General features: G+C 73.9%; 52 protein-coding genes (1 of these 52 only partly in view). 16 read left to right on the forward strand and 36 right to left on the reverse strand.

Translation table 11 applies throughout. The features are described 5' to 3' along the window. Positions 1–10: 10 nt before the first annotated feature. A complete protein-coding gene (locus tag DQ239_RS02975; protein WP_113832786.1) occupies positions 11–1,771 on the forward strand; it encodes an acetyl/propionyl/methylcrotonyl-CoA carboxylase subunit alpha in 1,761 nt (586 codons plus the stop codon). A gap of 63 nt (positions 1,772–1,834) precedes the next feature. Here the strand turns inward: DQ239_RS02975 and DQ239_RS02980 are convergent, their stop codons facing one another. The 9 genes from DQ239_RS02980 to DQ239_RS03020 form a co-directional block, all read right to left on the reverse strand. Continuing rightward, the gene (locus DQ239_RS02980; protein ID WP_147251980.1) at positions 1,835–3,571 is read right to left on the reverse strand and encodes a reprolysin-like metallopeptidase; all 1,737 of its coding nucleotides are present in this window, start codon (positions 3,569–3,571) and stop codon (positions 1,835–1,837) included. Between the two features lie 93 nt (positions 3,572–3,664). After that, the gene (locus DQ239_RS02985) at positions 3,665–5,068 is read right to left on the reverse strand and encodes an NAD(P)H-quinone dehydrogenase (RefSeq protein ID WP_113832788.1); all 1,404 of its coding nucleotides are present in this window, start codon (positions 5,066–5,068) and stop codon (positions 3,665–3,667) included. A 68-nt stretch (positions 5,069–5,136) separates the two neighbouring features. Continuing rightward, positions 5,137–5,895 carry a polyprenol monophosphomannose synthase gene (locus DQ239_RS02990; protein ID WP_113832789.1) on the reverse strand — a complete coding sequence of 253 codons (759 nt, stop codon included), beginning with the start codon at positions 5,893–5,895 and terminating at the stop codon, positions 5,137–5,139. Between the two features lie 35 nt (positions 5,896–5,930). Then, on the reverse strand, positions 5,931–7,358 hold the full coding sequence (mptB, locus tag DQ239_RS02995) for a polyprenol phosphomannose-dependent alpha 1,6 mannosyltransferase MptB (protein ID WP_147251981.1): 1,428 nt from the start codon (positions 7,356–7,358) through the stop codon (positions 5,931–5,933). A 161-nt stretch (positions 7,359–7,519) separates the two neighbouring features. Beyond that, entirely contained in the window at positions 7,520–8,530 is a 1,011-nt protein-coding gene (gene meaB / locus DQ239_RS03000; protein ID WP_113832791.1) for a methylmalonyl Co-A mutase-associated GTPase MeaB, read from the reverse strand. Continuing rightward, entirely contained in the window at positions 8,530–10,755 is a 2,226-nt protein-coding gene (gene scpA / locus DQ239_RS03005) for a methylmalonyl-CoA mutase (protein WP_113832792.1), read from the reverse strand. Before scpA ends, meaB begins: the two co-directional genes overlap by 1 nt. Beyond that, entirely contained in the window at positions 10,752–12,692 is a 1,941-nt protein-coding gene (locus DQ239_RS03010; protein ID WP_113832793.1) for a methylmalonyl-CoA mutase subunit beta, read from the reverse strand. The genes scpA and DQ239_RS03010 overlap by 4 nt, the downstream gene beginning before the upstream one ends. Continuing rightward, positions 12,689–13,981 (reverse strand): amidohydrolase, encoded by a 1,293-nt coding sequence (locus tag DQ239_RS03015; protein ID WP_113832794.1) that lies wholly within the window; start codon positions 13,979–13,981, stop codon positions 12,689–12,691. The genes DQ239_RS03010 and DQ239_RS03015 overlap by 4 nt, the downstream gene beginning before the upstream one ends. Beyond that, positions 13,978–15,183: a glutamate--cysteine ligase gene (locus DQ239_RS03020; RefSeq protein ID WP_113832795.1), complete on the reverse strand. Its 1,206-nt coding sequence runs from the start codon at positions 15,181–15,183 to the stop codon at positions 13,978–13,980. The genes DQ239_RS03015 and DQ239_RS03020 overlap by 4 nt, the downstream gene beginning before the upstream one ends. Positions 15,184–15,287: 104 nt before the next feature. Between DQ239_RS03020 and DQ239_RS03025 the strand changes: the two genes are divergently transcribed. Genes DQ239_RS03025 through DQ239_RS03035 form a run of 3 tightly spaced genes read left to right on the forward strand, consistent with a single transcriptional unit; the run spans position 15,288 to position 18,554 of the window. Further along, positions 15,288–16,100, forward strand: coding sequence for a purine-nucleoside phosphorylase (locus DQ239_RS03025; protein ID WP_113832796.1), 813 nt, complete (start codon positions 15,288–15,290; stop codon positions 16,098–16,100). Continuing rightward, the gene (locus tag DQ239_RS03030) at positions 16,097–16,915 is read left to right on the forward strand and encodes an NAD(P)-dependent oxidoreductase (RefSeq protein WP_113832797.1); all 819 of its coding nucleotides are present in this window, start codon (positions 16,097–16,099) and stop codon (positions 16,913–16,915) included. The genes DQ239_RS03025 and DQ239_RS03030 overlap by 4 nt, the downstream gene beginning before the upstream one ends. A 13-nt stretch (positions 16,916–16,928) precedes the next feature. After that, complete coding sequence (locus DQ239_RS03035) at positions 16,929–18,554, forward strand: phospho-sugar mutase (RefSeq protein ID WP_113832798.1); 1,626 nt, start codon at positions 16,929–16,931, stop codon at positions 18,552–18,554. Here DQ239_RS03035 and DQ239_RS03040 read toward each other — a convergent pair. Beyond that, on the reverse strand, positions 18,534–19,022 hold the full coding sequence (locus tag DQ239_RS03040) for a DUF805 domain-containing protein (protein WP_158544776.1): 489 nt from the start codon (positions 19,020–19,022) through the stop codon (positions 18,534–18,536). The two genes, DQ239_RS03035 and DQ239_RS03040, sit on opposite strands and share 21 nt — an antisense overlap. Positions 19,023–19,173: 151 nt before the next feature. On the opposite strand from DQ239_RS03040, the gene DQ239_RS03045 reads away from it, so the two are divergent. From DQ239_RS03045 to DQ239_RS03055, 3 genes are all read left to right on the forward strand, one after another. Next, on the forward strand, positions 19,174–19,755 hold the full coding sequence (locus tag DQ239_RS03045; RefSeq protein ID WP_147251983.1) for a DUF6318 family protein: 582 nt from the start codon (positions 19,174–19,176) through the stop codon (positions 19,753–19,755). Between the two features lie 431 nt (positions 19,756–20,186). Continuing rightward, positions 20,187–20,654: a hypothetical protein gene (locus DQ239_RS20795; protein WP_233488687.1), complete on the forward strand. Its 468-nt coding sequence runs from the start codon at positions 20,187–20,189 to the stop codon at positions 20,652–20,654. Positions 20,655–20,722: 68 nt separating this feature from the next. After that, positions 20,723–21,286: a dihydrofolate reductase family protein gene (locus tag DQ239_RS03055; protein ID WP_113832802.1), complete on the forward strand. Its 564-nt coding sequence runs from the start codon at positions 20,723–20,725 to the stop codon at positions 21,284–21,286. A 12-nt stretch (positions 21,287–21,298) separates the two neighbouring features. Here the strand turns inward: DQ239_RS03055 and DQ239_RS03060 are convergent, their stop codons facing one another. Genes DQ239_RS03060 through DQ239_RS03070 form a run of 3 tightly spaced genes read right to left on the reverse strand, consistent with a single transcriptional unit; the run spans position 21,299 to position 24,389 of the window. Further along, positions 21,299–22,189, reverse strand: a complete 891-nt coding sequence (locus DQ239_RS03060; RefSeq protein ID WP_113832803.1) for a Gfo/Idh/MocA family oxidoreductase — start codon at positions 22,187–22,189, stop codon at positions 21,299–21,301. Positions 22,190–22,191: 2 nt separating this feature from the next. Then, positions 22,192–22,815 (reverse strand): uracil phosphoribosyltransferase, encoded by a 624-nt coding sequence (gene upp / locus DQ239_RS03065; protein ID WP_113832804.1) that lies wholly within the window; start codon positions 22,813–22,815, stop codon positions 22,192–22,194. A 56-nt stretch (positions 22,816–22,871) separates the two neighbouring features. After that, positions 22,872–24,389, reverse strand: a complete 1,518-nt coding sequence (locus tag DQ239_RS03070; protein WP_233488689.1) for an HNH endonuclease signature motif containing protein — start codon at positions 24,387–24,389, stop codon at positions 22,872–22,874. A 376-nt stretch (positions 24,390–24,765) separates the two neighbouring features. On the opposite strand from DQ239_RS03070, the gene DQ239_RS03075 reads away from it, so the two are divergent. The 5 genes from DQ239_RS03075 (at position 24,766) to DQ239_RS03095 (ending at position 29,954) form a co-directional block, all read left to right on the forward strand. Next, the gene (locus DQ239_RS03075) at positions 24,766–25,122 is read left to right on the forward strand and encodes a hypothetical protein (protein WP_199582548.1); all 357 of its coding nucleotides are present in this window, start codon (positions 24,766–24,768) and stop codon (positions 25,120–25,122) included. 86 nt (positions 25,123–25,208) lie between these two features. Then, positions 25,209–26,204, forward strand: coding sequence for a deoxyribose-phosphate aldolase (deoC, locus tag DQ239_RS03080; RefSeq protein WP_113833284.1), 996 nt, complete (start codon positions 25,209–25,211; stop codon positions 26,202–26,204). A gap of 7 nt (positions 26,205–26,211) precedes the next feature. Next, positions 26,212–27,654 carry an aldehyde dehydrogenase family protein gene (locus DQ239_RS03085; RefSeq protein WP_113832806.1) on the forward strand — a complete coding sequence of 481 codons (1,443 nt, stop codon included), beginning with the start codon at positions 26,212–26,214 and terminating at the stop codon, positions 27,652–27,654. Next, positions 27,651–28,523, forward strand: a complete 873-nt coding sequence (locus tag DQ239_RS03090) for an aldehyde dehydrogenase family protein (RefSeq protein ID WP_233488691.1) — start codon at positions 27,651–27,653, stop codon at positions 28,521–28,523. Before DQ239_RS03085 ends, DQ239_RS03090 begins: the two co-directional genes overlap by 4 nt. A gap of 42 nt (positions 28,524–28,565) precedes the next feature. Next, positions 28,566–29,954 (forward strand): hypothetical protein, encoded by a 1,389-nt coding sequence (locus DQ239_RS03095; protein WP_113832807.1) that lies wholly within the window; start codon positions 28,566–28,568, stop codon positions 29,952–29,954. A gap of 67 nt (positions 29,955–30,021) precedes the next feature. On the opposite strand, the gene DQ239_RS03100 is transcribed toward DQ239_RS03095, so the two are convergent. The 10 genes from DQ239_RS03100 to DQ239_RS03145 form a co-directional block, all read right to left on the reverse strand. Next, a complete protein-coding gene (locus tag DQ239_RS03100) occupies positions 30,022–31,509 on the reverse strand; it encodes a DEAD/DEAH box helicase (protein WP_113832808.1) in 1,488 nt (495 codons plus the stop codon). Between the two features lie 240 nt (positions 31,510–31,749). Further along, entirely contained in the window at positions 31,750–32,814 is a 1,065-nt protein-coding gene (locus tag DQ239_RS03105) for an adenosine deaminase (RefSeq protein WP_233488692.1), read from the reverse strand. An 8-nt stretch (positions 32,815–32,822) separates the two neighbouring features. Then, complete coding sequence (locus tag DQ239_RS03110; protein ID WP_113832810.1) at positions 32,823–33,635, reverse strand: ABC transporter permease; 813 nt, start codon at positions 33,633–33,635, stop codon at positions 32,823–32,825. Then, complete coding sequence (locus DQ239_RS03115; protein WP_113832811.1) at positions 33,632–34,486, reverse strand: ABC transporter ATP-binding protein; 855 nt, start codon at positions 34,484–34,486, stop codon at positions 33,632–33,634. The genes DQ239_RS03110 and DQ239_RS03115 overlap by 4 nt, the downstream gene beginning before the upstream one ends. A gap of 116 nt (positions 34,487–34,602) precedes the next feature. Then, positions 34,603–35,883: a thymidine phosphorylase gene (locus DQ239_RS03120; RefSeq protein WP_113832812.1), complete on the reverse strand. Its 1,281-nt coding sequence runs from the start codon at positions 35,881–35,883 to the stop codon at positions 34,603–34,605. Further along, entirely contained in the window at positions 35,883–36,296 is a 414-nt protein-coding gene (locus tag DQ239_RS03125; protein WP_113832813.1) for a cytidine deaminase, read from the reverse strand. Before DQ239_RS03125 ends, DQ239_RS03120 begins: the two co-directional genes overlap by 1 nt. Further along, entirely contained in the window at positions 36,297–37,583 is a 1,287-nt protein-coding gene (locus DQ239_RS03130) for an ABC transporter permease (protein WP_113832814.1), read from the reverse strand. It lies immediately after the preceding gene. Next, on the reverse strand, positions 37,580–38,761 hold the full coding sequence (locus tag DQ239_RS03135; RefSeq protein ID WP_113832815.1) for an ABC transporter permease: 1,182 nt from the start codon (positions 38,759–38,761) through the stop codon (positions 37,580–37,582). Before DQ239_RS03135 ends, DQ239_RS03130 begins: the two co-directional genes overlap by 4 nt. Then, complete coding sequence (locus DQ239_RS03140; protein WP_113832816.1) at positions 38,758–40,335, reverse strand: ABC transporter ATP-binding protein; 1,578 nt, start codon at positions 40,333–40,335, stop codon at positions 38,758–38,760. The genes DQ239_RS03135 and DQ239_RS03140 overlap by 4 nt, the downstream gene beginning before the upstream one ends. A gap of 189 nt (positions 40,336–40,524) precedes the next feature. Then, complete coding sequence (locus DQ239_RS03145; protein WP_113832817.1) at positions 40,525–41,574, reverse strand: BMP family ABC transporter substrate-binding protein; 1,050 nt, start codon at positions 41,572–41,574, stop codon at positions 40,525–40,527. 261 nt (positions 41,575–41,835) lie between these two features. On the opposite strand from DQ239_RS03145, the gene DQ239_RS03150 reads away from it, so the two are divergent. Continuing rightward, positions 41,836–43,107, forward strand: coding sequence for a serine hydrolase (locus DQ239_RS03150; protein WP_113832818.1), 1,272 nt, complete (start codon positions 41,836–41,838; stop codon positions 43,105–43,107). Here the strand turns inward: DQ239_RS03150 and DQ239_RS03155 are convergent. Genes DQ239_RS03155 through hisC form a run of 3 tightly spaced genes read right to left on the reverse strand, consistent with a single transcriptional unit; the run spans position 43,088 to position 45,811 of the window. Further along, a complete protein-coding gene (locus tag DQ239_RS03155) occupies positions 43,088–43,654 on the reverse strand; it encodes a 2'-5' RNA ligase family protein (protein WP_113832819.1) in 567 nt (188 codons plus the stop codon). The genes DQ239_RS03150 and DQ239_RS03155 overlap by 20 nt on opposite strands. Next, the gene (gene trpS, locus DQ239_RS03160) at positions 43,651–44,682 is read right to left on the reverse strand and encodes a tryptophan--tRNA ligase (RefSeq protein WP_113832820.1); all 1,032 of its coding nucleotides are present in this window, start codon (positions 44,680–44,682) and stop codon (positions 43,651–43,653) included. The genes DQ239_RS03155 and trpS overlap by 4 nt, the downstream gene beginning before the upstream one ends. A 16-nt stretch (positions 44,683–44,698) precedes the next feature. Beyond that, positions 44,699–45,811 (reverse strand): histidinol-phosphate transaminase, encoded by a 1,113-nt coding sequence (gene hisC / locus DQ239_RS03165; protein ID WP_113832821.1) that lies wholly within the window; start codon positions 45,809–45,811, stop codon positions 44,699–44,701. 35 nt (positions 45,812–45,846) lie between these two features. Here hisC and galE point away from each other — a divergent pair, with 35 nt between their 5' ends. Next, positions 45,847–46,800: a UDP-glucose 4-epimerase GalE gene (gene galE, locus DQ239_RS03170; RefSeq protein ID WP_113832822.1), complete on the forward strand. Its 954-nt coding sequence runs from the start codon at positions 45,847–45,849 to the stop codon at positions 46,798–46,800. On the opposite strand, the gene DQ239_RS03175 is transcribed toward galE, so the two are convergent. Continuing rightward, positions 46,797–48,119, reverse strand: a complete 1,323-nt coding sequence (locus DQ239_RS03175) for a hemolysin family protein (RefSeq protein ID WP_113832823.1) — start codon at positions 48,117–48,119, stop codon at positions 46,797–46,799. The genes galE and DQ239_RS03175 overlap by 4 nt on opposite strands. Before the next feature lie 195 nt (positions 48,120–48,314). Here DQ239_RS03175 and DQ239_RS20800 point away from each other — a divergent pair, with 195 nt between their 5' ends. Then, positions 48,315–49,262: a CAP domain-containing protein gene (locus tag DQ239_RS20800; RefSeq protein ID WP_113832824.1), complete on the forward strand. Its 948-nt coding sequence runs from the start codon at positions 48,315–48,317 to the stop codon at positions 49,260–49,262. A gap of 64 nt (positions 49,263–49,326) precedes the next feature. Here DQ239_RS20800 and DQ239_RS03185 read toward each other — a convergent pair whose 3' ends face one another. From DQ239_RS03185 to DQ239_RS03205, 5 genes are all read right to left on the reverse strand, one after another. Next, on the reverse strand, positions 49,327–50,229 hold the full coding sequence (locus DQ239_RS03185) for a hypothetical protein (protein ID WP_233488693.1): 903 nt from the start codon (positions 50,227–50,229) through the stop codon (positions 49,327–49,329). Positions 50,230–50,362: 133 nt separating this feature from the next. Then, positions 50,363–51,577 carry an NADP-dependent isocitrate dehydrogenase gene (locus DQ239_RS03190; RefSeq protein ID WP_113832826.1) on the reverse strand — a complete coding sequence of 405 codons (1,215 nt, stop codon included), beginning with the start codon at positions 51,575–51,577 and terminating at the stop codon, positions 50,363–50,365. A 77-nt stretch (positions 51,578–51,654) separates the two neighbouring features. Beyond that, positions 51,655–52,608, reverse strand: a complete 954-nt coding sequence (mdh, locus tag DQ239_RS03195; RefSeq protein ID WP_113832827.1) for a malate dehydrogenase — start codon at positions 52,606–52,608, stop codon at positions 51,655–51,657. Positions 52,609–52,658: 50 nt separating this feature from the next. Then, entirely contained in the window at positions 52,659–52,970 is a 312-nt protein-coding gene (locus DQ239_RS03200) for a DUF3017 domain-containing protein (protein ID WP_113832828.1), read from the reverse strand. Next, the gene (locus DQ239_RS03205) at positions 52,967–53,836 is read right to left on the reverse strand and encodes a bifunctional methylenetetrahydrofolate dehydrogenase/methenyltetrahydrofolate cyclohydrolase (RefSeq protein WP_113832829.1); all 870 of its coding nucleotides are present in this window, start codon (positions 53,834–53,836) and stop codon (positions 52,967–52,969) included. The genes DQ239_RS03200 and DQ239_RS03205 overlap by 4 nt, the downstream gene beginning before the upstream one ends. Positions 53,837–53,934: 98 nt before the next feature. Between DQ239_RS03205 and DQ239_RS03210 the strand changes: the two genes are divergently transcribed. Beyond that, the gene (locus tag DQ239_RS03210; protein WP_233488694.1) at positions 53,935–54,459 is read left to right on the forward strand and encodes a hypothetical protein; all 525 of its coding nucleotides are present in this window, start codon (positions 53,935–53,937) and stop codon (positions 54,457–54,459) included. Here DQ239_RS03210 and DQ239_RS21255 read toward each other — a convergent pair. The 4 genes from DQ239_RS21255 to DQ239_RS03230 all read right to left on the reverse strand — a co-directional run. After that, a complete protein-coding gene (locus tag DQ239_RS21255) occupies positions 54,456–55,088 on the reverse strand; it encodes a pentapeptide repeat-containing protein (protein WP_113832830.1) in 633 nt (210 codons plus the stop codon). The genes DQ239_RS03210 and DQ239_RS21255 overlap by 4 nt on opposite strands. Beyond that, positions 55,088–56,638 (reverse strand): bifunctional phosphoribosylaminoimidazolecarboxamide formyltransferase/IMP cyclohydrolase, encoded by a 1,551-nt coding sequence (purH, locus tag DQ239_RS03220; protein ID WP_113832831.1) that lies wholly within the window; start codon positions 56,636–56,638, stop codon positions 55,088–55,090. The genes DQ239_RS21255 and purH overlap by 1 nt, the downstream gene beginning before the upstream one ends. Then, the gene (gene purN / locus DQ239_RS03225; RefSeq protein ID WP_199582550.1) at positions 56,635–57,210 is read right to left on the reverse strand and encodes a phosphoribosylglycinamide formyltransferase; all 576 of its coding nucleotides are present in this window, start codon (positions 57,208–57,210) and stop codon (positions 56,635–56,637) included. The genes purH and purN overlap by 4 nt, the downstream gene beginning before the upstream one ends. A 61-nt stretch (positions 57,211–57,271) precedes the next feature. Next, positions 57,272–57,495, reverse strand: the 3' end of a protein-coding gene (locus DQ239_RS03230) for a DUF6350 family protein (RefSeq protein WP_199582552.1). The gene runs 973 nt beyond the window's last position; the window shows 224 of its 1,197 coding nt (coding positions 974–1,197); its start codon lies beyond the right edge, outside the window — the gene reads right to left on this strand; the stop codon is at positions 57,272–57,274.

Raw genomic sequence — 57,495 nt, forward strand, 5'->3', positions numbered from 1 at the left:
GGAGAGCCTGGTGCAGAAGGTCCTGATCGCCAACCGCGGGGAGATCGCGGTGCGGGTGGCGCGAGCGTGCAAGGACGCCGGTCTCACCAGCGTGGCCGTCTACGCCGACACCGACCGCGACGCGCTGCACGTGCGCGAGGCCGACGAGGCGTTCGCGCTGGGCGGCACGACCCCGGGTGACTCGTACCTGGTGATCGAGAAGATCATCGACGCCGCCAAGCAGTCCGGCGCCGACGCGATCCACCCCGGCTACGGCTTCCTGTCGGAGAACGCCGACTTCGCCCAGGCCGTCCTCGACGCCGGCATCACCTGGATCGGCCCCTCCCCCGAAGCGATCGTCGCGCTGGGCGACAAGGTGCAGGCCCGCCACATCGCGACCAAGGTCGGCGCGCCGCTGGTGCCCGGCACCAAGGACCCGGTGAAGGACGCCGACGAGGTCATCGCCTTCGCCGAGGAGCACGGCATGCCGATCGCCATCAAGGCAGCCTTCGGCGGCGGCGGGCGCGGGCTGAAGGTGGTCCGGGACCAGAAGGAGATCCCCGAGCAGTTCGACTCGGCGGTCCGCGAGGCGGTCTCGGCCTTCGGCCGCGGCGAGTGCTTCGTGGAGAAGTTCCTGGACAAGCCCCGGCACGTCGAGGCGCAGGTGCTCGCCGACACCCACGGCAACGTCGTCGTCGTCGGCACCCGCGACTGCTCCCTGCAGCGGCGCAACCAGAAGCTGGTCGAGGAGGCGCCCGCGCCGTTCCTCACCGACGAGCAGCGGGCCCGCATCCACGAATCGGCGAAGGCCATCTGCAAGGAGGCCGGCTACCACGGTGCGGGCACCGTCGAGTACCTCGTGGGCGTCGACGGCTCGATCTCCTTCCTCGAGGTCAACACCCGCCTGCAGGTCGAGCACCCGGTGTCCGAGGAGACCGCCGGCATCGACCTGGTGCGCCAGCAGTTCCGCATCGCCGAGGGCCTGCCGCTGGAGATCACCGAGGACCCGACGCCCCGCGGGCACGCGATCGAGTTCCGGATCAACGCCGAGGACGCCGGCCGCAACTTCATGCCCGCCCCCGGCCCGGTCACCCGGCTGGAGATCCCGCAGGGCCCCGGCATCCGCTGGGACTCCGGCGTCGAGCAGGGCGGCGAGGTCGCCGGCGCCTTCGACTCCATGCTGGCCAAGCTGATCGTGTACGGCGCCAGCCGCCAGGAGGCGCTGGAGCGCTCCCGCCGCGCGCTCGACGAGCTGATCGTCGAGGGCATGCCGACCGTCATCCCGTTCCACCGCGCCGTCGTCCGGGACGAGGCGTTCACCAGCGAGCCGTTCTCGGTGCACACCCGGTGGATCGAGACCGAGTGGGACAACCAGATCCCGCCCTACGACGCCGCTCCGGCCGAGCAGGACGAGGCCGCGCCCCGGCAGACCGTCGTCGTCGAGGTCGGCGGCCGGCGGCTCGAGGTGTCCCTCCCCGCCGGCCTGGCCGCCGGGGGCGGTGGCGCGGCGCCCGGTGCCGCTGCCAAGCCGCGGAAGCGCGGCTCCGGGCACGGCGGCTCGGGCGCGTCCGGCGACTCCCTCACCTCGCCCATGCAGGGCACGATCGTCAAGGTCGCGGTCGAGGACGGCGCGTCGGTCGAGGCGGGCGACCTGGTGGTCGTCCTCGAGGCCATGAAGATGGAGCAGCCCATCACCGCGCACAAGAGCGGCACCATCTCGGGGCTGTCCGCCGAGGTGGGCGCCGCCGTCACCAGCGGCGCGGTCATCTGCACCATCGCCGACGCCGAGTAACCCCAGCACGCACCAGGAGGCCGGTTCCCGCTCGGGCGGGGCCGGCCTCCCGTGCGTCCGGGGTCAGCGGAGGCGCACCCGGCGGAGGCGGCGCAGGACGAGCAGCGCCGCACCGGCCGCGCAGGCACCGGCCACCGCCACGAGCAGGGTGCTGGTCGGGGTCGAGCCCGAGGCGGGCTCCAGCGCCGGCGAACCGGCGGCCACGGGGGTCGGCGGGGCCGGGACCCAGGGAGCCGCGCCGGTCGCCTCGCCCGCGGTCGGCGCCGCGGCGACGCCGGTGGAGGCGATCGGCGCGGTGGACGCGGAGCCCGCGCCGGAGCCGGTCACGGCCGAGCCACCCCCGCCCGGCAGCACCTGCCCGACGCCGTCCTCCTGCGGTGCGGCGGGTGCCGGGGCCGTCGCCGCGGGTCCGGCGGGCCGCACGTCGATCGTGGCGCCGCGGGCGTTCGCCGAGCGGACGGTCACCGTGAAGTCCCCGCCGGAGAGGGTCACCGGCGTGCCCACGGGCAGCGCGGCCTGCAGGTCGTCGTCCCACCCGGAGGAGGACGACGGCGTGCCGTCGAGCAGCACGGAGGTGTCGGGGAACACCGCCTCGCGGCGCAGCAGCACGCCGGTCTCCAGGTCGTAGGGGTTCGAGTCCGGGCGCCCCAGCCAGGCGTCCGCGCCGGTGGCGGTGCGGTACTCCAGCCAGTAGGCGGTGCCCTCGGCGTCGGTGAGGCGGACCGCCCGGGTGCCGGTGCGGGTGCCCAGGGGCGCCAGGACCACGGGGGCGGGCTCGTCGTCGACGTCGAGGGAGCGCTGGGCGTCGGCGGGCAGCACGCCCAGCCGGGCCGCCTGGGCGGCGGTGAGCGAGCCCAGCTGCCACCAGGAGGCGCCCATGACGTCGTAGTAGTCGCGGTAGCCGCTGGTGCGGCAGCTGCCGGTCTCCACCGTCCCGTCGCACTGCCGGCCCGAGGAGTGGCTCAGCCCCAGGTTGTGGCCGAGCTCGTGGGCGATGACCGAGGGCAGGATGTCGCGCACGTACAGCCGCCCGCCGGACGAGGGGCCGGCGCCCACCTCGGCGAGGGCGTAGGAGCAGCCCGGCTGGTCGGCGGTGCCGCTGCTCAGGTGCAGCATGAGGTGCCGGCCGGGACCGGGCCGGAAGCCGACGGCGGCCGCGGCCTCGTCCCACAGCGCGGTGGGGTCGGCGCACCCGGCCGCGGTGCGGATCCAGCCGGCGCTGTCGGCCACGCCCACGCGCACCGCATCACCGGTCTGCTCGGCCCAGAAGTCGGCCACCGGCCCGTCCACCACCGCGGCGACGTCGGCCGCGGTCACCCCGGGGTCGGGGGTCGTGCCCGCCGGCGCGACCAGCACCACCGTGACCTGGTTGGTCACCGGGCGGCGCACCGCCGTCGCGGTCCGTGCGGGGGTGACCGACCCGGTGCTCAGCACCCGCTGCGCCGGCTCCAGGCCGTGCTCGACGGTGCCCTCGTCATGCACGTCGGCGCCGACGGTCAGCTCGACGGTCGCGCCGGCCGGCACACCCGCCAGATCCTCGGTCGGCACGCGCACCGACCCGTCCGTGGTCTCCACCCAGCTCAGCGGCGCCGCGGCCTCGGCGTGGGCGTCCTCCTCACCGGGGGCCTTCTCCGGCCACGCCTGCACGAGCCGGCCGACGACGGAGGTGCCGGACGGCTCCTGCGCGGCGGCCACCCCGGGAGCGGTCAGGACGATGGCGGGCGTGGCCGCGGCGACCGCCCCGGCCACGACGAGCGCGCGCAGGGCGGAGGTGCGGCGGGGAGCACGGGCGGGAGACATCCCCTCCTGCATCGGCGGGCTCCGCGCGCGTCGGCACCGGATCCGCGGACTTGAGCGGAAACGGCGTCACACCCGACTCACGTGCCGCCTCCGTCACGCCAGGTGGTCGGCCCCCATCAGCCGGCGGCCGGCCTCGGTGATCGACCCCGACAGCGAGGGGTAGATGGCGAACGTCTGGGCGAGGTCCGCGACCGTGAGCCCCTTGGTGACCGCCAGGGCGATCGGCAGGATCAGCTCGGAGGCACCCGGCGCCACGACCACCCCGCCGACGATCACGCCGGTGGAGCGGCGGGCGAACAGCTTCACGAAGCCGTCCCGCAGGTCGCTCATCTTGGCGCGGGCGTTGGTGGCCAGGGGCAGCCGGACCAGTTCGATGTCGTCGCCCTCGCTGACCGCCGCCTCCTGCACGCCCACGGTCGCGATCTCCGGGTGGGTGAAGACGTTGGCGGCCACGGTCTTGAGCTTGATCGGCGCGACGGCCTCGCCGAGGGCGTGCCACATGGCGATGCGGCCCTGCATGGCCGCCACCGAGGCGAGCTGGAACACGCCGGTGACGTCACCGGCGGCGTACACGCCCGGCACCGACGTCCGGGAGACCCGGTCGACGACGACGTGCCCGGCCTCGGTGAGCTGCACGCCGCAGTTCTCCAGGTTCAGCCCGCCGGTGTTGGGCACCGTGCCCACGGTCATGAGCGCGTGGGAGCCCTCGACGACCCGGCCGTCGGTGAGCTCCACGGCCGCGCCCTTGTCGGTGCGGCGCACCCCCGCCGCCCGGCCGCGCTCGAGCCGTCCCCCGCGGGACTGGAAGACCTCCTCCAGCACCTCCGCGGCATCGGAGTCCTCGCCGGGCAGCACCCGGTCGCGGGAGGAGACCAGGGTGACCGGCACGCCGGCCTCCAGGTAGCCGGAGGCGAACTCCGCGCCGGTGACGCCGGAGCCGACGACGACGAGGTGCTCGGGCATCTCCTCGAGGTCGTAGACGTCGCGCCAGTCGAGGATCCGCTCGTGGTCGGGCTCGGCGCCGGGCAGCACGCGCGGGTCGGCGCCGGTGGCGATGAGGACGGCGTCGCCCTCGAGCTCCTCGATCACCTCGCCGGCCGGGTCGAGCACCTGCACCCGGTGGGCGGCCAGCCCGCGCATCTCGTCGGTGAGCCGGCCGGAACCGGCGACGATGCGGACGCCCTCGGCGGCCAGCCGGGAGTGGATGTCCGCGGACTGCGCCATCGCCAGGCCCTTGACCCGGTGGTTCACCGCGGCCAGGTCCAGCCCGACGGCCGCGGGCTCGGCGCCGTGCACGCCCAGGACGACGGAGTCGTGCACCGTGGTCATGGCGCCGGCGGCAGCGATGAGGGTCTTCGAGGGCACGCAGTCGGTCAGGACGCTGGCGCCACCGATGCCGTCCCGCTCGATCACGGTGACCTGGGCACCGAGCTGTGCCGCGACCAGCGCGGCCTCGTAGCCGGCCGGGCCGCCGCCGATGATGACGATGCGGGTCATGGATGCTTCTTCTCCTGCACGAGCGGGGACGTCCCGGCCATTGTCCCCGCTCGGCGGCAGCAGGGGCGTCAGCGCGCTCCGGCCGCGTCGTCACCGGCCGGCCGTGCGGCGCGCGCCGACGGCGCCGGGGTGAGGCGGATCCGCCACACCGCCGAGACGGCCTCCACCGCGATGCCGGTGTTCATCTTCGACTCGCCCAGCTCGCGGTCGCGGAAGGTGATCGGCACCTCGACGACCCGGGCGCCGGCCTTCAACGCCCGGTAGGTGGTCTCGATCTGGTAGCCGTAGCCGTTGGCGGCGAAGGAGTCCACGTCCAGCCGGTCCAGCAGCTCGCTGCGCCAGGCCTTGAAGCCGCCGGTGAGGTCGCGCAGCGACGTGCGCAGGACCGTCCGGGCGTACAGGTTGCCGACCCAGGACACGGTGCGCCGGCTCCACGGCCAGTTCTCCACGCGCCCCCCGGCCACGTAGCGGGAGCCGATGACCAGGTCGGCCCCGTTCATGTGGGCCAGCAGGTCGTCGATGGCCCGGGGGTCGTGCGAGCCGTCGACGTCCATCTGCACGACGACGTCCCAGCGCCCCTCGACCAGCGCCCACTTGAAGCCCGCCACGTAGGCGGTCCCCAGCCCGAGCTTGCCCGTCCGCTCCAGCATCTCGACGCGGCCGGGGTGCTCCTCGGCCAGGGCCCGGACGATGTCCGCGGTCCCGTCCGGCGACCCGTCGTCCACGATCAGGACGTCGGGCCGGGACGGCCGGTCGAGCACTGCCTCGACGTGCCTGCGCACGTTCTCGGCCTCGTTGTAGGTCGGCGTGACCACCAGGATGCGCACGATCTTCCTTGTCTGTCGAAGTGCAGGAGCGGATGTCAGCGGGCCGGCTCGGGCGTGGCACGGGAGCTGCGCCGTCGAGCCAGCACCACGTGGACCAGACCGGCGAGGAGAGCCACCGTCAGGACACCGAGCACGAACTGGTCGACGAGCGGACGGGGGAACAGGCGCGTGACCGGACCCCCTCCGGGGAGCGTGGCGAACAGCAGGACCACCGACCACACGACCACGAGCCGGCGCTCGGCGGCCACCCCGGCGGCGGCGAACAGCAGGGTCGGCCAGAGGAAGTACCACGGCCAGACCACCGATCCGGTGAGGACCACCGTCAGGCCGATCCACGAGGTCACCCGGATCAGACCCCAGCCGCGCAGGCGGGTGAGGAACAACGCGCCCACCACCACCGCGACGACCACGCCGGCCAGCCGCGTCTGGTCGATCGGCGGCTCGTCGGCGTCGAGGACGAACGCGATAGCGGACGTCGGGGTCAGCGAGACGAGGGACCGGCCCGGGATGTCGAGGTTGCCCAGGAAGCCCCACCCGAGGCCGGTGAGCTGGACGGAGAGCGCGAAGGCGCCCGCACCGACCGCGCCGGCGAGGGCGAGGGTGCGCAGCCGCGCGGCCCAGCCGTCCTGGCGCTGCGCCCAGTCCACGCCGATCACGAGGACGGCGACCAGCGCGGTGGCCTTGATGCCGGCACCGGCGACGCACAGCAGGATGCCCAGCAGCGGCCGGTCGAGGAGCGCGAGCAGCAACCCGGGCAGCAGCAGGGCCAGCATGAGCGCGTCGTTGTGGTTGCCGGACACCAGGTGCAGCAGCACCAGCGGGTTGATGCCGCCCAGCCACATCGCCACCGCCCGGCTGCCTCCCAGGCGCGCGGCGATCCGGCAGACGATCAGGGCGCACACGAGCCACCCCGCGACGCACAGGACCCGCACCGCGACCAGCACGGAGAGCAGGTCCTCGTCGAACAGCCACGACAGCCCGGACAGCAGCGAGACGAACGGCGGGCTGTAGGGCGTCGGGCTGAACCGCCAGAACGGCTCCGCCCCGCGGACCGCCTCGACGGCGCCGAGCACCCCCGGTCCGTACCGGAACGGGTCGACGTCGTTCTGCACGGCCGCGCCGATGGCGGTGTAGAAGAAGACGTCCTCGCTGAACAGCGGGGGGCCGATGACCAGCGGGACCGCCCAGAGCACGCCGACCAGCAGCAGCCACCGGGCGGCGACCCCCCGCCGGACCGCGAGCCCGGTCAGCAGCCAGGCCACCGCCAGCAGCCCGACGGCGGCGGCGCTCCAGGACCGGGCGGCCGCCTCCCCCAGCGCCTCCGGGGTGAGCGAGGGGTCGTTCTCGTAGAACCACAGGTCCGGTGCGTCGAGGCTCCTGCCCAGGCTGGTGCCGGCCACGGCCAGGTACGTCGTGGCTGCCGTCCCGAGCAGCGCGCCGAGCCCCAGGACCAGGGCCGTCACCCGGCCCGACCGGGCCGGGGGGACGGACGGGACGGGCGCGGTCTCGATCGGGGTCGTACCGGCCACGCTGGTGCTGACGGCCCTCTCCTGACTGCTCCCGTGGACGGTCCCTGCCCGGATCCGTCGTCGTGACCGCCACCTGACCGGCAGGCGGGCCGAGACTAACAGCGGGGCCGGGACCCCTCGGCACCCTCGCTGGGGGGCCTGAACGTCTCCAGTATCTGCCGGGCGGCCAGCGCGGGGGTCAGCTCGCCGGCGAGCACCGCCTCCTCCAGCCCGGGCGCGGTCGCCCGCACACCGGGATGCGCGCGCAGGGCGTGCTCCAGCCCGTCGCGCACCAGCTGCCAGGTCCAGCGCACTTGCTGGGTGCGCCGCCGCTGGTCGAACTCCCCCGACGCCCGCATGCGGTCCTGGTGGGCGACCAGCTGCGCCCACACCTCGTCGAGGCCCTCGCCGGTGAGCCCGGCGCAGGTGAGCACCGGCACGTCCCACGTCTCGTCGTGCCCGCGCAGCATGCGGATCGCCTGGGCCAGCTCGCGGGCGGCCCGGCGCGCCCCGGGCGCGCCGTCGCCGTCGGCCTTGTTCACCGCGATCACGTCGGCGATCTCCAGGATGCCGCGCTTGATGCCCTGGAGCTGGTCGCCGGTGCGGGCGAGGGTGAGGAAGAGGAAGGAGTCGACCATCTCGGCGACGGTGATCTCCGACTGCCCGACCCCGACGGTCTCGACCAGGACGACGTCGTAGCCGGCGGCCTCCACGACCACCATGGACTCGCGGGTGGCCTGGGCGACGCCGCCGAGGGTGCCCGAGGTCGGCGACGGGCGGATGAAGGCGGCGGGGTCGACCGACAGCCGGGCCATCCTTGTCTTGTCCCCGAGGATCGATCCGCCCGAGCGCGCCGACGACGGGTCGACGGCGAGCACCGCCACCTTCGAGCCGGCGGCGGTGAGCGTCACCCCGAGCTGGTCGATGAAGGTGGACTTGCCGACGCCGGGGACGCCGCTGATGCCCACGCGGCGCGCTCCCCCGGCGTGCGGCAGCAGCTCCACGAGCAGCTCCTGGGCCCGCTCGCGGTGGTCGGCCCGCCGCGACTCGACCAGGGTGATGGCGCGCGCCATCGTCCGGCGGTCCCCCGCGAGGACGCCCTCGACCAGCGCCGGGACGTCGACCATCAGTGACCCAGGCGCTGCGACAGGGTGCGCAGCAGCTCCTGAGCCGCCTCGGCGATGACCGTGCCGGGCGGGAAGACCGCGGCGGCGCCCATCTCGTGGAGCGTCGGGACGTCGTCGGGCGGGATGACGCCGCCGACGACGATCAGCACGTCGTCGGCACCGAGCTCGGCCAGCGCCTCCTTGAGCGCCGGGACGAGGGTCAGGTGACCGGCGGCCAGCGACGAGACGCCGACGACGTGCACGTCGGCCTCCACCGCCTGCCGGGCGACCTCGTCGGGCGTCTGGAACAGCGGGCCCACGTCGACGTCGAAGCCGAGGTCGGCGAACGCGGTGGCGATGACCTTCTGGCCGCGGTCGTGGCCGTCCTGGCCCATCTTGGCGACCAGGATGCGGGGACGGCGGCCCTCGGCCTCCTCGAACTGCTCGGCCAGCCGTCGCGTCTCGTCCAAGGGGCTGCCCTCTCCCGCCCGGCCCCCCGCGAGCGCCTCGTCGCGGTACACGCCGGAGATCGTGCGCACCTGGCCGGCGTGCCGCCCGTAGACCTCCTCGAGCGCGTCGGAGATCTCCCCGACGGTGGCCTGGGCGCGGGCGGCGTCGACGGCGAGCTTGAGCAGGTTCTCGTCCAGCCCGCTCCCCCGGCGTCCCTCGGCGGCCGCGCGGGCGGCGTCGGTGAGCCGGCGCAGGGACTCCTCCACCGCCCGGCCGTCGCGCTCGGCGCGCAGCTGCTCGAGCTTGGCCTTCTGCTGCGCCAGGACGTCCTTGTTGTCGACCTTGAGCACCTCGATGGCCTCGTCGGCGTCCATCCGGTACTTGTTCACGCCGATCACCGGCTGGCGGCCGGAGTCGATGCGGGCCTGGGTGCGGGCCGCGGCCTCCTCGATGCGCAGCTTCGGGATGCCGTCGTCGATGGCCTGCGCCATGCCGCCGTGCTCGTCGACCTCCTGGATGTGCGCCCAGGCGCGGCGGGCCAGGTCGTAGGTGAGCTTCTCGACGTAGGCCGAGCCGCCCCACGGGTCGATGACCCGCGTGGTGCCCGACTCCTGCTGGAGCAGCAGCTGGGTGTTGCGGGCGATGCGGGCGGAGAAGTCGGTGGGCAGCGCCAGCGCCTCGTCCAGGGCGTTGGTGTGCAGCGACTGGGTGTGCCCCTGGGTGGCGGCCATGGCCTCCAGGCAGGTGCGGACGACGTTGTTGTAGACGTCCTGCGCGGTAAGCGACCAGCCGGAGGTCTGCGAGTGGGTGCGCAGCGACAGCGACTTCGGGTTGGTCGCCCCGGCGTCCTTGACCAGCTTGGCCCACAGCAGCCGGCCGGCCCGCAGCTTGGCGACCTCCATGAAGAAGTTCATGCCGATGGCCCAGAAGAACGACAGGCGGGGCGCGAACCTGTCGACGTCGAGGCCCGCGGCCTGGCCGGCCTTCAGGTACTCGACGCCGTCGGCCAGCGTGTAGGCCAGCTCCAGGTCGGCCGTCGCCCCGGCCTCCTGGATGTGGTAGCCGGAGATCGAGATGGAGTTGTAGCGCGGCATCTCCTTCGAGGTGAAGGAGAAGATGTCGCTGATGATCTGCATCGAGGGCTTGGGCGGATAGATGTAGGTGTTCCGCACCATGAACTCTTTGAGGATGTCGTTCTGGATGGTGCCGGTCAGCTGCTCCGGCTTCACCCCCTGCTCCTCCGCCGCGACGATGTAGAGCGCGAGCACCGGGAGGACGGCGCCGTTCATCGTCATCGAGACGCTCATCCGGTCCAGCGGGATGCCGTCGAACAGCTGCCGCATGTCCAGGATCGAGTCGATCGCGACACCCGCCATGCCGACGTCGCCGACCACGCGCGGGTGGTCGGAGTCGTAGCCGCGGTGGGTGGGCAGGTCGAAGGCGACCGACAGGCCTTTCTGCCCGGCGGCCAGGTTGCGCCGGTAGAAGGCGTTGGACTCCGCGGCGGTGGAGAACCCGGCGTACTGCCGGACCGTCCACGGCTGGGTCGTGTACATCGTCGGGTAGGGCCCGCGGAGGAACGGCGGCAGGCCCGGGAGGGTCTCGAGGAAGTCGAGCCCGTCGGTGTCCGCCGGCGTGAACAGCGGCGGGACCGCGATGCCCTCGGGGGTCTCCCAGGCCGCCTCGTCGACGCTGCGTCCGGTCGCCTCCTCGAACGCCTCCGCCCAGTCCTTGGCCGAGGCGGTCGCGGCCGGGCGGCCCAGCTCGACGTCGCCGAAGTCGGGGATCGCGGTCATGCCTGCACTCCTTCGAGGCCCAGCTGCGCGTGGACGGTGCGGAGCACGTCCAGGGCGTCGCATCCGGCGTACACGTAGCCGTCCACGCCGTCGACGGCGAGGTTCGGCTTGCCGGCCAGCCACACCTGCGTGACGCCGGCGTCCTTGAGCGCGGCGGCCAGCCCGGCCGCCTGCTCGGCGTAGTCCTTGTCGGTGCCGCATATGCAGGCCACCGTCGTCCCCGCGTCGGCCAGACCGCTCGCGCCGTCACCGGCCGGCGTCGCGAGCCCGCCGGCCTGGAACAGGTTGCCGGCGAAGCTCGCCCGCGCCGTGTGCCGGGCGATCGGGCCGATGGTGGCGAGGTAGACGGTCGGCCGCTCACCGGCGGCGTCGGCCGCGTCGCGCAGCGCCTCGTACTCCTGCGCGGCCCGCACCCGCGGCAGCCCGCCGCCCGGGTGCAGCTCCGCCGCGGGCTGCCGCTCGGGCAGCTTCTCGGTCAGGTTGGGGAACTCGCTGACGCCGGTGATCGCGTCGGCGCGGGTGGCCAGGCGCTTCGACCGGGCGTCCCAGGCGGCGGCGATGCGGTCGCGGACCAGGCCGGAGTCCAGCGCGGCGGCCAGCCCGCCGGCCCGCTCGATCTCGGTGAACCAGTCCCAGGCGGCCCGGGCCAGCTCGTCGGTGAGCGATTCGACGTACCAGGAGCCACCGGCCGGGTCGAGGACGCGGGCCAGGTGCCCCTCCTCGACCAGCAGGCTCTGGGTGTTGCGCGCGATCCGCCGGGAGAAGGAGTCCGGCAGGCCCAGCGCGGCGTCGAACGGCTGCACGGTGACGGCGTCGGCCCCGCCCACGCCCGCGCCGAAGCAGGCGACCGTGGTGCGCAGCATGTTGACCCACGGGTCGCGCTTCGTCGTCATCACCGAGGAGGTGACGGCGTGCTGGTGCTGGCCGCGGGCCTCCGGCGAGGCGCCGCTGACCTCGCCCACGCGGTCCCAGAGCCGGCGCGCGGCGCGCAGGGTGGCGATCGTCGTGAACTGGTCGGCGGTCGCCGCGTAGCGGAACTCCAGCTGGCCGAACGCCTCGTCGACCGACAGCCCGCCGTCGGTCAGTGCTCGCAGGTAGGCCACGCCGGCGGCCAGCGAGCAGCCGAGCTCCTCGACGGCGGACGCCCCGGCGTCGGCGAAGACCGTGCCGTCGACGACCACGCTGCGCAGACCGGCGTGGGCGGCGGCGCGGCGGGCGACGTCGGCCAGACCGCTCAGGTCCTGCGACTGACCGGAGGCGGCGTGCACGCCGAGCGGGTCGAGGCCGAGCGAGCCGCCGGGGGCGAGGTCGTCGCGTCCCTCGACCAGGTCGAGGAAGGCCTCCGCCGCGGCCGGGCCGCCGGAGACGCTGACCGGGGCGAGGTCGAGGTACACGTCGGCCAGCACGTCGCCGAGCCGGTCGGCCGGCACCGCGCCGTCGCCGACGACGAGCCACAGGGAGGTGACCCCGTTCTCCAGGTCGGCGGCGATCGCCTCCTCGGTGACGGCGACGTCGGGGTGGGCGTGCCGCTGGCGGATGTCCCAGCCGCCGGGCGCGCCGCCGTCGGCACCGCCGGATGCGGTGACCTCCGCCGACCCGGCCGGTCCCCCCGACGGGCGGGCGCCGCGCACGAAGGGCGGCAGACCCGGCACGCCCACCGCGGTGGGCAGGTCCGCGGCGTCCGCCGCGGTGTACAGCGGGGCCACGGTGACGCCGGTGGCGACCGGGCGGCGCAGCGCCTCCTCGACGGGCTCGGGCAGGTCCTCCCGGCCGGCCTTGCGCAGGACGCCGGCCACCAGCTCGCGCCACTCGTCGCGCGTGACGCGCGGGAACTCGGCGGCGAGCCCCAGGTCCTCGGGGACCTCGTGCTCGCTGGGGACCTCGGCGTCGGCGGACGCCGGGGCGGGGTGGCTGTTCTGCTGGTCGGTGGAACTCATCCTCGGGGGGACTCCTCGTCAGCTCGTCTGGCTGCAGTGTCTCCGGGCGCGTGCGGGTCCGTGCGGCCGGGTGGCTGAGGGGCCGGCCCGACGGGGTGCCCGGCGTCGGCCTCCAGCGCGTGCAGCGCCGTCCGCGCCAGCAGCCGCACACCGACGGCGATCGCCCGCTCGTCCACGTCGAAGGTCCCGCGGTGCAGGTCCAGCGGCTCTCCCCCGCCGTGGGTGCCCAGCCGGGCCAGCGCGATGGGCAGCCGCTCGGCGAACCAGCCGAAGTCCTCCCCACCCATGCTCTGCGGGGACAGCAGGACGCCCTCGGCGCCCACCGTCCCGAGGGCGGCGGACCGGAGCATGGCCACCGACAGCGGGTCGTTGACCACCGGCGGGACGCCGCGCACGTAGTCGACCTCCACGCCGGCACCGGTCGCGGCGCCGACCTTGTCGACGAGCCCGCGGATGATCTCCTCGGCGCCCTGCCAGGCGTCCCGGTCCAGCACCCGGACGGTGCCGCTCAGCGTGCCGCGCTGCGGGATGGCGTTGGCCGCCACGCCGGCGTCCACCGAGCCCCACACCAGGGACATCCCGGCCCGGGGGTCGGCCTGGCGCGACAGCAGCCCGGGCAGCCCGGTGATCAGCCGGCCGAGCGCGTCGACGAGGTCGACGGTCAGGTGCGGGCGGGCGGTGTGCCCGCCGGGACCGGTCAGCGTGACGTCGATGCGGTCGCAGGCGGCGGTGATCGCGCCGGTGCGCAGCCCGACGCTGCCCACCGGCACCGACGGGTCGCAGTGCAGGGCGAAGGCGCGCGTGGCGCCGTCGAGCGCGCCCGCGGCCACCACCTCGGTCGCACCCCCGGGCACCGTCTCCTCGGCGGGCTGGAAGATGCAGCGCACCCGGCCGGGCAGGCCGCCGACGGCGGACAGCGCCAGGGCCACGCCGAGCACGACGGTGGTGTGGACGTCGTGCCCGCAGGCGTGGGCCACCCCCTCGCGGGTGGAGGAGTAGGGGACGTCCTTGAGGTCGGTCAGCGGTAGCGCGTCGATGTCCCCGCGCACGACGACCGTGGGACCGGGACCGTCCCCGACCTCGACGACCAGCCCGGTGCCGCGGGGCAGCCGCCGCGGGGCCAGCCCGACGTCGCGCAGCCGCTGCTCGAGGTAGGCGGTCGTCCGCACCTCGGCATAGGACAGCTCCGGATGGGCGTGCAGGTGGCGGCGGGTGGCGATCAGGTCGGCCTCGTGCGCCTCGACCCAGTCGTCCACCGCGGCGCCGAGCTCACCGACGACGGCGGTCACGCCGCGTGCCCCCCAGCGCAGTCGCCCGGTCCGGGCGTGGGCTCCGTGGGCCGGCCGACCGGGCCGGTCGCGGGGAGCCCGTCCCGCAGCTCGGCCAGCAGGCTGTCCACGACGGGTTGCAGGGCGCCGTCGGAGGCCGCGGCGACGGCGCGCTGCCGCTGGTAGGACGCCCCGACGTCGAGCACGCGGAGCACGTCGGCGAGCTCGGCCTCGCAGTCCAGCCGCTTCGCGGTGGGCCGCAGCTCCTCCACCAGGTCGATGATCGCCTGCCGCACGGGACGCACGGTGCCCTTCTCGTCGACCACGATGTCGGCGTCCAGCCCGTAGCGGGCGGCGCGCCACTTGTTCTCCTGCAGCACCCAGGACGCCGGGGTCGGGAGGATGTAGCCGCGGTCGAGCTGGGTATCGAACTGCTCCACCAGGCACTGGGCGAGCGCGGCCACCGCGCCGATCTCGTCGAGGGTGGGCAGGCCGTCGCAGATGCGCAGCTCCACCGTGCCGAAGTCCGGGTGCGGCCGCACGTCCCACCAGACCTCGCGGACGCTCTCGATGGACTTCGTGGAGATCAGCGTCTCCATGTACTGCTCGAACTCCGCCCAGTCGGCCAGCTGGTAGGGCAGCCCCGCCGTCGGCATCCCTTCGAAGATCTTGGCCCGCGACGAGGCGAGACCGGTGTCGCAGCCCACCCAGAACGGGGAGGACGACGACAGCGCGAGGAAGTGCGGGATGTACTGGCACAGCGCGTTGACGATCGGGACGGCCTTCTCCGGGGCCCGCACCCCGACGTGCACGTGGACGCCGAAGATCTGCATCCGCCGGGCCATCCACTGCATCCGCTCGACGAGCTCGAGGTAGCGCTCCTTGGGCGAGATGAGCTGGCTCTGCCAGTCGGTGAACGGGTGGGTGCCCGCGCACATCAGGCCCAGGTTGCGCTGCTGCGCGGCGGCGGCCACCTCGGCGAGCGTGCCGGCGAGGTCGGCCTTGGCCTCGGCGACGGTGGTGCAGACGCCGGTGATGATCTCGACGGTCGACTGCAGCAGCTCGTGCTTGGCCTTGGGGTGCTCCTCGGCACCCTCCGGGCGCAGCTGCTCCAGGATCTCGGTCGCGCCGGGCGCCAGCTCGCGCGTGTCGAGGTCGATCAGCTGCAGCTCCCACTCGACACCCAGGCTGGCCCGCTGGGACGACCGGAAGGGGATCTCCACCTGCGGGAGTCTAGGGAGGTCCCGCGGTGCCCACCCGGCGGCGCCGCACCATCACCCGAGCGGTGGACCGCGGCCCGGACCCCCCTCTGCGTTAGCGTCCCTCCGTGAGCCAGCAGCCCGGAACCGACCCCCACTCCATCGCCGCCACCGCGGCCGACGACCTCGTGACCGCGCTCGGCGGTCGGCACGACGTGGCGGTGGTCATGGGCTCCGGCTGGGCGCCCGCCGCCGACGCCTTCGGTCCCGCCGACTACGCGGTCGCCATCGGCGAGCTGCCCGGTTTCGCGGCCCCGACCGCGATCGGCCACGGCGGCGAGGTGCGGTCGGTGCGGGTCGGCGACCGCAAGGTGCTGCTCTTCCTCGGGCGGACCCACCTCTACGAGGGCCGCGGCGTCGACCCGGTGGTGCACGGGGTGCGCACCGCCGCGGCGGCCGGCGTCAAGACCGTCGTCCTCACGAACGCAGCGGGTGGCCTCGCGCCGGAGCACCGCGTCGGGCAGGCCGTCGTCATCGCCGACCACCTGAACCTGACGGCCCGGTCCCCGCTCGTGGGCGCGACCTTCGTCGACCTCACCGACCTCTACTCCGCGCGGCTGCGCGCACTGGCCCGCACCCTGGACCCGGAGCTCACCGAGGGCGTGTACGCCGCGCTGCCCGGCCCGCACTACGAGACGCCGGCCGAGATCCGGATGCTGCGCACGATGGGCGCGGACCTGGTCGGCATGTCCACGGCGCTGGAGGCGATCGCGGCCCACGCGGAGGGGCTCGAGGTCTTCGGGCTCTCGCTGGTCACCAACGCCGCCGCGGGCGTCACCGGCGACAAGCTGGACGCCGACGAGGTCATCGCCGCGGGCCGGGAGGCGGCGGGTCGGCTGGGCCGGTTCCTGGTGCGGTTCATCGGAGAGCTGCCGGCATGAGCGGTCCGGTGCTGGTGACCGGCGCGGCGGGGCTCATCGGCACCGTCCTGCGCGGCGGGCTGCCCGAGGCCGGCTGGGCGGTGCGCAGCCTCGACGTCGTCCCGGTACCCGAACCGCGCCCGGGCGAGGAGCACCTGGTCGCCGACACCACCGACCTCGCGGCCCTGACCGAGGCCGCCCGCGGTGCGTCCGCCGTCGTCCACCTCGCGGGGATCGCCACGGAGTCGGACTGGCCCGCGATCGCGCGCACCAACATCGACGGCACCTACTGCGCGCTCGAGGCCGCGCGGCGGGCCGGCGTCGGCCGGGTGGTCCTGGCCAGCAGCAACCACGCCACCGGCTACACCCCGCGTCCGGACGGCGGGCTGCTGCGCGAGGCCGACGCCCCGCCCCGGCCGGACACCTACTACGGCGTCTCCAAGGTGACGATGGAGGCGCTCGGCTCGCTCTACGCCGACCGCTACGGCCTCGACGTCGTCTGCCTGCGGATCGGCAGCGCCTTCCCCGAGCCGACGACCACCCGGCACCTGTCGACCTGGCTCTCCCCCGGCGACACGGTGCGGCTGGTCGACGCCGCGCTGCGGGCACCCTCGCCCGGGTTCGCGGTCGTGTGGGGCGTCTCGGCGAACACCCGGAACTGGTGGGACGTCTCCGCCGGCCGGGCGCTCGGCTACGAGCCGGCCGACGACGCCGAGCGCTACGCCGAGACGCTGATCGCGGTGCACGGCGAGCCCGACCTGACCGACCCGGTGCACGCCCGCGTGGGCGGGGAGTTCACCACGGCGGCCTACGACTCCGAGCACTTCGACGCGTGAGGGCTTTCCCGGTATGACCGACGACCTCCTCGCCACCGCCCGCGCCTGGGCCGACGCCGATCCGCACGACGGCGACCGCGCGGAGATCTCCGCGCTCGTCGACGCCGGGGACCTCGCGGAGCTGGGCGCACGCTTCGCCGGCCCGCTGACCTTCGGGACGGCGGGGCTGCGCGGGCCGCTGCGCGCCGGGCCGGCCGGCATGAACGCCGCCGTCGTCACCCGGGCCGCGGCGGGGCTGGGCGCGTGGCTGCGCGACGCCGGTTCGGCCGGTGGCGGGATCGTCATCGGCTACGACGCGCGCCGGCGGTCCGACGAGTTCGCGCGGATCTCCGCGGCGGTGCTGTCGGCGGCGGGGTTCGCGGTGCAGGTGCTCCCCCGGGCGCTGCCCACGCCGGTGCTGTCGTTCGCCGTCCGGCACCTGGGATGCGCCGCCGGGATCATGGTGACCGCCAGCCACAACCCGCCCGACGACAACGGCTACAAGGTCTACCTGAGCGACGGCGCGCAGCTGGTTCCCCCGGCGGACCGGGAGATCGAGGCCGCGATCGCCGCGGTGGGGCCGGCGCGGGAGGTGCCGCTGGCGGACGAGTGGCTCACCCTCGGCGACGACGTCGCGGCCGACTACGTGGCCGCGGTGGTGGCCGCGCTGGAGCCCTCGCGGGTGGCCTCGCGCGGGTCGCTGCGGGTGGCCTACACGGCCATGCACGGGGTGGGCGCCGACACGACGCGGGCGGTGTTCGCCGCCGCCGGGCTGGCCGAGCCGATCAGCGTGCCCGAGCAGGACGAGCCGGACCCGACCTTCCGCACCGTGGCCTTCCCCAACCCGGAGGAGCCCGGGGCGACCGACCTGCTGAAGGCGCTGGCGGCCCGGGTTGGCGCGGACGTCGCGATCGCCGAGGACCCGGACGCCGACCGCTGCGCCGTGGTCTGCGACGGGCGGCAGCTGACCGGGGACGAGGTCGGTGCGCTGCTGGCCGACTGGCTGCTGCGCCGCGGGGTGCGCGGGACGTTCGCGTCGTCGCTGGTCAGCGGCTCGCTCATGCACGTGATCGCCGCCGCGCACGGGGTGCCGTCGGAGGAGACCCCGACCGGGTTCAAGTGGATCATGCGGGCCGGCTCGGAGAGCGCGCCGCTGGTCTACGGCTACGAGGAGGCGCTGGGCTACACGGTCTCGCCGTCGGTGGCGCGGGACAAGGACGGGATCTCCGCCGCGCTGGCCGTCGCCCTGTTGGCCGCGGAGCTCGAGGAGTCGGGGCGGACGCTGCTGGACCGGCTGGACGAGCTGGCGTTGGAGCACGGGCTGTTCGCGACCGGTCAGCTGTCGGTGCGCGTCGACGACCTCTCGGTGATCTCCGACGCGATGGCCCGGGTGCGGGCGAATCCCCCGGCCACGCTGCTCGGCCGGGAGGTCTCGTACGCCGATCTGGCGAACGAGCAGCCGCCGGTCGACGCGGTGCGGCTGCTCGGCGACGGCGTCCGCGTGATCGTGCGGCCCAGCGGCACCGAGCCGAAGCTCAAGGCGTACCTGGAGACCGTGGTGCCGGTGCACCAGGACGCCGGGATCATCGCCGCGCGCGGGCGGGGCGAGGACGAGCTGGACCAACTGCGCGCCGAGATGTCAGCGGCGCTGGGCCTCTAGCTCCAGCGCGTCATCGTGTGACGGATCCGCCCGCCGCAGGGCTCTCCCGAGCCAGGGCCACCGCATCGGTGCGGGAGCCGGCCCATAACGGTTGGGCAGGTTCCCGCCGCGGATGAACAGGACGAAGACGATCAGCAAAAGGACGCCGACGAGCGGGATGAGCGCGAGCAGGAGGAGCCACGCGGAGTCGCCCTGGTCGTGGAGGCGAGTGACGAATGAGGCGATCCCGGGCACGAACAGGAAGACGGAGGCCAATTCGGACAGCGGGCCGCTCGAATCCCCGATGACGGCCCCGCTCTCGGACACGGTGGAGGTCGTCGGGAGCCCCAGCGCGCCGTCTGCCCATGCGGCCAGGACGCTGAGCAAGATGCTCGGTAGTACGTACTTGAGCCAGAACTCTTGGCGCGACACCCTCCCGCGCGGCACGTACCAGTCCCAGAACTTCACCATGTCCTCCTGACCAGCCACCGGCGGCTGCTCCTCATGGCAGCTGCTCAACGAGTCACACGCTGGCATGAACCTCGGATCGGTCGAGGCAGTTATCCACAGGCTGCGTGTGCGACGTGGCCGCGGGTCTGCGTAGTCTCCGGCGACCGGTGATCAACATGGGAGGGTCGACGTGACGCGACGGTGGGCGCTGCACGTGGCCGCCTGTCTTCTGGCCGGCGCCGCCGTGCTGACCGGCTGCTCGGAGAAGCAGGCGGCCAGCGGGAGCCTGCCGACGACGAGCAGCGCGGAGCCCACCGAGGACGCGCTGCCACCGCTGGGTCCCGAGGATCTGCCGATGCCCGACGAGGCGCGCACCCAGGACGCCGCCGGAGCCGAGGCCTTCGTCCGCTACTACATCGAGCTGATCAACCGGACCTCGACCGTCATGGACGCCCAGCCCCTCCGCGACTTCAGCGACGGCTGCCGAGACTGCGATCGGATCGCCGGGAGCATCGAGCAGGACGCGGCAGCGGGGAAGACGTATTCGGGTGGTGAGATCACCGTCCTGGGCGTCGGCGAGCCGCTGATGAAAACCGGTACCGCGTCAATGGCACTGCAGGTCGATCAGGCGGCTCTGAATGTCCTGGACGCTTCCGGTGCGATTGACCAGGAGGACAGCTCTGGCGCCTATCTCGGCCTCTCGGGAGGGGCTGCAGTCCGGTGGAACGAGTCGACGGATTCATGGCTCATGACGGCTCTCACCCTCGAATGAGAAGGGCGCTGCTGGTCCTTCTGGCGGTCCTGGTGATGCCTCTGCCGACGTCCACGGCCCACGCGGCCGGCTCAGATTGTGAGGAGAGGTTCTGTTCCGACGTCTCCTACGGCGAAGGAGCCCTCGAAGCCTCCTTCCTCGGAGGCGAAGGCGACGCCTCGTATGCCGACCGGTCCTCTCCGCCAGCAAATCCCTACCGCTACCGCCTGCTCGTGCCGTGCGTCGTGAGCGACGCCCAGATTGAAGCCTGCCGTCCGAGCGACTTCCGAGACTGCAACGCTGCGCCGGACCGGGTCGTCAACTATTACATCGTCGAGCGTCAACGACTCATGCTGCCCGACAACACGACCATCGACGGCTTCGTACCGATCGGACCGCCACCGCCTCCAGGAACGCCGGTCGGGGAATGGGAGAACTTCGGTCGACGGTGCGTGGATGTCACGGCGCTGGACCCGCCGCCGTCGCCGGCTGAGGTGTTCCGCTACTTCCAGACCCTCCCGCTCCCCCAGCTACCCACCCAGCAGCAACCACCCGGCGACGGCCTCGTCGGACTCCCCGTCATCTTCTTCACCGACGGACCCACCACCCAGACCTTCACCCTCGACATCCGCGGCTTCACCGTCGACATCACCGCCACCGCCACCTCCTTCACCTGGCACACCGGCGACGGCACCGACCTCACCACCACCGGCCCCGGCGCCCCCTACCCCGACCACACCATCACCCACGACTACGCCAGCGGCAGCTACACCGCCTCCCTCACCACCACCTGGACCGCGACCTTCACCATCGACGGCGGCCTCACCGTCCCCGTCCCCGGCAGCACCACCACCGACGGACCACCGGTCACCTTCGACGTCCTCCAAGCCCGCCCCGTCCTCACCAACCCGTTCGACTGATACCGATGAGTGGGCCTGTTCATCCCGGTCAGAGACGCGAGGGCCACCGGGCCCAGGAGGAGACGGCCATGCGGAAGATCGTGATGCACCTGGGGATCTCGCTCGACGGCTACTTCGAGGGGCCGGACGGCGACATCAGCTGGCACCGCGTCGACGAGGAGCTGCACTCCTTCTTCAACGAGCTCCTGGCCACGAGCAGCGCCTTCCTCGAGGGCCGGGTCACCTACGAGCTCATGGAGGAGTACTGGCCGACGGCGGACGAGGACCCCGATGCGCCGCCGCCCGTCGTGGAGTTCGCCAAGATCTGGCGGGGCATGCCGAAGGTCGTCTACTCGACGACCCTCGACACCGCCGGGCCCAACGCGACGGTGGTGCGCGAGGTGGTCCCTGACGAGGTCCGGGCGCTGCAGGCACAGCCCGGCGGGGACATGGTCGTGGGCGGCCCCGTGCTGACCGAGTCCTTCCGCCGGCACGGTCTTATCGACGAGTACCGGATCTTCGTCAACCCCGTGCTGGTGGGCCGCGGACGCCGGCTCTTCGAGTCCGAAGGGATGCCCGCTGACCTGCGGCTGGTCGAGACGCGGCCCTTCACCAACGGCGTGGTGATGCTGCGGTACGAAGTACAGCGCTGACCACCACGGGCCTCAGCGCGGCACGCGCTCCCGATGGCCGGTCTGCAGGGCACGAGCGGCCGTCTCCAGCACCACGACGACGTCCCGTCCGAAGACGACGTCGCACGGGTGCGTGCCGCCGGTGAGCGCGGCCGCCTGGAGCTCGTCGACCGCGAGGGCGAACGCGTCGACCGGCGGATCGGAGTCCGGCAGCAGCACCAGCCGTCCGGCGTCGCCGTGGACGAAGAACTCGACGCCGCCCGACATGGGCGCCACGGTGAGCGACAGCGTGACCGTCGACGCCGCCCCCGACTCGTGGGTCAGCACCAGGTGCACCGTGTCGCGCAGCCCGGCCCCGGCCTGCACCGCGACGACCGGGCCGAGCGCCGGCACCAGCACCGACAGCGCGTGCGGACCCACGTCCCAGAGCGCGCCGTGCTCCTGCCGCCAGGGCGAGGCACCGAACGGCGAACCGTCGATCGACGCGAGCCAGGAACCGGCGCCCCCGGCGAGCTGGGTGCGGGCAGCCTGGGTGAGCCAGGTGGTGGTCGCCGACTGGAAGCGGAGCGTGAAGAAGGCGACCGAGGCGACGCCGGAATCGTGGACGGCGGCCACGACGCGGTCGGCTGCCTCGGCGCTGAGCGCGATCGGCTTCTCCAGCACGAGGTGCTTGCCGGCCGCTGCGGCGCGCTCGGCGAGCGGCGCCTGCACGTCCGGCGGGAGCGCGATCGAGACCGCGTCGACCTGACCCAGCAACTCATCGACGGCGGCGAAGCCCGGCACCTCGAACTCGGCCCCCAGCGCCTTGGCCCGGGCCAGGTCGCGACCCCACACCCCCACCAGCTCGGCCGACGGGTGCCCGGCGAGAGCGGGAGCGTGCACGGCCCGCGCCCACGGGCCGGTGCCGAGGACGCCGAAGCGCACGGTCAGACCGCGCCGAACTGGCGGTCGCCCGCGTCACCCAGGCCCGGGACGATGTAGGCGTTCTCGTTGAGCCCCTCGTCGATGCTGGCGGTGAACACCCGCAGCGGCAGGCCGCTGTCCCGCAGCCGCTGGAGGCCCTCGGGCGCCGCGAGGGCGCACAGCACGGTGATCTGCGTGGCGCCGCGGGCGGTGAGCAGGCCGCAGCAGTGCACCAGCGAGCCGCCGGTGGCCAGCATCGGGTCGAGCACGAACACGTGCCGGTCGACCAGCGTCTCCGGCAGGGAGGCCATGTAGGCCTCGGGCTGGAAGGTCTCCTCGTTGCGCGCCAGGCCGACGAACCCCATCTGCGACTCCGGCAGCATGCCGTGCGCGGTGTCGGCCATGCCCAGGCCGGCGCGCAGCACCGGCACGATCAGCGGCGGCGCCGCCAGTCGGTAGCCGGTGGTCTCCACGACCGGTGTCCGGATCGGCTCCTCGGCCACCGCCAGCTCCCGCGTGGCCTCGTAGACCAGCATCTGGGTCAGCTCGCGGAGGGCCGCGCGGAAGGCGGCGTTGTCGGTGCGCTCGTCGCGCATCCGGCTCAGCCGGGCGCGGGCCAGGGGGTGGTCGACGACGGTGAGCTGCACGGGAGGAACGGTAGCGGCCCGTGGCGCAGGTCAGCAGGGCCGCCTCCCCCGCTCGCTCACGCCGCGACCAGCGGCCGGCCCCGCGCCTCCGCGGCCAGCCGCCGCTGGAAGTCACGGCTGGCGAGCAGCACCCACACGACGTGGTCGAGATCCATCCGTTCACCGTTCGCCTGCATCGCCACCGGCAGCTCCGGCGGACCGGACGGGAACAGCAGCGCCTCCAGGTCGCCGACGGGGCGGGTGCCCGACGGTGCCGCCGGCGCCACCCGGGGCGCGACGGCGGCTGCGGCGACCGGCCGTCGGGCGGCGAGCTCGTCGATCGGCTGCACGCCGATGAAGGCATCGCCGGAGCCGGTGGCGTCCGCACTCACGCCATGGACGAACGCCGCGTCGGCGGCGCCCCACACCCGCCGACCGTCCGGCGTGAGCACCACCAGCCGCCCGTCCCGACGCGACATGACGAGGTCCTGGTCGTGCACCAGTCCGTGGTCGACGTCGCAGAGCAGCACCAGGTTGTCGACATCGGTGCCGCCGCCGAACAGCCAATGCCGCATGTGGTGGGCGTGCAGCCGTTCGATCCTTGTCTCGGTGCACCCGGGCCGGGCGCACCCACCGTCCCGCCGGATCAGCGCGCGCCGCTGGGCACGGGTGGGCAGCCGACGGGACCGTCCGACGCCCAGCACCTCCCGGCCCCGTTCCAGCATGGTGACGACCGCCGCGCCGCAGAGCATCCGTCGGACCTGAGCCGGGTGCAGCGCGGGGCCGCCCTCCAGGTAGGCCTGGCCGGCCGCGCCGTCCTCGGCCAGCACGGCGGCGTCGGCGTGCACCACGACCTCCCGGAGAGGCGGGTCGCCGGGCCGGCGATCGACACGCCTGCCCGCTCGGACGAGGTCCACCACGGCGGCACACCGACGGGCCGTGGTGCGCTCGCGAGCGGCGGCCAGCGCCTCCCGCTCCGACCCGGCCGCGTCGTCCCCGGCTGCGTCGGGCGCGTGGTCGGCCGCGGCGCGCTTCTCCGCGGCCCGGTCGCGCCGGGCCACGGTTTCGGTGCGCGACTCGACCGCCGCGAGGAAGTCGGCGCCGTCCTCCGGCGCGAGGCGCATGCGGACGACCAGCGTGCCGTCGTCGTCCCACCAGTACTGGAACTCCTTCTTCCTGGCGACGGTGCCCTCGTCGACCCGGTCGCTCCGCCGCCAGGCCCGCACCGCGCGCTCGACCTGGGACGCGGTTCCCGCGAGCGCGAGGTCCAGGAGCGTCTGCTCGGTCTCCGGCTCGGCGACGCGGGTCACCGCGCGCACCTTCGAGTACGACAGCCGCCCCTCCGCGAAGGCTGCCGCCAGACGCGGGAGGCCGGTCAGCGCCCGGGCGACGCGGACGTGCTCGCGAGCCGTGACGGGCGCCATGCCGCACTGCCAGGCCAGCCAGTGCGCACACGAGACGATGCCGTGCGCACTCCAGCCCTCCCGCCGGTCGAACTCCGCGATCAGCCGCAGCCACGCCGCCGTCGCGGCCGCAAGCCGCACGGCACCCGCAGTGATCTCACGGGCCAGGTCTGGCAAGGGTCTCTCCGCCACGAGCTCCTCCTTCGAACGTGTGATCGAAGGTACGGGTGGGGTCTGACAGTTCGGAGTGCCGCCGACGGCGGGACGCTTCCGCGGGAACGTGCCCGGAGCCTGGCCGCAACAGAGCCCGCGGCTACACCGAGCGGTGTCTGCCGGGTGCCCCCTGGTGAGGACGGGCTCGGGCTGACGCTGCTGCTTCTCCACATTCCCGAGGCATGGGTGTTCCCGCGGGAACACGGTGAGCGGGAACGCGGCCACGGGGACAGCGGCGGCCGCCGCACCTGCGACCCGAGGCACTGACGGTCCCGAACCAGCACCGGACGGAGTCGGCGTCGCAGGCGCGCACGTTCCCGCGGGAACGTCCGGCGGAGCACGGAAGAATGCGGACGTGCCCGCCATCGAGATCGGAGCACTGCCCGCCCGCGCTGCCGGTGAGCTGCTCACCCTCCAGCGCGCTGCCTACGTGACCGAGGCCCAGCTCTACGACGACGCCCGGCTACCGGCGCTCGTGCAGACCCTCGACGAACTCAGGGCGGAGCTGGTCCGGTGCCTCGTCGCGCAGGCCGGACGCCGGCTCGTCGCGCCGTGCGCACCCGGGAGGAGAACGGCGTGGGCGACGCTGTTCACGGGGCACCTGAGCACGGCGAACCTCCGGCTCTACGAGCGGCACGGCTACCGGGAGTCCCGGCGGGAACGCGTGCACGCCGGCCTCGATCTCGTCCACCTGGACAAGGACCTCGCCTGACCTCCAGCACGGCGTCGGAGCGCATCCCCCTCCGTCGGGGTGAGCGGGAGCGGAAGCACGACCGCGGACAGGGGAGAATGGCCGGCATGACCCACGTGCTCGACCCCGACGCACTGTCGGACGACGCTCGGGCGCTGTCCGTGCCGCTGCCCCCGTACCGCGACGTGACCCGCTCCGACTCCGCCTTCCGCGCCTTCCTGCACGGCCTGCCGGGGGTGGACCAGGTGGGCGCCGAGGCACGCGTCGCGCAGCTCGGCACCCGCTCGATCAAGACCACGTCCAAGGCATGGGCGATCGACACCGCCATCTCGATGGTCGACCTCACCACGCTCGAGGGCGCCGACACCCCCGGCAAGGTGCGCAGCCTGGCCGCCAAGGCGCTCCGCCCCGACCCCACCGACCCGACCTGCCCGCGCGTGGCCGCGGTCTGCGTCTACGGCGACCTCGCAGGGGTCGCCCGCGAGGCGCTCGGCAACAGCGGCGTGCACGTCGCCGCCGTCGCCACCGCGTTCCCCAGCGGCCGCGCCAGCCGGGCGGTCAAGCTCGCCGACGTGCGCGACGCCGTCCAGAACGGCGCGGACGAGATCGACATGGTCATCGACCGGGGCGCGTTCCTCGCCGGCCGCTACCTCGAGGTCTACGAGGAGATCGTCGCTGTCAAGGAGGCCTGCGGCGACGCCCACCTCAAGGTCATCCTCGAGACCGGCGAGCTGGTCACCCTCGACAACGTCCGCCGCGCCAGCTGGATCGCGATGCTCGCCGGCGGCGACTTCATCAAGACCTCCACCGGCAAGGTGAGCCCCGCCGCGACGCTGCCCGTCGCCCTGGTGATGCTCGAGGCGGTCCGCGACTTCCGCGCCGCCACCGGTCGCCAGGTCGGCTTCAAGCCCGCCGGCGGCATCCGCACGACCAAGGACGCCGTCAAGCACCTCGTGCTCATCAACGAGACCGTCGGCCCCGACTGGCTCGACCCCGACTGGTTCCGCTTCGGCGCCTCCAGCCTGCTCAACGACCTCCTGCTGCAGCGCCAGAAGCTGCGCACCGGCCACTACTCCGGCCCCGACTACGTGAGCGTGGACTGACCGACCCATGAGCGTTTTCGAATACGCCCCCGCCCCCGAGTCGCGGTCGATCGTCGACATCGCGCCCTCCTACGGGCTGTTCATCGACGGCGAGTTCGTCGACGGCACCGGCGAGTCGTTCAAGACGGTGAACCCGGCGACCGAGGAGGTGCTGACCGAGGTCTCCGCCGGCAGCGAGGCCGACGTCGACCGCGCCGTCCGCGCCGCCCGCCGCGCCTTCGACAAGACCTGGGGCCCTCTGCGGCCGGCCGACCGCGGCAAGTACCTCTTCCGCATCGCCCGCCTGCTGCAGGAGCGCGCCCGCGAGTTCGCCGTCCTGGAGTCGCTGGACAACGGCAAGCCGATCCGGGAGTCCCGCGACGTCGACGTCCCCCTGGCCGCGGCGCACTTCTTCTACTACGCCGGCTGGGCCGACAAGCTCGACCACGTCGGTCTCGGCACCAAGCCGCGGCCGCTCGGCGTCGCCGGCCAGGTCATCCCGTGGAACTTCCCGCTGCTCATGCTGGCGTGGAAGGTCGCCCCGGCCCTGGCCGCCGGCAACACCGTCGTCCTCAAGCCGGCCGAGACCACGCCGCTGACCGCGCTGCTGTTCGCCGAGATCTGCCGCCAGGCCGACCTGCCCGCGGGCGTGGTCAACATCGTCACCGGCGCCGGTGACACCGGCCGGGCGGTGGTCGAGCACGGCGACGTCGACAAGGTCGCGTTCACCGGCTCCACGGACGTCGGCCGGCAGATCGCCCGCGCGGTCGCCGGAACCCGCAAGAAGCTGACGCTGGAGCTCGGCGGCAAGGCGGCGAACATCGTCTTCGACGACGCCCCGATCGACCAGGCCGTCGAGGGCATCGTGCAGGGGATCTTCTTCAACCAGGGCCACGTCTGCTGCGCAGGCTCCCGGCTGCTGGTGCAGGAGTCGATCCACGACGAGGTCATCGCCGGCCTGCAGCGGCGCATCGGCACCCTGCGCGTCGGCGACCCGCTGGACAAGAACACCGACATCGGCGCGATCAACTCCGCCGAGCAGCTCGCCCGCATCCGCGAGCTCTCCGACATCGGCGAGGCCGAGGGCGCCCAGCGCTGGCAGCCGGCGTGCGACCTACCCGACCGCGGTTTCTGGTACCCGCCGACGGTCTTCACCGACGTCTCCCCCGCGCACCGGATCGCCCGCGACGAGATCTTCGGCCCGGTGCTGTCGGTGCTGACCTTCCGGACGCCGGACGAGGCGGTCGCCAAGGCGAACAACAGCACCTACGGGCTCTCGGCCGGCATCTGGTCGGAGAAGGGCTCGCGCATCCTGAGGATCGCGGACCAGCTCCGCGCCGGCGTGGTGTGGGCCAACACCTTCAACAAGTTCGACCCGACGTCGCCCTTCGGCGGCTACAAGCAGTCCGGCTACGGCCGCGAGGGCGGCCGCCACGGCCTGGCCGCGTACCTGGAAGGTGCAGACCAGTGATCGGGAACGACCGGCTCGCCGTGCGCAAGACCTACAAGCTCTACGTGAACGGCGCCTTCCCGCGGTCGGAGTCCGGCCGCACCTACGAGGTCACCGACGCCAAAGGCCACTTCCTCGCCAACGCCGCCCGCGCCTCGCGCAAGGACGCCCGGGACGCCGTCGTCGCCGCCCGGGCCGCCTTCCCGAAGTGGTCGGGCGCCACGGCCTACAACCGCGGCCAGGTGCTCTACCGCGTGGCCGAGGTGATGGAGGGCCGGCACGTCCAGTTCTGCGAGGAGGTCGCCGCCGGCGAGGGCCTCAGCTCCTCGAAGGCGCGGGCCGCCGTCGACGCCGCCATCGACCGCTGGGTCTGGTACGCCGGCTGGACCGACAAGCTGGCCGCCGTGCTGGGCGGCGCCAACCCCGTCGCGGGCCCGTACTTCGACTTCTCGACGCCCGAGCCGACCGGGGTGGTGGCGGTCCTGGCCCCGCAGCAGTCGAGCTTGCTCGGTCTGGTCAGCGTCCTGGCCCCCGTCCTCGCCACGGGCAACACCGCCGTCGTCGTCACGTCGAAGGACCGGCCGCTGCCGGCGGTCACCCTGGCCGAGGTGCTGGCCACCAGCGACGTCCCGGGCGGGGTGGCCAACCTGCTCACCGGGGACGCCGAGGAGCTGGGCACCTGGCTGGCCGAGCACGCCGACGTCGACGGCATCGACCTCACCGGCGCCCCGCCGAAGCGCGCGATGGAGTTCGAGCGGGAGGCCGCCGGCACCATCAAGCGCGTCGTGCGCCCGCCGGCCACCGAGCCGGACTGGACCGCCGACCCCGGGCTCACCCGGATGACCCCGTTCCTGGAGACCAAGACGGTGTGGCATCCGATGGGTGTCTGAACCGCCGCGCGCGACCACGGGGGTACCTGGAAAAGTGTCCCCGTGGCCAGGCCCAGCATCGTTCCCATCGCACTGACCCTCGACGACCGAACCGGCTACACGCTGTGGGCTCCCCCGTGGGAGGAGGACGGCGAGGAGTGGCAGGCGTTCCTCGGCACCACGGTCGGGGTCCGAGCCGACATCAACGACGACGACCCGGAGAACCCGGTGCCCACCGCCGTCGTCCACCTCTTCCCCTCCCCCGCGGCCCTGGCCGCCTTCTGCCGCTCCAGCACCGACCACGACCTCGCCGACCACCCGGTCTGGCCGGTCGTGGCCGGCCTCGGTGCCGCCGATCTGACCCCTGACGACGACCACCGCTTCGACCTCGACGGCGTGTACGACGTCGCCGCCGAGGACCCGGACCGCTGGGCGGTCGAGGAGCTGGCCGCCACGATCGACATCGTCAGCCGGCTGGCCGAGTGCCTCGACACCGCGGACGAGGACGACGACGACCTGGACGAGGACGACACCGAGTTCGAGGCCGTCGCCGAGCTGGTCGCCAAGCCCGAGATCGGCTCGCTGGGCCTGGGCGCCGAGGCCTTCGTCGGCCGCTCCGGCGAGGACGCCTGGCTCGGGGTCGGCACCGCCCTCGACGAGCTGTGGGAGGACGTCGTCGAGGAGCTCGGCGAGCACCTGGACTGGACCGGCGCGGCCACCGTCTCGGTGACCGACTACCCGTCGGCCTCCGCGGCCGCCCCGATCGCCGTGGACGACGACCTCGACGACGAGGACGAGGACGACGACCTCGAGACCGGCGACGCGCGCGACACCGCCGGCGTGCGGACCATCGCCGGGGGTGGCGGGCGCTTGGCGCACGACCCGGCCGCGGTCGCCAAGGCGACCGGGTTCTGGGAGGGCGTCGGCATCCTGCCGGTCGAGGTGGTCGTGCCCGAGGGGGCCGGCCTCACCCTGCGCTGCTACGTCGACGACGTCGCGCGGTTCCTCGGGCGGGACGGCGAGGTCTTCCTCTTCGACACCCCGGCGGAGCTCCGCCGCTTCTGCGCGGGCACCGAGGCCCACGACCTCACCGAGATCGCCTCCTGGCCGGAGGTCGCCGCCACCGACACCCCGCCGCTGCCGTCGGAGCAGGACCGCTACGACCTGGCCGGGCTGTCCGAGGTGCTCGGCGAGGTGGCCGACGGCGCCGCCGGGCTGGTCGGCCACGCGTCGCTCGCCCAGCCGGTGGAGGGCGCGCGGGACCTCGCCGAGTACGCGTCGCTGCCGCGGGTCGAGGAGCTGCTCTCCCCCACCGCCCCGCTGGGCCGGGCCGTGGCGATCGGCGAGCGCCAGCCCGATGCCGTGCTGCGCCCCGAGGACGCCGCAGCGGTGCGCCCCGCCTGGGACGAGATCGTCACCCTGGTCAGCGGGAAGCTCGTCTTCCGCCACTGAGGCGACGCACGACGCAGAGCGGCCGGCCCCGGGAGATCCCGGGACCGGCCGCTCGGTCGTTCAGGTGTCAGCTGCCGTGGCGCGAGGGGCGGCCGGGCCGCCCGCCCGGGCGACCGCGGTCGCCGTAGGACCGCTCGCCGCTGCCGCCGTGGGACCGCTCGCCGGCGGGCCGGGGGCGGTCGCCGTAGGAGCGACGCGGGCCGCCGCGCGACCCGCTGGGGCGCTCGCCGTCGCGACGCGGACGGCCGCCGGGGCCACCGCCACCGCGGCGCATGTCGCGGTGCGTGCGCTCCTTGGGCTCCACCGGCACGCCGGTGGCGATCAGGTCGAGGATCGGCTTGTCGCCGGGCCGCGTCCGGTCCAGGGGCGGGTCGACCTTGGCCGTGCGGAACCGGCGCTTGGCCTGGCCGACCTGGTCGGGCAGCAGGAGCGACACGACGACGCCGCCGGCACCCGCGCGGGCGGTGCGGCCCGAGCGGTGCAGGTAGGTCTTGGCGTCCGTCGGCGGGTCGTAGTGCAGGACCAGCGAGACGTCGTCGACGTGGATGCCGCGGGCGGCGACGTCGGTGGCGACCAGCACCGGCGAGCGGGCGTCGGTGAACTCCTCGAGAGCCCGGCGGCGCGCCGACTGCGGCAGCCCGCCGTGGATCGCCTCGGCCTTGATGCCGGCGGCCTTCAGGTTCTCGGTGAGCCGGTCGACGCCCAGCTGCGTGCGGGCGAAGACGATCGTCCGGCCCGGGCGGGAGGCCAGCTCGGTGGCCACCTGCAGCTTGTCGCGGAAGGCCAGCGTGAACGCCAGGTGCTCGGCCGGCGGGGCGTCGTCACCGGCGCGCTTGACCTCGTGCCGGGCCGGGTCCTTGAGGTAGCGGCGCACCAGGGCGTCGACCTCGCCGTCCAGCGTGGCCGAGAACAGCAGCCGCTGGGCGTCGGGGGCGGTCTGGTCGAGCAGCTCCTTGACGACCGGGAGGAAGCCCAGGTCGGCCATGAAGTCGGCCTCATCGAGGACCGTGACGACGACCTCGGCGAGGGTGGCCTCGCCCTGGCTGATCAGGTCCTGCAGGCGGCCCGGGGTGGCGATGACGACGTCCACGCCGCGGCGCAGCTGCTGGATCTGCCGGTACATGGGCGCGCCGCCGTAGACGGTGGCGAGCTGCACGCCGGTCGCCTGGCCCAGCGGGGCCAGGTTGTCGTGCACCTGCTGGGCGAGCTCGCGGGTCGGCACGAGGACCAGACCGCGCGGGGCACGGCGGCCCTGCTTCACCTCCGCGCCGATGCGGGCGAGCAGCGGCAGGCCGAAGGCGAGGGTCTTGCCCGAGCCGGTGGCGGCCTTGCCGAGCACGTCGCGGCCGGCGAGGGCGTCGGGGAGGGCGGAGGTCTGGATGGCGAACGGGCGGTGGATGCCGCGCCGCTCGAGGGCGGTCACCAGCTGCTGGGGCAGGCCCAGCTGGCCGAACGTGGGGCCGGTCGGCTCCGCGGCGGCCTCGGTGGTGGTGGTGTTCTCGATGGTGGGGTCGGCCTCGTTCGACTCGAACGAGACAGGGTTGACCACAGTCATGCGGGGTGGGGCTCCGATACAGCTCGGAGCGCGGTCCCGTGGAAAAGGAAGTCACGGCGGGGCGCCGCGTTCCTACTGGCGATCGCTTGCGCCCAGGGGTGGAACGCGGGATCTGCACGGATGCGCTCGTGCCCGGACGTTCCGTCCGGGAGGATGACCGGCGTTGTGCCGGTACCCCCAGGCTAGCAGCGCAGGCCCCTCGGAGATTCCCCGCGCGGAGGTGGGGACGGTCACCCTCCGTCAGCCCCGGAGGGCGGCGTACCCGGGCCGGACCACGTCGGTGAGCAGCCGCGCGCGCTCGGCGTCGTCGAGGAAGGCCGCTGCCAGCGCACGCTCGGTGACCGTCTGCACGTCGTCCCAGCTCCATCCGAAGGCGGCCGCGACGTCGGCCAGCTCACTGCTCGCCGAGACGCCGCTCATCAGCCGGTTGTCGGTGTTCACGGTGACGGCGAAGCCCAGCCGGTGCAGCCGGTCGACCGGGTGGCCGGCCAGCGACGGGTAGGCGCCGGTCTGCACGTTCGACGACGGCGCGACCTCCAGCGGCACCTGCTCGTCGAGCACCCGCCGCACCACCGGCCCGAGCGCGCCGTCGCCGGCGACCTCGTCGGCGATCCGGATCCCGTGCCCCAGCCGTTCGGCACGGGCCCCGTCCAGCGCGGCGCGGATGCTGTCGGTGCCGGCCGCCTCGCCGGCGTGGATGGTGCGGTGCGCGCCGGCGCGGTCCAGCAGGTCGATCGCGGCCGGGATGCGGTCGGGCGGGAAGCCGATCTCGGGGCCGGCCAGGTCGAAGCCGACGACGCCCGCGTCGCGGTAGCGGACGACGAGACCGGCCACCTCCTCCCAGCGGTCGGCCTGCCGCATGGCGCACAGCAGCGCGCCGACCCGGATCGGGGTGCCGGCCGCGGTCGCCTCGGCCGCGCCGACCGCGAAGCCGTCGACCATGGCCTCCACGACGGCCTCGATCGCCGTGCCGCCGGCCGTGGCCAGCTCCGGCGCGAAGCGGACCTCGGCGAGCACGACGCCGTCGGCGGCGAGGTCCAGCGCGCACTCGCGCGCCACCCGGTGGACGGCGTCGGGGGTCTGCATCACGCCGACCGTGTGGGCGAAGGTCTCCAGGTACCGCACCAGCGAGCCGCTGTCGGCGGCCTGGCGGAACCAGCGGCCCAGGCTCTCGGCGTCGTCGGCCGGCAGCTCCCGGTACCCGTGCTCCGCGGCGAGCTCCAGCACCGTCTGCGGGCGCAGGCCGCCGTCGAGGTGGTCGTGCAGCAGGACCTTCGGGGCCTGCCGGATCGATGCGAGGTCCACCGGATCGTTCACCTGTCCTGCCAACGGAAGGAGCGGATGCACAGCACCAGCCCGGCGATGCACCAGAGGCCGAGCACCAGCGCGACGCGTTCCAGCTCCCAGCTGCCGGCCGGCTCGTCGGCGGCCAGGGCGTCGGGCAGGAACACCGAGCGCAGGCCCTGGGCCATCCACTTGAGCGGGAAGAGCGAGGCGAACACCTGCATCCAGTGCGGGATCTCGCTGAACTGGAAGAAGACGCCGGAGACGAACTGCAGCAGCAGCGCGAACGGCGTCACCGTGGCCGAGGCCGAGCGGCCGTTCTTCGCGATGCTGGAGATGGCGATGCCCAGCAGCGTGCAGGCCGCCGCACCCAGCACCGTCACCCAGGCGAAGGTGAGCCAGTCGCTGCCCGTGGGCAGGTCGACCCCGTAGAACACGACGCCGACCAGCAGCAGGATGACGATGCTGACCAGCGTCACCGCCAGCACCTGCACGATCTTCCCGATGAAGAAGGCGCTGCGCGGCATCGGCGTCCCGGCCAGGTGCTTGAGCGTCCCGTCCGAGCGCTCGGTGGCGATGCTGATCGCCATGTTCTGCAGGCTGGCGCCCAGGATGCCGGCGGCGATGATCCCGGCCATGAAGTACTGGGTGAAGCTGACGCCGTCGCCCAGGTCGAAGTTCAGCACCGCGCCGAAGACCACGAGCAGCAGGACCGGCAGCAGCAGCGTGAAGACCACCGACTCGCGCTGGCGGAAGAACTCCTTGAGCTCCACCGACACGCGCGAGCGGTAGACCGACGCCAGCGGGGGCAGCGCCGGGGCCTCGCGGGCGGGAGCCGTCATCGGGCGTCGCCGATCATCTGCAGGTACACGTCCTCGAGCGTCGGGCGGGTGACGGCGAGGTCGGGGACCTCGCCGGAGAAGCGGGCGGCGAGCTCGGCCACGAAGGCGGTCGGCGTCGCGGTGGCCTGCGACCGGCGGACGCCGTCCTCGCTCCAGCTGACGACGGCCGGCGCGGTCTCCCGGCCGCCCAGGGCACCGGGGACGGCGACCTCGACCAGCCGGCCGCCGGCGATGACACCCACCCGGTCGGCCAGGGCCTCGGCCTCGTCCAGGTAGTGGGTGGTGAGCAGCATGGTGGTGCCCAGGTCGCGCAGGGACCGGATCAGCGACCAGAACTGCCGCCGGGCCTCCGGGTCGAAGCCGGTGGTGGGCTCGTCGAGGAAGAGCAGGGTCGGGCGGCCCACGATGCCCAGGGCCACGTCCAGCCGGCGCCGCTGCCCGCCGGACAGCAACCGGCCGCGGACACCGGCCTTCTCGGTGAGGCCGACCAGCGCGAGCACCTCGTCGACGTCGCGCGGGTCGGCGTAGTACGACGCCTGGGCGGCCACCAGCTCCCGCACGGTCAACTGGCTGTCGCCCGAGCCGGACTGGAGCACGATGCCCAGGCGCGCCTTCCACGCCCGGGAGCCCTCGGCCGGGTCCTCGCCGAGCACGCGCACCTCGCCGGCGTCGCGCGCGCGGTAGCCCTCGCAGATCTCGACCGTCGTCGTCTTGCCGGCGCCGTTGGGGCCCAGCAGCGCGAAGATCTCACCCCGGTGGATGTCCAGGTCCAGGCCGTCCACCGCGGTGAAGTCGCCGTACCGCTTGACCAGGCCCCGGACGGAGATCGCGGCCTCCGGGTCGGGTTCCATCGGCCGCCTCCCGGGTCCAGCCGCGACCTCGCGAGTGGTCGGGAGGAGGTGGTCCTTCTGCACGGGTGCACAGTCTGCTCCCTCCCCGTGTGTGACCTGCGCCGGGGAGACCCCGCTCACGCCGTGATGCGGTCCAGCACCAGGGGCAGGGGTGTGTCACCGGTGTCGACGGCGACGGCGCCCTCCAGCGCCTCCAGGGCCCGCGGGATGCGGGCGGGGTCGTCGGTGTGCAGCTCGAGCAGCGGCTGGCCCGCGGTCACCTGCTCCCCCACGCCCGCGGTCCACAGCACGCCGGCGGCGGCGGACACCGGGTCCTCCTTGCGGGCCCGCCCGGCACCCAGGCGCCAGGCGGCCACCCCGAGCGCGTAGGCGTCCAGCCGGGTGAGCGTGCCGGTCGCCGGCGCCGTCACCACGTGCGTCTCGGCCGGCTTGGGCAGGGCCGCGTCCGGGTCGCCGCCCTGCGCGGCGATCATCCGCCGCCACACGTCCATGGCCCGGCCGTCGGCGAGGGCCTCGGCCGGGTCGACGTCGGGGCGCCCGGCGCCGGCGAGCATCTCGCGGGCCAGCGCCAGGGTGAGCTCCACGACGTCGGCCGGGCCGCCGCCGGCCAGCACCTCCACCGACTCGGCGACCTCGACGGCGTTGCCCGCGGCGCGGCCGAGGGGCCGGTCCATCGCCGTCACCAGGGCCACGGTGCGCACGCCGGCCGCCTCGCCGAGGCCGACCATGGTGCGGGCCAGCTCGCGGGAGGCGTCGGGGTCCTTCATGAACGCACCCGAGCCGGTCTTCACGTCCAGCACCAGGGCGTCGGCACCCTCGGCGATCTTCTTGCTCATGATCGAGCTGGCGATCAGCGGGATCGACTCCACCGTGCCGGTGACGTCGCGCAGCGCGTAGAGCAGCTTGTCCGCCGGGGCGAGGTCCTCCCCCGCCGCGCAGATGACCGCACCCACGTCGCGCAGCTGGGCCAGGTAGGCCTCCTCGCCGACGTCGGCGCGCCAGCCGGGGATCGCCTCGAGCTTGTCCAGCGTGCCGCCGGTGTGGCCCAGGCCCCGCCCGGACAGCTGCGGCACCGCGACACCGCAGGCGGCGACCAGCGGCGCGAGCGGCAGCGTGATCTTGTCGCCGACCCCGCCGGTGGAGTGCTTGTCCGCGGTGGGGCGCCCCAGCGCGGAGAGGTCCTTGCGCTGCCCGGAGTCGATCATCGACTGCGTCCAGACGGCGAGCTCCGCGGCGGTCATGCCGCGGAAGAACACCGCCATCAGCAGCGCGCTCATCTGCTCGTCGGGCACCTGCCGGCGCGTGTAGGCGTCGATGACCCAGCGGATCTGGTCGGCGGTGAGCTCGCCGCCGTCCCGCTTGGTGCGGATGACGTCGATCGCGTCGTGGTCGGCCATCAGCGCTGCCCCCGCTCCGCCGCGGCCACCAGGTCGTCCGGGCCGAAGGCGTCGGGCAGCACCTCGCGCATCGGGACGATCCCCAGGGACACCGTCTCGATGAGCAGCTCGGCACCCCCGAACTCCCACAGCAGCTGGCGGCAGCGGCCGCACGGCATGAGCGGCTGCCCGTCCCCGCCGACGCAGGCCACCGCGATCAGCCGGCCACCGCCCGAGCGCGCGAGATCGCTGACCATGCCGCACTCGGCGCACAGGCTCAGGCCGTAAGAGGCGTTCTCGACGTTGCAGCCGGTGACCAGCCGGCCGTCGTCCACCAGCCCGGCGACGCCGACCGGGAAGCGCGAGTACGGCGCGTAGGCACGGGTCATCGCCTCGCGGGCGGCCGTGCGCAGGACGTCCCAGTCGATCTCCACCTAGTGCTCCCCCCGCCGGTAGACCAGGCCGTCCGCCTTGGGCATCCGCAACCGCTGGGAGGCCAGCGACAGCACCAGCAGCGTGATCAGGTGCGGCGTGAACGACACGATGCCCTCGGGCAGCTCGCCGATGGTGAGGAAGCCGACCAGGCTCAGCGCCGCGAAGCCGGCGGCCAGCACCGCCTGCAGGTACTTGCCGCGCACGGTCTGGAGCACCGCCACGACCAGCAGCAGCACGGCCAGCAGGAGCAGCAGCGCGACGACGGCGGTGCGGCTGCGCAGCTGCAGACCGTCGGCGAACCCGAACAGGCCCGCGCCGGCGGCCAGCCCACCGGGCCGCCAGTTGCCGAAGATCAGCGCGGCCAGGCCGATGAAGCCGCGCCCACCGGTCTGCCCCTCCTTGAAGATGTTGGCGACGAAGACCAGCGCCACGCCCCCGAGCCCGGCCAGGCCCCCGGAGATGAGCACCGCGATGTACTTCATCCGGTAGACGGGCACGCCGAGGGAGTCCGCGGCCGCCGGGTTCTCCCCGCACGCGCGCAGCCGCAGACCGAACGCCGTCCGCCACAGCACCAGGTAGCTGATCGGCACCAGCAGGATCGCGACCAGGGTGAGGACACCGACCCCGCTGGTCACGCCCCGGAGCAGCCCGGCGACGTCGGAGACGAGGAACCACTGCCGGTCGGCGAGGTCGCCGAGCAGGTCGGGCCCGTCGGAGAGCACCGGGAGCGAGAAGCTCGGCGGCCGGCTGGACAGCGCGGGCGACTGCGTCACACCGCCACCGGCCTTGTTGTCGACGTAGACGAGCTCGGAGAGGAACCGCACGATGCCGCCGGCGAGGATGTTGATCGCCACACCGGAGACGACGTGGTCGACGCCGAAGGTGACGGTGGCGACCGCGTGCAGCAGCCCGCCGGCCGCACCGAACAGCACCCCGCCGACGATGGCGCCGGCCCAGCCCCACTGGTAACCGGCCCACCCGGCGCCCCAGGTGCCCAGGATCATCATGCCCTCGAGGCCGATGTTCACCACGCCCGCGCGCTCGGAGAACAGCCCGCCGAGGGCGGCCAGCCCGATCGGCACCGCCAGCAGCAGCGCGGTCGCGAACGTCGAGGACGACGTCAGCGCCTGCTCGCCCGAGACGGTCCGGACGACCGAGACCAGCAGCATCAGGCCGACGACGATCCAGGCGGCGCGACGGGCGGGCCCACCACCCATGAGCAGGTCGGTGAGCGGGCCGCGGCTCGCAGCCGGGCGGTTGGTCGTCGTCGTGGTCGCGGCGCTCATGCTCCGGCCCCCTGGGGCTCGTCGATGCGGCTGCCGGCCGTGCCGGTCGGGTTCGGGGACGGACTCTCGGGGGCGGGCGGACCACCCTGGCCGGTGTCGCGCTCGGCCCGGCGGCGGGTGAGCTGCCGGGCGATCTCGTTGGCGACGACGACGGCCAGCACGATCGTGCCCTGGATGATCGTCACCACCGAGGCCGGGATGTCGGCGAACTGCAGCGGCACCGCGGCCCGGTCGAGGAACGCGAACAGCAGCGCGGCGAACGCGATGCCGACGGGCGAGTTCCGGCCCAGCAGGGCCACGGCGATGCCGAGGAAACCCAGTCCGGCGGTGAACTCGGTGCCGAAGTGGTGGGTGCGGCCCATCAGGTCGGGCAGCCCGATCAGGCCCGCGACGGCGCCGGAGATCAGCATCGTCTTGAGCACCATGCCGCGGGCGTCGATGCCGCTGGCGGTGGCGGCCGAGGGCGAGAGCCCGGTGGCCCGCAGGTCGAAGCCGAAGCGGGTGCGCTTGAGCAGCACCGCGATCGCGATGCCGACGACGATCGCGACGAGCAGGAAGCCGTAGAGCTCACCACGCGGCTGGGCGAGGCCCACGACGTCGAACAGGCCGTTGATGGCGGGGAACCGGCCGGACTCCGGCAGGTCCTCCGTCGTGATGATCGCCGCGCCCTCCTCGCTCCCCCGGAGCGGGCCGGTGAGCAGCCACGACGCGATGCCCAGCGCGATGAAGTTCAGCATGATCGAGCTGATCACCTCGCTCACGCCGCGGGTGACCTTGAGGATGGCGACGATCGAGGCCCACAGCGCACCGACCGCCATCGCCACCACGATGATCAGCAGGACGTGCAGCGGCGCGGGCAGCGCCACCGCGGCGCCCGCGCCGGCGGCCAGCACGGTGGCCATCCGGTACTGGCCCTCGACGCCGATGTTGAACAGCCCCATGCGGAAAGCGACCGACACGGCGAGGCCGGCCAGGAACAACGGCACCGCCCGGTTGAGGATCACCACGATCGACTGGGTCTGCTGCGCCGGGGTGTCGCCGAAGTCGAACAGCACCCGGAGCGCGGTCGAGGGGTTCTCGCCGATCAGCAGGATGACCAGCGCGGTGATGACCACGGCGAAGACGACCGCGATCGCCGGCGCCAGCAGCGCGGAGCCGACCCGGCGGACGGCGGTCACGCGGCGCTCCCCGAGCCGTCGTGGGCGCCGGTCATGTGCCCGCCGAGCTCCTCGGGCGTGAGCGACGCCGGGTCCAGCTCGGCCACCAGCCGGCCGCGCAGCATGACCTGCAGCGTGTCGGACAGACCGATCAGCTCGTCCAGGTCGGCCGAGATCAACAGGATCCCCATCCCTTCGGCGCGGGCGTCCTTGAGCAGTTCCCAGATCGCCGCCTGCGCGCCCACGTCGACCCCGCGGGTCGGGTGGGCGGCGATCAGCAGGCGGGGGCCGGAGCTCATCTCGCGCCCGACGATGAGCTTCTGCTGGTTGCCGCCGGACAGGGCGACGGCGAGGGCGTCGACACCGGGCGCGCGGACGTCGTACTCGCGCATGATCCGCTCGGTGTCGGTGCGGGCCCCGGAGCGGTCGATGAACACGCCCTTGACCGCCGGCGGGCGGGTCTGGTGGCCGAGGATGCGGTTCTCCCACAGGGGCGCGTCGAGCAGCATCCCCTGGCGGTGCCGGTCCTCCGGGATGAAGCCGACGCCGGCCTCGCGGCGGCTGCGGGTGCTCCACGCGGAGATGTCGTCGCCGCCGAGCGAGATCGTGCCCCCGGCGAGCGGCCGCAGCCCCATGATCGCGTCGACGAGCTCGGCCTGCCCGTTCCCCTCGACGCCGGCGATGCCCACGACCTCGCCCTCGCGGACGGTGAGGGTGGCGCCGTCCACGGCCGGGCGGCCGGTGAGCGAGGCGACGGTGACCCCGCGCAGCTCCAGCACCGGCGTCTCCCGCACGGTCGAGGTGCGGGTCTGCGGCGAGGGCAGCTCCGAGCCGACCATCATCTCGGCCAGCTGGCGCGCCGTCGTCGTCCTCGGGTCGGCGCTGCCGACGGTGGTGCCGCGGCGGATCACGGTGATCGAGTCGGCCACCTTGCGCACCTCGTCGAGCTTGTGCGAGATGAAGATGACGGTGAGGCCCTCGCGCTTGAGCTCGGCGAGGTTGCCGAACAGCTCGTCGACCTCCTGCGGGACCAGGACGGCGGTGGGCTCGTCCAGGATCAGCGTCGTCGCCCCGCGGTAGAGCACCTTGGCGATCTCGACGCGCTGCCGGTCGCCCACCCCGAGGTCCTCAACGAGCACGTCGGGGTCGAGGTTGAGGGCGTACCGCGAGAAGATCTCCCGGATGCGGCGCCGGGCCTCGGCGCGGTCCAGCCGGCCGCCGGACGTGGGCTCGCTGCCCAGGACGATGCTCTCCAGGACGGTGAAGTAGTCGGCCAGCATGAAGTGCTGGTGCACCATGCCGATGCCTGCGGCGATCGCGTCGGCCGGGCTGCGCAGCGTCGTCTCGCGGCCGTCGAGCAGGATCGTGCCCTCGTCGGGGCGGTGCATGCCGTAGAGCGTCTTCATCAGCGTCGACTTGCCGGCGCCGTTCTCGCCCACGATGGCGTGCACCTCGCCGCGGCGGACCCGCAGCTCGATGTCGCGGTTGGCGACCACGCCGGGGAAGCGCTTGGTGATGCCGCGCAGCTCGACGGCGTACGGGGCGTCGCCGTTCGCGGCAGCGGCGGGGTGCGCGCCGGCTGGTGCCTCGGCCATGGGTGGGCCTCTCTCTCCGGTGCGTCCGCCGGTGGGCGGACCTCGGCTGGTGCTGTCCGGATGATCCCGCACGCCGTGGGCGGCCGGTCGGGCAACCCTCATGGCGACGGCGGGCCCGGGCGTGTGCGCCCGGGCCCGCCGTGGGACCGCCGTGAGCGCGGGCCCGCCGTTCGCGGGCCCGCGCCTGGATCACGGGGTGGTCGGGACCTCGACGTCGCCGTCGATGATCTGCTGACGGAAGTCGGCGATGACGTCCTGGATGTCGTCGATGTAGCCGCCGGACTCCGACAGGCCGACACCCTCCGTGGAGAGGTCGTTGAGGATGTCCGTGCCCGACTCGAGGCTGTCGTCGGCGAAGGAGTTGAGGTAGTCCTCCACCGCCAGGTCGACCCGCTTGAGCATGGACGTCATGATCACGCCCTGCTGGTCGGGCGAGGCGCTCAGGTACTGGTCGGAGTCGACGCCGATGGCGCGCTGACCGGCCTCGACGGCCGCCTCGAAGACGCCCTCACCGGAACCGCCGGCGGCGTGGAACACGATGTCCGCACCGGCCTGGTACATGCCCTGCGCCGCGACCTTGCCGCCCTCGGGGTCACCGAAGCCGGAGCCGTCGCCGGCCGGGGAGAGGTAGGTGACGTCGACGACGATGTCGGGCTTGACCGCCTCGGCACCGGCGACGTAGCCGGCCTCGAACTTCTCGATCAGCGGGCTCTGCTGGCCGCCGACGAAGCCGATGTGGCCGGTCACGCTCTTCGACGCGGCGGCAACGCCGGCCAGGAAGCTGCCCTGCTCCTCGGCGAAGATCAGCCCGGTCAGGTTGTCCACGCCCAGGTCCTCGACCGAGGTGTCGACGATCGCGAACTGGGTGTCGGGGTAGTCCGCGGCGATGTCGGCGATGATGTCGCCGTACGCGAAGCCCACCGCGATGACCGGGTTGAAGTCCGCCTCGGCCAGCTGGGTGAGCAGCTCCTCGCGGTTCGAGTCGTCCTCGTTGGGCGAGAGCTCCTCGATGTCCTCGTCGACGTCGCCGCCGAGGCTCTGCACGGCCGCCTCGACGCCGGCGATGGCCGAGTCATTGAAGGACTTGTCGCCGCGACCGCCGGTGTCGTAGGCGACACCCACCTTCAGGTCGCCGCCGCCGTTCCCGCCGTTCGAGCCGCTGTCGCCGCCGTCCTCGTCGCTGGCGCACGCCGACAGGGCCAGGCCGCCGGCCAGCAGCAGTGCCGCCGTCTTCGTCATCCGCGCTCGGCGCAAGACGATCTCCTCTCTGGGGGGACCCGGCCGCCCGGAGGCGGCTGGTCCCGATGGGTTGCTTGCCCGTGCCGCCGGCCGGGCGCAGGAGCGCACCGCCGCGACACGACGCAGAACGCTAACCGCGGGGCCGCGGACCTCCACCGGCCGCGAGGAGGACTGAGACCCGATCGTTGCGAAGGACCCGGCGTTCGGCGACGGAGGTCACGTGCGGCCCACGGAGGCGGCCCGGCCCCTACCGTGCGGCGCATGGGACTCGCGCGGGCGGCACGGGGAGCGGTGGCGGGGCTGCTGGCGGCCAGTCTCGTCCTGCTCCCCGTGGCGTCGACGGCGGCCGCGGGCACCCCGGCCACCGGCTCGACGACGAGACCGACGGCGGACCTGTCCGCCCCGACCCCGACCGCTCCCCCCGCCGAGCGGCCCCCGCAGGGCAGCGCGCACGACGGCAGCACCGTGGGCGGCGACGACCTGGACACCCGCGGGCTCGTGGTGGCGGACGACGCGCCGCCCCTGCCCGCCGGGCTGGCCGCCTCGGGGTGGCTGGTGGCCGACGCGGGCTCCGGGGCCGTCCTCGCCGCGCGCGACCCGCACGGCCGCTACTACCCGGCGAGCACGCTGAAGACGCTGACGCTGCTGACCCTGGCCCACCGCCTGGACCCGGCGCAGGTCGTCGTCGGCACCCCCGAGGACGAGCAGGTGGAGGGCAGCCGGGTCGGCCTGGTCGCCGGCGGCAGCTACCCCGTCGGCTTCCTGTTCCAGGCGCTGGTCCTGCAGTCGGGCAACGACGCGGCCACCGCGCTGGCCCGCGCCGCGGGCGGCACCGAGGCGGTGGTCGACGCCATGACCGCGACGGCGGAGGCGCTCGGCGCCTACGACACCGTGGTCGGCGGGCCCTCCGGCCTCGACGTCGCCGGGCAGTCGTCCTCGCCCTACGACCTGGCGCTGATCTTCCGCGCCCTGGTTGCCGACCCGGTCACCGCCGCGGTGCTGACCACACCCACGGCGCAGGTGCCCGAGGTCCCCGGCCGGGCGCCGGGCTTCCAGATCCAGAACCAGAACCCGCTGGCGGGCTATCCCGGCACGCTCGGCGGGAAGACCGGCTTCACCGACGCCGCCCGGCACGCCTTCGTCACCGCCGCCGAGCGGGACGGCCGCCGGTTGGTGGTGAGCGTGCTCGACACCGAGAATCAGCCGCTGCGGGCCGCCGACCAGGCCGCGCTGCTGCTCGACTGGGGGTTCACCGTGCCGCCGGGCAGCAAGGGCGTGGGCCGGCTGGTGACGCCCGCCGACCTCGTCGCCGAACCCTCGCAGGCGGCTCCCCGCACGACCCCCCGCACGACCTCGCGCGCGGTCGAGCCGGCGGCGACGGCGGCGTCGACCGGGGACGACGCGTCGCCGGTCGTGGGCGTGGCGCTGGCGGTGGCCGCCGTCGTCGTGGTCGTGGCCACCGTGGTGGGCCGGCGGCGGGCGGTGCGCCGGGTGCCCCCGCCGCGCCGCGCCGTCAGCGAGGAGGACCGGTGAGCGGGTACTCGCGGGCGACGGCCCAGGCCCCGTCCGCTGTCTGCTCGAACTCGGTGAAGTGCTCCACCCGGAACTCGGCCGAGAGGTCGGCCAGCCCGCTGTAGGCCAGGTCGAGCATGTCCGGGGGCACGTCGTGGGCCACGGTGACGTGCGGGTGGTACGGATAGGCCAGCGGCCGGTCCAGCGGGCCGCGGCGGACGTCGGTGGCGAGCAGCTCGCAGTCGCCGATCCCGCGGGCCACGGTCACGAAGACCACGTCGGACACCGGGCTGAAGGTGCCCGTGCCCGCCAGGTGCATGGCGAAGGCCGGGTGCGCCCGCGCGACCTCGGCCAGGTGCTCGGCCACCGCCGCGCGGTCGGCGACCGGCACCTCGGTGGGCGGCAGCAGGGTGACGTGCGGGGGCACGAGCCGGGCCTGGGGGTCGCCCACCTTGGTGCGCCAGTCGACGAGCAGCTGGGCCCACGGCTCCGGGATCGCGACGACGACGCCGATGACCGCGGTCTCCGGCGGGGACGGCCGCCGGCTCACGAAGGTGTCGTCGTTCACGCCGGCGCTCCGGGTGCGGCGGCCGGGGACAGGAAGCCGACGCGGTCGTAGACCTCGGCGACGGTCCGGGCCGCGACCTCGCGCGCGCGGGCGGCACCGTCGGCCAGGATCCGCTCGAGCTCGGCAGGGTCGTCGAGCAGCTCGGTCGTGCGCTCCCGAACCGGCGTCACGAAGTCGGTGACGACCTCGGCGAGCTCCTTCTTCAGGTCGCCGTAACCCCGGCCGGCGAAGTGCTCCTCCAGCTCGGCGATGCCGCGGCCGGACAGGGCGCTGTGGATGGTGAGCAGGTTCGTCACCCCGGGCTTGTTCGCCGCGTCGGCGACGACCTCCCGGCCGGTGTCGGTGACCGCGGACCGGATCTTCTTCGCCGAGACCTTCGGGTCGTCGAGCAGGAAGACGCAGCCGGCCGGCGGGAGGCTCTTGCTCATCTTCTTCTCCGGCGTCTGCAGGTCCATGACCCGTGCGCCGGCCTCGGGGATGAAACCGGAGGGCACCGTGAACGTCGGCCCGAAGCGGTTGTTGAAGCGGGTGGCGAGGTCACGGGTCAGCTCCAGGTGCTGACGCTGATCGTCACCGACCGGCACCTGGTCGGCCTGGTAGATCAGGATGTCCGCCGCCATGAGCACGGGATAGGTGAAGAGCCCGACGGAGGAACCGTCGGCGCCCTCCCGCTGGCTCTTGTCCTTGAACTGCGTCATCCGGCTCGCCTCGCCGAAGCGGGCGATGCACTCGAGGACCCAGGAGAGCTGCAGGTGCTCGGGCACCTGGCTCTGCACGAACAGCGTGCTGCGGGCGGGGTCGACGCCGAGGGCCAGCAGCTGCGCGGCGGAGACCAGGGTCCGCCGGCGCAGCACCTCGGGGTCCCAGTCCATCGTGATGGCGTGCAGGTCGACCACGCAGTAGAACGCGTCGTGGTCGTCCTGCAGGCTCACCCACTGCCGCACCGCACCCAGGTAGTTGCCGAGGTGGAAGGAGTCCGCCGTCGGCTGGATGCCCGACAGCACACGGGGAAGAGGCACGTCCGCCATCAAACCAGCCGGAGGTTCAACGGGGCGGGGCACCGTCGCGCACGGCGTCCAGCGCGGCCAGGAAGACGTCGTCCTCGTCCGGCGCACCGACCGTGACCCGCACCCCCTCGCCGGCGAACGGGCGGGTGATGACCGCCCGCGCCTCGAGGGCCGCGGCGAGCTCCGCGGCCTGCTCCCCCACCGGCAGCCAGACGAAGTTGGCCTGGCTGTCGGCGACGTCCAGCCCGCGCTCGCGCAGGGCGGCGGTGAGCCGCGACCGCTCGGCCGCGACCGCGGCGCAGCGCCGGCGCACCTCGTCCTCGCAGGTCAGCGCCGCGACGGCGGCAACCTGGGCGAGCATCGAGACGCTGAACGGCACGTGCGTCTTCCGGACGGCCTCGGCGACGGCGGGGTCCTCGGCGACGAGGTAGCCGACGCGCAGCCCCGCCAGGCCCCAGGCCTTGGAGAAGGTCCGCAGCACGGCGACGTTGGGGCGGCCGCGCATGAGCTCGATGCCGTCGGGGACGTCGGGGTCGGTGACGAACTCGCGGTAGGCCTCGTCCAGCACCACCAGGGTCGTGGCGGGGACCGCGTCCAGGAAGCGCTCGAGCTCCGCGCGCCGGACCGCCGTCCCGGTGGGGTTGTTCGGGTTGCACACGAAGACCAGGCGGGTGGTGTCGTCGATCGCGGCCAGCAGCCCGTCGAGGTCGTGGGTGTCCGCCGGGCCGCCGTCACGACCGGGGACCAGCGGCACCTGGATGGCCCGCGCGCCCGCCACCCGGGCGAGCAGCGGGTACATCTCGAACGAGCGCCAGGCGAACGCGATGCTCGTGCCGGGCTCGGTGTAGGCCTGTGCGAGCTCCTGGCACAGCGTCACCGCACCGCCGCCGGTGGCGATCTGCTCCGGGTCCACCCCGTAGTGCTGTGCCAGCGCCGCGGTGAGCACGACCGCCCCGTTGTCCGGGTAGCGGTTGGTCTCGCCGGCCGCGGCGGCCACGGCCTGGACGACGGCGGGCAGGGGCGGGAAGGCGACCTCGTTGCTCGCCAGCTTGACCGCGCGGTCGACGCCGATCTCGCGGGCGAGGTCCGCCGGGTTGCGCCCGGGCCGGTACGCCGGCAGGGCCTGCACGGCCGGGCGTGGGCTCACCACGGGTCGTCGCCTCCTCGTCCGCCTAGGGTGGCGGCATGCGTGTCCTCGTCGCCGGTGGTGCCGGCTACATCGGCAGCGTAGTGACCGCTGCCCTCCTGTCCGACGGCCACGAGGTCATCGTGCTCGACGACCTCTCCACCGGGCACGCCGACGCCGTCCCGTCGGGGGCCACGCTGGCGAAGGTCTCGCTGCACGACTCGGCTCCGGTGCTCGCCGACGTCCGCCCCGACGCGGTGCTGCACTTCGCGGCCAAGTCGCTGGTGGGCGTCTCCCAGCGGCAGCCGGAGGACTACTGGTCGACCAACGTCGGCGGGTCGCTGGCGCTGCTCGAGGCGATGCGCGCCGTGGACTGCCGCCGCATCGTCTTCTCCTCGACCGCGGCCACCTACGGCGAGCCCGACCAGGTGCCCATCCGCGAGGACGCACCGACCCGGCCCACCAACACCTACGGCGCCTCGAAGCTCGCCGTGGACCACATGCTGACCTCCTACGCGGTGGCGCACGGGTTCGCGGCGGTGAGCCTGCGCTACTTCAACGTCGGCGGCGCGGCCTACGGCCTGGGCGAGCGGCACGCCACCGAGACCCACCTCATCCCGCTCGCGCTGCAGGTGGCGGCCGGGCAGCGCGAGGCGCTGACCGTGTACGGCCGCGACTACCCGACCCCGGACGGCACCTGCATCCGCGACTACGTGCACGTCGAGGACCTCTCCGACGCGCACCTGCTGGCGCTGCCGGCCGCCGCCCCCGGCGAGCACCGCATCTACAACCTCGGCAACGGCACCGGCTTCTCCGTGCAGGAGGTGGTGGACGCCGCCCGCGAGGTGACCGGGCACGCCATCCCCACCGTCGACGGCGAGCGGCGGGCCGGCGACCCGGCGCAGCTGGTGGCCTCCAGCGACCGGATCCGGGCCGACCTGGGCTGGGCGCCGGAGCACACGGACCTGGTCGGCATCGTCCGGGACGCCTGGGCCGTCGCCCGGGCCCGCTAACCGGCCGCCGAGGTCCCGTCGTCGTCCGCGGGGGCCGGGGGCGGCGGCTCGACCCGCAGCCGGGCGATCCGCCGACCGTCGAGCTCGACGACGGTGATCGTCCGTCCCTCCACCTCGACGGCGTCGCCCACCTCGGGCAGCCGGCCCAGGCTCGCGAGCACGTAGCCCGCAGCGGTCTCGTACGGGCCGTCCGGCAGCTGCAGCCCGGTCGCCTCGGCGAAGTCGTCCAGGTTGAGCAGCCCGTCGACCTCCCGCGGGGCGTCCGGCGACTGACGGGCCTCGGGCGCGACCTCGGCGTCGTACTCGTCGTAGATCTCGCCGATGACCTCCTCGATGAGGTCCTCCAGCGTGACGATCCCGTCGGTGCCGCCGTACTCGTCGACCACGATCGCCAGGTGCTGGTTCTCCCGCCGCATCTCGCTCAGCGCGGTGAGCACCCCGGCGGTGCCCGGCAGGCGCTTCACCTCGCGGGCGAGGTCGCCCACGGTGGCGGCCCGGCCGGCGGGGTGGTTGGGGAAGAACAGGTCGCGGACGTGCACGAACCCGACGACGTCGTCCTGGTCGCGGCCGGCCACGGGGAAGCGGGACCAGTTGGAGTCCGCGACCTGCTTGGCCGCGCGACTGGTGGTCATCGAGGCGTCGAGGAAGGCGACCTCGGTGCGCGGCGTCATGACCTCGCGGACCTCGCGCTCGCCGGCGCGGAACACCTCGTCGATCAGCCGCCGCTCGTCGCTGCTGAGCGACTCGTGCGCCGCCACCAGGTCGCGCAGCTCCTCCTGGCTGATCGACTCGCCGCTCTGCGTCGGGTCACCGCCGAACAGCCGCACCAGGGCGTTCGTGGACTTCGAGAGCAGCCAGATGATGGGCCGGGAGAGCTTGGCGATGGCGTTGAGCGGAGCAGCCACCAGCAGCGCGAAACCCTCGGCGCGCTGGAGGGCCAGCCGCTTCGGCGTGAGCTCGCCGGCGACCAGGGAGACGTAGCTGATCGCGATGGTGACCAGCACCAGCGCGAGGGTGCCCGAGAGCCCGGCGGACACGCCGCGGCCCTCGAGCCAGTCGGCGAAGGGCTCGGACAGCGTGCTCGCACCGAACGCGGCGGAGAAGAAGCCGGCGAACGTCACGCCGACCTGCACGGCGGCCAGGAACTGGTTCGGGTCGCTGAGCAGCTTCTGCACCGCCTGACCGCGACGGCCGTTCTCGGCCATGCCGCGGACCTGCGACTCCCGCAGCGAGACCAGGGCGATCTCCGCTCCCGCGAACACGCCGCCGATCAGGATGAAGACGACGACCATGACGATGCTGAGCCAGACGTCGCTCACCGGCGGCGTACTCCTCGGGGATCGGGGGCGGTGCGGGCCTCCATGGTGCCTGCTGGACGACGCCGCCCGGAGGGGACCGTCCAGTCGCCGGACGCAGCGACACCGGGTGACCTGCCTCTCGAGGACTGTCGGTGCCCTTGCGCTCACGGTTAGTCTCGACTCGATAACGAATCGTGATCTTCCCCGGGGAGTCCCGTGCGCCATCGCCCCACCGGCCCGTCGTCGTCCGCACGCCACGCGGCCGAGGCCCGCACCGCCCGTCGCCCGCGCCGCGGCCGGTGGGTGCGCGGCCTCGGGGTGGCGGGTGTGGTGACCGGCTTCGTGCTCGCAGCGCCCGTGGTCTCGGGGCATGCTCCGCCGTCGGCCGACGAGGCGTCCGGGGACGAACTCGTGGTGATGGGGCTCGACGGCGCCCCGACCTCCGCGACCTTCGCCAGTGCCGCGGCGACGCTGGCGATGGACGCCGACGGCACGGTGCGGGTCGAGAAGAGGGCGAGCCGGGGTGAGCGCGCGGTGCCTCCGGTGGCTGCTGCTGCTCCCGCGCCCTCGTCGTCGTCCGCGCCCCCGTCGTCGTCGTCCGCCCCTGCGCCTGCGCCGGCGCCGGTCGAGATGCCGGTCGAGGCCCCGCCGCCGTCGGCCGTCGTCCCGGAGCCGGCGGCGCCGGAGCGGGCCGCCGAGGCACCCGCCGGTCCGGTGCCGGCGACCACCGCGGCGCCGCAGGCCGCGCTGCCCGCCGCCCCCGCTCCCCCGCCGCCGGCCGCCGTCCCTGCGGGGTCGGACCGGGCCGGTCAGGTGCTGGCGCTGGTGAACCAGGAGCGCGCGGCCGCCGGCTGCCGACCCCTGGCGGCCGACGCCCGCCTGGCCGACGTCGCCGCCGCGCACAGCGCCGACATGCGGGACCGCGGCTTCTTCGACCACGTGAACCTCGCCGGGCTGAGCCCCTTCGACCGGGCCGAGGCAGCGGGCGTGTCGGCGCGGGCGGAGAACATCGCCCGGGGGCAGGGCGACGCGGCGGCGGTCATGGCCTCGTGGATGGGCAGCCCGGGGCACCGCTCGAACATCCTCGACTGCAGCCTGACTCGGCTCGGGGTGGGCATCGCCGACGGCGGCGGCGGCCCCTGGTGGACCCAGCTCTTCGCCTGACCCCCGCCACGTTCGGCAAGATCAACGCCCGTCGGACGCCCTGTTCGTCAGTGCATGAGGGCGCTCAGCGGGCGTTGATCTCCGCGAGGCGGCCGGCCCGCAGTGCCCGGAGGCGCGCGAGCAGGTCCTCGGGGTGGCAGAGGTCATCGGCCGTCACGTGCAGCACGACCCATCCGGCAGCGACGAGGCGGTTGACCCGCCGCCGGTCGTCCAGGAAGGCGCGGCGATCCGCGTGCCAGAGGCCGTCGTACTCAACCGCGATGCGCAGCTCCGGGTAGGCGAGATCGACGCGCGCCACGAAGCCCTCGGCGTCGAAGACCCGGAACTGCGGCACCGGCGTCGGCAGACCGGCTCGGACGAGGACGAGTCGCAGACGCGTCTCCTGGGGTGAGTCGGCGAACTCGACGGCGAGGTCCGCGACCCGTCGTGCCTGCGCACTGCCCCGCGCCCGGGGAAGGTCCGCCACGGCGTCCCGGACGTCGTCCAGCCGCACCATGCCGCCGGCGAGCAGTCGGTCCAGCAGCACCACGGCGTCGTCCTCGGGGCCTCGTCGCACCAGTCCGACCGTCGTGGCCACTCGATCGGTGCACTCCCACCGCCCGACCCGTTCCAGTCGAACAGCGCGGGATGCGCGGTGCACGCGCACACCGGCGCCGGGATGCCACCGCTGACCGCTGGGGAGGACCACCTCGACGGGATCGAGCGGGCCGGCGACGTCGGCCGCGCCCCAGAGCACCGCCGCGCTCAGGCCCGTGAAGCCGGCACCCGCCGGGAGCACCAGCCCGACCGCGCTGATCAGCAGCCGGTGGGTGACCTCCAGCGCGGCGTCGGCGTAGACGTCCTGACGCAGCCGGCGCCAGGCCGGGCTCCGCAGCTGCTTGCGTGTCAGCAGCCCCCGCTGCACGACGTCGGATCCGAGGAACACCCGTCCACGGAGCTGTTCGGGCCGGGCAGCGCGGATGGGCACCCGGACACGGTGCCCGCACCGAGGGGCACCCCGCTGGCGTCGTCCACAGGGGCGAGAACGCGTCAGGGGCCCTCTCGACCGGATCGAGAGGGCCCCTGACGGGCGTTGATCAACCGGAGGCGGATCGCCTACCTCAGGCCATGGCCTTCTGGAGGTTGCCGTCGATGGCGGCCAGGAAGTCCTGGGTCGTCAGCCACGGGCTGTCCTTGGAGATGAGCAGCGCGAGGTCCTTGGTCATCTGACCGCTCTCGACGGTGTCGATGCAGACGCGCTCCAGGGTCTCCGCGAAGCGGGTGACCTCGGGGGTGCCGTCCAGCTTGCCGCGGTGCGCGAGGCCCCGGGTCCAGGCGAAGATCGACGCGATCGGGTTGGTCGAGGTCTCCTTGCCCTGCTGGTGCTGCCGGTAGTGGCGGGTCACCGTGCCGTGGGCGGCCTCGGCCTCGACGGTCTTGCCGTCCGGGGTCGCGAGCACCGAGGTCATGAGGCCGAGCGAGCCGAAGCCCTGGGCCACGGTGTCGGACTGCACGTCGCCGTCGTAGTTCTTGCACGCCCAGACGTAGCCGCCCTCCCACTTGAGCGAGGCGGCGACCATGTCGTCGATCAGCCGGTGCTCGTAGGTGATGCCGGCGGCGTCGAACTTGTCCTTGAACTCGGACTCGAAGACCTCCTCGAAGATGTCCTTGAACCGGCCGTCATAGGCCTTGAGGATCGTGTTCTTCGTGGAGAGGTAGACCGGGTAGTTACGGTCCAGGCCGTAGTTCATCGAGGCGCGCGCGAAGTCGCGGATCGAGTCGTCCAGGTTGTACATCGACAGCGAGACGCCGGCGCCCGGGGCCTGGAAGACCTCGTGCTCGATCGGCTCGGAGCCGTCGGACGGCGTGAAGGTCACCGTCAGGGTGCCCGCCGAGGGGAACTTGAAGTCGGTGGCGCGGTACTGGTCACCGAAGGCGTGGCGGCCGACGATGATCGGCTTGGTCCAGCCCGGCACCAGGCGCGGCACGTTCTGCATGATGATCGGCTCGCGGAAGATGACGCCGCCGAGGATGTTGCGGATCGTCCCGTTCGGGGAGCGCCACATCTTCTTCAGGCCGAACTCCTCGACCCGCGCCTCGTCCGGCGTGATCGTCGCGCACTTGACGCCCACGCCGTGCTTCTTGATGGCGTTGGCGGAGTCGATCGTGACCTGGTCGTCGGTCGCGTCGCGGTTCTCGATGCCGAGGTCGTAGTACTCCAGGTTGACATCGAGGTAGGGCAGGATCAGCTGGTCCTTGATGAACTGCCAGATGATCCGGGTCATCTCGTCGCCGTCGAGCTCGACGACGGTGCCCTCGACCTTGATCTTGCTCACGTGCTCTCCTTGCATCACGGCCCCGCTGCAGGGCCCCACCGCGGGAGTGCCAGCGGTGGGGGCAGCGGGGTCCTATTTCAGAGGTCGGCTATGTCAGCCTGCTTGGCGCGCACGGCCTCGGCTGCGTCGCGCAGCGCGGCCAGCTCGCTCTCGGAGAGGTCGCCCTCGACGACCTTCCGCACTCCTTCTCGGCCGATCTCGGCCTCCACCCCCAGGTAGACACCGCTGATCCCGTACTCGCCGTCGACCCACGCGCACACCGGCATGACCTCGCCGGAGTCCTCCATGACCGCGCGAGCCATGCGGGCCGCGGCGGCCGACGGCGCGAAGTACGCCGAGCCGGTCTTGAGCAGGGCCACGACCTCGGCACCGCCGTTGCGGGTGCGGTCGACGAGGTGGTCGATGCGGTCGGCGGCGAGCACCTCGGTCAGCGGCTTGCCGTCGACGGTGCACCGGGACGGCACGGGCACCATCGTGTCGCCGTGCGAGCCGAGGGTCAGGGTGCGCACCGAGGAGACGGGGACGCCGGCCTCCTCGGCCACGAAGTTGGTGAAGCGCGCGGTGTCGAGCATCCCGGCCTGGCCCATGACCCGGTGCTTCGGGAAGCCGCTGGCCAGCTGGGCGAGCGCGGTCATCTCGTCCAGCGGGTTGGACACCACGATCAGGACGGCGTCCAGCGAGGCAGCGGCGACCTTCTCGGCGACCTCGCGGACGATCGACGCGTTGGTCTCGATGAGGTCCATCCGGCTCATGCCCGGCTTGCGCGGCACACCCGCGGTGATGACGACGACGTCGGAGTTCTCGGTGCCCTCGTAGGACCCGCCCCCGACGCCGACCACCCGGGTCTCGAAGCCCTCGATCGGCCGCGACTGGTTCATGTCGAGGGCCAGACCCTCGGGCTTGCCCTCGACGATGTCGGTGAGGACGACGGTCTCGAAGATGTCGTACTCAGCGAGACGGAGCGCAGTCGTGGAGCCGTAGAAGCCGGCACCCACCACGGTGACCTTGCCGTTCCGAGGCTTGTCTGCCATGGCCGCCAACCTAGCGTCGCGCAGGCCGTCGCGCCTCAGCGGGTTGCGCGTCAGTTCTCGAGTCCCGGGATCGCCAGGGAGATGGTCGTGAGCGCCACGCCGGCGGCCACGAGCAGGAACACGTCCACCGGCCGGCTGCGGACGGCGAGGAAGCCGACCCGGCGCTCCGGCAGGAACAGCCGCAGCAGCGCGGCCCCCACGAGGGCCAGGCCCATGACCGTCAGCCCCTTGCGCCAGTGCTCGAGGGCGACCAGCGCCAGCCCGACCGCGACTCCGGCCAGCACCGCCAGCAGGGGCAGCTGGCGGACCAGCCCGGCGACGAACGGGCGCCGGACGTACAGCGGCGGCCGACCCCCGTTCACGCCGTGAGCGCCTCGCGGGCAGCGGCCTGCTCGGCGGCCAGGACCACGTTCTGCAGAAGCATCGCGCGGGTCATCGGGCCGACGCCGCCGGGGTTGGGGGCCACGAACCCGGCCACCTCGAGGACGTCCGGAGCGACGTCGCCGGCGATCTTCCCGTCCACCCGGCTGACCCCCACGTCGAGGACGGCGGCACCGGGCTTGACCAGGTCGGCGGTGATCAGCCCCGGGACGCCGGCCGCGGCCACCACGATGTCCGCCGAGCGCACGTGCGCGGCCAGATCCCGGGTGCCGGTGTGGCACAGGGTCACCGTCGCGTTCTCCGTGCGGCGCGTCAGGAGCAGCCCGAGCGGACGGCCGACGGTGATGCCGCGGCCGACGACCACGACCTCGGCGCCGGCGATCGGCACCTCGTAGCGGCGCAGCAGCTCGATGATGCCGACCGGGGTGCACGGCAGGGCGCCGGGGACGTTGAGCACCAACCGGCCGAGGTTGACCGGATGCAGACCGTCGGCGTCCTTGGCCGGGTCCATCGCCTCGAGGACGACGCTCTCGTCGATGCCGGCGGGCAGCGGCAGCTGCACGATGTAGCCGGTGCACGCGGGGTCGGCGTTGAGCTCCTCGACGACGGCGAGGACGTCGGCGAGCGTGGCGGTGGCCGGCAGCTCCCGCTGGATGCTGGCGATGCCGACCTGCGCGCAGTCGGAGTGCTTGGCGTTGACGTACCAGCGGCTGCCGGGGTCGTCACCCACCAGCAGCGTGCCGAGCCCGGGGCGGTGACCGGCGTCGGCGAGCGCGGCCACCCGTCCGGTCAGTTCCGAGCGGATCGCCGCCGCCGTCGCCTTGCCGTCCAGGATCGTCGCGGGCACGCGGACAGTGTGCCCGAGGTTCTCGCGCGCCGGTCGGCGCGGTCCTACCCTCGCGTCGTGGCGGGCTCCTCCTCGCCCGCCCCGGCCGAAGGTGCGCGATGACCGAACGCGAGCAGAGCCCCCTCGACTGGTCCATGGAGCCCGACCCCCCGCCCGGAGGAACGGCCCCGATCTACTCCTCCGAGCCGGTCGCGCGACGCGGCCCCGAGAGCCTCGGTGGGCTGCTGCTCCTCCTCGCGGGCGTCGCCGCCGCGGTCAGCCTCGTGCTCGAGTGGCTGGCCGACCGCGACGACACCGGCTGGGACCTGGTGCGCGCGGGGTTCGAGGACCTGGACGCGATCATCGACACCGGCCTGTGGCAACCGATCGCGATCGTCCTGGGCGGCGGCGTCCTGCTGCTGCTCGGGATCGCGATGTGGCTCCCGGCGCGGTCGCACCGCCTCCTCGGCCTGCTCGGGCTGGTCGTGAGCGGGCTGGTCGTGTGGGCGGTGGTCGTGCCGCTGTCCGACGCCGAGTGGGAGCTCGACTTCTTCGGCGCGGGCTTCTGGTGCGCGATCGCCGTCGCGGTCCTCGGTGTCCTCGGCAGCCTCAAGGCCCTGCTCACCGGGAGGCGTTACCGCTAGTCGGCGACGAGCGCACCGTGGGCGCGGGCGACCTGCACCGCCTGCACGAGGTCCAGCCGGACGCCGGTCAGCTCGAAGGACCGCCAGTTGACCTCCTGCATCGACGCACCCCGCAGGTCGGTGCCGCGGAGCTTGGTGCCCTGCAGCCGGGCCCGGTCGAGGTCGGCGCCGGTCAGGTCGCACTCGCGCAGGTCGGCGTCGCCGAGGTCGGCCTCGCGCAGCCGCTGGCCCGACAGGTCCAGCCCGGACAGGTCGGCGCCGCGCAGGTTGACGTAGCTCCAGTCGCAGTCGGTCGACGTCATGGGCCGCAGGTGCGCCCCGGGGAAGTGCGAGCCGGTGAGCTTGCAGCCCGCCCAGGTGACGTCGCGGAGGGTGGCCCGGTCGAACCGGCACGACAGGAACGCCGTCCCGGTGTGCCGCGACCCGCTGAGCCGCACCCCGGTGAGGAGACAGTGGTCGAACACGCACCGGCGGGTGACGAGCTCCTCCAGCGAGGCGTCGTCGAACCGGCAGCGGACGAAGGTGACGCCGTCGAGCTCGGCACCCCACCAGTCGACCCGCGCGAAGTCCTCGCCCTCGACGACCGCTCCGGCCTCCGGCGGGCCGACGTGCGGGCGCGGTCCCGCCATCAGTGCGCGAAGTGGCGCGTACCGGTCAGGTAGAGCGGCACGCCCGCGGCGGCGGCCGCCGCGACGACCTCCTCGTCCCGCACCGACCCGCCCGGCTGGACGACGGCGCGCACGCCGGCGTCGAGCAGCACCTGCAGCCCGTCGGCGAAGGGGAAGAACGCGTCGGAGGCCGCGACCGAGCCGGTAGCCCGCTCCCCCGCCCGCGAGACCGCCAGCCGCGCGGAGTCCACGCGGTTCACCTGGCCCATGCCCACGCCGACGGTCGCCCGGTCGTGCGCCAGCAGGATCGCGTTGCTCTTCACCGCCCGCACCGCGCGCCAGGCGAAGACCAGGTCGTCGAGGCCCGCGGCGTCCAGGGGCTCGCCGGTGGCCAGCGTCCAGGTCGTCGGGTCGTCGCCCGGGGCGTCGATCCGGTCGGTCGCCTGCAGGAGCAGGCCGCCGCTGATCGGCCGCAGCTCCGCGGCCGCGCCCGGCAGGTGCGGCAGGCGGAGCAGCCGGATGTTCTTCTTGCCGGTCAGCACCTGCACCGCGTCGTCGGTGAACGACGGGGCGACGACGACCTCGGTGAACACCTCGGCCACCTGCTCGGCCATGGTCAGGTCGATCTCCCGGTTGGCCGCGATGACCCCGCCGAACGCCGAGAGCGGGTCGCAGGCGTGCGCCTTGCGGTGCGCGGCGGCGATGTCGGGGCCGACGGCGATGCCGCAGGGGTTGGCGTGCTTGATGATCGCCACGCACGGGTCGGCGTGGTCGTGCGCGGCCCGCCAGGCGGCGTCGGTGTCGACGTAGTTGTTGTAGGACATGGCCTTGCCGTGCAGCTGCTCGGCGTGCGCGAGCCCCGGCGTCAGGCCTCGGTACAGCGCCGCGCCCTGGTGCGGGTTCTCGCCGTAGCGGAGCACGTCGGCCCGCTCCCAGCTGGCGGCGACCCACTCCGGGAAGTTCGTCTCCGGATCGGGCGCCAGCACGCTGCCCATCCAGGAGGCGACGGCGATGTCGTAGGACGCGGTGTGCCGGAAGGCGGCCACCGCGAGCCGCTGCCGCTCGGCGAGGGTGAACCCGCCCTCCCCCACCGCGGCCAGGACGTCGCCGTAGCGCGCAGGGTCGACGACGACGGCGACCGACGGGTGGTTCTTCGCCGCGGCCCGCACCATGGCCGGCCCGCCGATGTCGATCTGCTCGACGCACTCGTCGGGCGAGGCGCCGGAGGCCACCGTCTCGGTGAACGGGTAGAGGTTGACCACGACGAGGTCGAAGGCGGCGATGCCGAGCTCGTCGAGCTGGGCGACGTGCTCGGGCTTGCGGCGGTCGGCCAGGATGCCGGCGTGCACCGCGGGGTGCAGCGTCTTGACCCGCCCGTCCAGGCACTCCGGGAAGCCGGTCACCTGCTCGACCGGCGTGACCGGGATGCCGGCGTCGGCGATCCGGCGCGCGGTCGCACCGGTGCTGACCAGCTCCACCCCGGCACCGGCCAGCCCGCGGGCCAGCTCCTCGATGCCGGTCTTGTCGTACACGCCCAGCAGGGCGCGGCGGATCGGGCTGCGGTCGCTCATCGGGAGCTCTCGTCCTCTCGTTCGGTGGCCGCGAGCCGGGCCACCGTCTCCACCAGGAGCTCGCGCTCCACGGCCTTGATGCGTTCGTGCAGTCGGGGTTCGTCGTCGTCGGGCAGGACCGGCACCTCGCGCTGGACGAGCACCGGCCCGGTGTCCACGCCGGCGTCGACCAGGTGCACCGTCGACCCGGTCACGGTCGCACCGGCGGCCAGGGCGTCGCGCACCGCGTGGGCGCCCGGGAAGGCGGGCAGCAGCGCCGGGTGGGTGTTGATCAGCCGCCCGCCGAACGCGTCGAGCACCGCCGGCCCGACGATCTTCATGAAGCCGGCGGACACGACCAGGTCGGGGGCGAAGGCGCCGATCGCGTCGGCCAGCGCGCGGTCCCAGGCGGACCGGTCCGGGTGGTCCCGCAGGGCGCACACGAACGTGGGGATGCCCCGGCGGCGGGCGTGCTCGAGCCCGGCGGCGTCCCGGTCGGCTCCCACGGCGACGACCTCGGCGGGGTAGTCCGGGTCCTCCGCCGCGTCGAGCAGCGCGGCGCACAGCGAGCCGGTGCCGGAGAGGAGGACCACGACCCTCGCCCGCGACGTCGATCGCCCGGGGCCGCCCACCCCGCGACCCTATAAGGACCGCTCAGGGAGCGGAGCGCCACCGGGTGACGGCGGCAGCGAACGCGGCGGAGATGCCCGCCTGCGCGGCGATCGCCACGCCCGTGGCGATCGGCGGTGCCCCCACGGAGGCGAGGGCGCCGTCGCCGAGCGACCCGCCGGCCGCCCACACGAGGAGGCCGCAGACCACGCCCAGCAGGACGCCGGCGAGCACGCCGGCCAGCCCGGCGACGACCGAGCCGCCGTCGT

Origin of the sequence: Blastococcus sp. TF02-09 (assembly GCF_003319105.1) — a bacterium.
In the GTDB taxonomy this organism is placed as follows: domain Bacteria; phylum Actinomycetota; class Actinomycetes; order Mycobacteriales; family Geodermatophilaceae; genus Blastococcus.

Excerpts from the sequence above, each read along its gene's own strand:
- DQ239_RS02980 (WP_147251980.1), bottom strand. The coding sequence starts at position 3,571 with ATGTCTCCCGCCCGTGCTCCCCGCCGCACCTCCGCCCTGCGCGCGCTC.
- DQ239_RS02985 (WP_113832788.1), bottom strand. The coding sequence starts at position 5,068 with ATGACCCGCATCGTCATCATCGGCGGCGGCCCGGCCGGCTACGAGGCC.
- meaB (WP_113832791.1), bottom strand. The coding sequence starts at position 8,530 with ATGGTCGACGTCCCGGCGCTGGTCGAGGGCGTCCTCGCGGGGGACCGC.
- scpA (WP_113832792.1), bottom strand. The coding sequence starts at position 10,755 with ATGACCGCGATCCCCGACTTCGGCGACGTCGAGCTGGGCCGCCCGGCC.
- DQ239_RS03010 (WP_113832793.1), bottom strand. The coding sequence starts at position 12,692 with ATGAGTTCCACCGACCAGCAGAACAGCCACCCCGCCCCGGCGTCCGCC.
- DQ239_RS03030 (WP_113832797.1), top strand. The coding sequence starts at position 16,097 with ATGAGCGGTCCGGTGCTGGTGACCGGCGCGGCGGGGCTCATCGGCACC.
- DQ239_RS03035 (WP_113832798.1), top strand. The coding sequence starts at position 16,929 with ATGACCGACGACCTCCTCGCCACCGCCCGCGCCTGGGCCGACGCCGAT.
- DQ239_RS03055 (WP_113832802.1), top strand. The coding sequence starts at position 20,723 with ATGCGGAAGATCGTGATGCACCTGGGGATCTCGCTCGACGGCTACTTC.
- deoC (WP_113833284.1), top strand. The coding sequence starts at position 25,209 with ATGACCCACGTGCTCGACCCCGACGCACTGTCGGACGACGCTCGGGCG.
- DQ239_RS03085 (WP_113832806.1), top strand. The coding sequence starts at position 26,212 with ATGAGCGTTTTCGAATACGCCCCCGCCCCCGAGTCGCGGTCGATCGTC.
- DQ239_RS03100 (WP_113832808.1), bottom strand. The coding sequence starts at position 31,509 with ATGACTGTGGTCAACCCTGTCTCGTTCGAGTCGAACGAGGCCGACCCC.
- DQ239_RS03110 (WP_113832810.1), bottom strand. The coding sequence starts at position 33,635 with ATGACGGCTCCCGCCCGCGAGGCCCCGGCGCTGCCCCCGCTGGCGTCG.
- DQ239_RS03115 (WP_113832811.1), bottom strand. The coding sequence starts at position 34,486 with ATGGAACCCGACCCGGAGGCCGCGATCTCCGTCCGGGGCCTGGTCAAG.
- DQ239_RS03120 (WP_113832812.1), bottom strand. The coding sequence starts at position 35,883 with ATGGCCGACCACGACGCGATCGACGTCATCCGCACCAAGCGGGACGGC.
- DQ239_RS03130 (WP_113832814.1), bottom strand. The coding sequence starts at position 37,583 with ATGAGCGCCGCGACCACGACGACGACCAACCGCCCGGCTGCGAGCCGC.
- DQ239_RS03140 (WP_113832816.1), bottom strand. The coding sequence starts at position 40,335 with ATGGCCGAGGCACCAGCCGGCGCGCACCCCGCCGCTGCCGCGAACGGC.
- DQ239_RS03145 (WP_113832817.1), bottom strand. The coding sequence starts at position 41,574 with ATGACGAAGACGGCGGCACTGCTGCTGGCCGGCGGCCTGGCCCTGTCG.
- DQ239_RS03150 (WP_113832818.1), top strand. The coding sequence starts at position 41,836 with ATGGGACTCGCGCGGGCGGCACGGGGAGCGGTGGCGGGGCTGCTGGCG.
- trpS (WP_113832820.1), bottom strand. The coding sequence starts at position 44,682 with ATGGCGGACGTGCCTCTTCCCCGTGTGCTGTCGGGCATCCAGCCGACG.
- galE (WP_113832822.1), top strand. The coding sequence starts at position 45,847 with ATGCGTGTCCTCGTCGCCGGTGGTGCCGGCTACATCGGCAGCGTAGTG.
- mdh (WP_113832827.1), bottom strand. The coding sequence starts at position 52,608 with ATGGCAGACAAGCCTCGGAACGGCAAGGTCACCGTGGTGGGTGCCGGC.
- DQ239_RS03210 (WP_233488694.1), top strand. The coding sequence starts at position 53,935 with ATGACCGAACGCGAGCAGAGCCCCCTCGACTGGTCCATGGAGCCCGAC.
- DQ239_RS21255 (WP_113832830.1), bottom strand. The coding sequence starts at position 55,088 with ATGGCGGGACCGCGCCCGCACGTCGGCCCGCCGGAGGCCGGAGCGGTC.
- purH (WP_113832831.1), bottom strand. The coding sequence starts at position 56,638 with ATGAGCGACCGCAGCCCGATCCGCCGCGCCCTGCTGGGCGTGTACGAC.